The 45,170-nt window shown below is 61.0% G+C and carries 36 protein-coding genes, 2 tRNA genes and 1 pseudogene; 17 read left to right on the forward strand and 22 right to left on the reverse strand.

Annotation, left to right across the window (positions count from 1 at the left end):
• Positions 1-702 precede the first annotated feature (702 nt).
• The 8 genes from rplI to HMPREF3172_RS05830 all read right to left on the reverse strand — a co-directional run bounded on the left by rplI (position 703) and on the right by HMPREF3172_RS05830 (position 9,671).
• Complete coding sequence (rplI, locus tag HMPREF3172_RS05795; RefSeq protein WP_070516165.1) at positions 703-1,161, reverse strand: 50S ribosomal protein L9; 459 nt, start codon at positions 1,159-1,161, stop codon at positions 703-705.
• 16 nt (positions 1,162-1,177) lie between these two features.
• Positions 1,178-1,417 (reverse strand): 30S ribosomal protein S18, encoded by a 240-nt coding sequence (rpsR, locus tag HMPREF3172_RS05800; RefSeq protein WP_019174237.1) that lies wholly within the window; start codon positions 1,415-1,417, stop codon positions 1,178-1,180.
• Positions 1,418-1,535: 118 nt separating this feature from the next.
• Entirely contained in the window at positions 1,536-2,135 is a 600-nt protein-coding gene (locus HMPREF3172_RS05805) for a single-stranded DNA-binding protein (RefSeq protein ID WP_061944524.1), read from the reverse strand.
• Between the two features lie 40 nt (positions 2,136-2,175).
• Complete coding sequence (gene rpsF / locus HMPREF3172_RS05810; RefSeq protein WP_019174235.1) at positions 2,176-2,466, reverse strand: 30S ribosomal protein S6; 291 nt, start codon at positions 2,464-2,466, stop codon at positions 2,176-2,178.
• Between the two features lie 126 nt (positions 2,467-2,592).
• Complete coding sequence (locus HMPREF3172_RS05815; protein WP_070516167.1) at positions 2,593-3,900, reverse strand: hypothetical protein; 1,308 nt, start codon at positions 3,898-3,900, stop codon at positions 2,593-2,595.
• Positions 3,901-3,915: 15 nt separating this feature from the next.
• Complete coding sequence (locus HMPREF3172_RS05820; protein WP_070516169.1) at positions 3,916-6,174, reverse strand: transglycosylase domain-containing protein; 2,259 nt, start codon at positions 6,172-6,174, stop codon at positions 3,916-3,918.
• 220 nt (positions 6,175-6,394) lie between these two features.
• Complete coding sequence (locus HMPREF3172_RS05825; protein WP_070516171.1) at positions 6,395-8,107, reverse strand: AMP-binding protein; 1,713 nt, start codon at positions 8,105-8,107, stop codon at positions 6,395-6,397.
• A 46-nt stretch (positions 8,108-8,153) separates the two neighbouring features.
• Positions 8,154-9,671, reverse strand: a complete 1,518-nt coding sequence (locus tag HMPREF3172_RS05830) for a CCA tRNA nucleotidyltransferase (RefSeq protein ID WP_070516172.1) — start codon at positions 9,669-9,671, stop codon at positions 8,154-8,156.
• Between the two features lie 81 nt (positions 9,672-9,752).
• On the opposite strand from HMPREF3172_RS05830, the gene HMPREF3172_RS05835 reads away from it, so the two are divergent.
• The 7 genes from HMPREF3172_RS05835 to HMPREF3172_RS05865 all read left to right on the forward strand — a co-directional run bounded on the left by HMPREF3172_RS05835 (position 9,753) and on the right by HMPREF3172_RS05865 (position 19,009).
• Complete coding sequence (locus tag HMPREF3172_RS05835; RefSeq protein WP_019174230.1) at positions 9,753-10,238, forward strand: NUDIX hydrolase; 486 nt, start codon at positions 9,753-9,755, stop codon at positions 10,236-10,238.
• Entirely contained in the window at positions 10,235-12,502 is a 2,268-nt protein-coding gene (locus tag HMPREF3172_RS05840; RefSeq protein ID WP_070516174.1) for a DUF6049 family protein, read from the forward strand. The genes HMPREF3172_RS05835 and HMPREF3172_RS05840 overlap by 4 nt, the downstream gene beginning before the upstream one ends.
• A gap of 17 nt (positions 12,503-12,519) precedes the next feature.
• A complete protein-coding gene (gene murJ, locus HMPREF3172_RS05845; RefSeq protein WP_083281441.1) occupies positions 12,520-14,148 on the forward strand; it encodes a murein biosynthesis integral membrane protein MurJ in 1,629 nt (542 codons plus the stop codon).
• Positions 14,149-14,201: 53 nt separating this feature from the next.
• Complete coding sequence (locus HMPREF3172_RS05850; RefSeq protein WP_070516176.1) at positions 14,202-16,433, forward strand: hypothetical protein; 2,232 nt, start codon at positions 14,202-14,204, stop codon at positions 16,431-16,433.
• Between the two features lie 119 nt (positions 16,434-16,552).
• Positions 16,553-17,491: a thioredoxin-disulfide reductase gene (gene trxB / locus HMPREF3172_RS05855; protein ID WP_061944507.1), complete on the forward strand. Its 939-nt coding sequence runs from the start codon at positions 16,553-16,555 to the stop codon at positions 17,489-17,491.
• Positions 17,492-17,493: 2 nt separating this feature from the next.
• Positions 17,494-17,814 (forward strand): thioredoxin, encoded by a 321-nt coding sequence (trxA, locus tag HMPREF3172_RS05860; protein ID WP_019174225.1) that lies wholly within the window; start codon positions 17,494-17,496, stop codon positions 17,812-17,814.
• A gap of 70 nt (positions 17,815-17,884) precedes the next feature.
• Positions 17,885-19,009: an N-acetylmuramoyl-L-alanine amidase gene (locus HMPREF3172_RS05865; protein WP_070516177.1), complete on the forward strand. Its 1,125-nt coding sequence runs from the start codon at positions 17,885-17,887 to the stop codon at positions 19,007-19,009.
• Between the two features lie 101 nt (positions 19,010-19,110).
• On the opposite strand, the gene HMPREF3172_RS05870 is transcribed toward HMPREF3172_RS05865, so the two are convergent.
• The 8 genes from HMPREF3172_RS05870 to rpmH form a co-directional block, all read right to left on the reverse strand.
• Positions 19,111-20,259: a ParB/RepB/Spo0J family partition protein gene (locus HMPREF3172_RS05870; RefSeq protein WP_070516179.1), complete on the reverse strand. Its 1,149-nt coding sequence runs from the start codon at positions 20,257-20,259 to the stop codon at positions 19,111-19,113.
• Complete coding sequence (locus HMPREF3172_RS05875; RefSeq protein WP_070424861.1) at positions 20,252-21,151, reverse strand: ParA family protein; 900 nt, start codon at positions 21,149-21,151, stop codon at positions 20,252-20,254. Before HMPREF3172_RS05875 ends, HMPREF3172_RS05870 begins: the two co-directional genes overlap by 8 nt.
• 95 nt (positions 21,152-21,246) lie before the next feature.
• Positions 21,247-21,870: a 16S rRNA (guanine(527)-N(7))-methyltransferase RsmG gene (rsmG, locus tag HMPREF3172_RS05880; protein WP_070516181.1), complete on the reverse strand. Its 624-nt coding sequence runs from the start codon at positions 21,868-21,870 to the stop codon at positions 21,247-21,249.
• Positions 21,867-22,370, reverse strand: coding sequence for a Jag family protein (locus tag HMPREF3172_RS10405; protein WP_070516183.1), 504 nt, complete (start codon positions 22,368-22,370; stop codon positions 21,867-21,869). The genes rsmG and HMPREF3172_RS10405 overlap by 4 nt, the downstream gene beginning before the upstream one ends.
• Positions 22,371-22,376: 6 nt before the next feature.
• A complete protein-coding gene (gene yidC / locus HMPREF3172_RS05890) occupies positions 22,377-23,324 on the reverse strand; it encodes a membrane protein insertase YidC (protein WP_070516185.1) in 948 nt (315 codons plus the stop codon).
• A 23-nt stretch (positions 23,325-23,347) separates the two neighbouring features.
• Positions 23,348-23,722, reverse strand: a complete 375-nt coding sequence (gene yidD / locus HMPREF3172_RS05895; protein ID WP_070516187.1) for a membrane protein insertion efficiency factor YidD — start codon at positions 23,720-23,722, stop codon at positions 23,348-23,350.
• Positions 23,703-24,041, reverse strand: coding sequence for a ribonuclease P protein component (gene rnpA / locus HMPREF3172_RS05900; RefSeq protein WP_070516201.1), 339 nt, complete (start codon positions 24,039-24,041; stop codon positions 23,703-23,705). Before rnpA ends, yidD begins: the two co-directional genes overlap by 20 nt.
• A 1-nt stretch (position 24,042) precedes the next feature.
• A complete protein-coding gene (gene rpmH, locus HMPREF3172_RS10285; protein ID WP_081499682.1) occupies positions 24,043-24,180 on the reverse strand; it encodes a 50S ribosomal protein L34 in 138 nt (45 codons plus the stop codon).
• Positions 24,181-24,652: 472 nt separating this feature from the next.
• On the opposite strand from rpmH, the gene dnaA reads away from it, so the two are divergent.
• The 9 genes from dnaA to HMPREF3172_RS05945 all read left to right on the forward strand — a co-directional run bounded on the left by dnaA (position 24,653) and on the right by HMPREF3172_RS05945 (position 36,046).
• Positions 24,653-26,191, forward strand: coding sequence for a chromosomal replication initiator protein DnaA (gene dnaA, locus HMPREF3172_RS05905; RefSeq protein WP_062022830.1), 1,539 nt, complete (start codon positions 24,653-24,655; stop codon positions 26,189-26,191).
• A gap of 507 nt (positions 26,192-26,698) precedes the next feature.
• Entirely contained in the window at positions 26,699-27,844 is a 1,146-nt protein-coding gene (gene dnaN, locus HMPREF3172_RS05910) for a DNA polymerase III subunit beta (protein WP_176746134.1), read from the forward strand.
• A gap of 10 nt (positions 27,845-27,854) precedes the next feature.
• Positions 27,855-29,063: a DNA replication/repair protein RecF gene (gene recF / locus HMPREF3172_RS05915; protein WP_070516189.1), complete on the forward strand. Its 1,209-nt coding sequence runs from the start codon at positions 27,855-27,857 to the stop codon at positions 29,061-29,063.
• Complete coding sequence (locus HMPREF3172_RS05920; RefSeq protein ID WP_019174213.1) at positions 29,063-29,569, forward strand: DciA family protein; 507 nt, start codon at positions 29,063-29,065, stop codon at positions 29,567-29,569. Before recF ends, HMPREF3172_RS05920 begins: the two co-directional genes overlap by 1 nt.
• A gap of 245 nt (positions 29,570-29,814) precedes the next feature.
• On the forward strand, positions 29,815-31,812 hold the full coding sequence (gyrB, locus tag HMPREF3172_RS05925; RefSeq protein WP_070516191.1) for a DNA topoisomerase (ATP-hydrolyzing) subunit B: 1,998 nt from the start codon (positions 29,815-29,817) through the stop codon (positions 31,810-31,812).
• Positions 31,813-31,984: 172 nt separating this feature from the next.
• Positions 31,985-34,555: a DNA gyrase subunit A gene (gene gyrA / locus HMPREF3172_RS05930; RefSeq protein WP_141741593.1), complete on the forward strand. Its 2,571-nt coding sequence runs from the start codon at positions 31,985-31,987 to the stop codon at positions 34,553-34,555.
• The gene (locus HMPREF3172_RS05935; RefSeq protein ID WP_070516194.1) at positions 34,552-35,595 is read left to right on the forward strand and encodes a DUF3566 domain-containing protein; all 1,044 of its coding nucleotides are present in this window, start codon (positions 34,552-34,554) and stop codon (positions 35,593-35,595) included. Before gyrA ends, HMPREF3172_RS05935 begins: the two co-directional genes overlap by 4 nt.
• A gap of 143 nt (positions 35,596-35,738) precedes the next feature.
• Positions 35,739-35,812 (forward strand) — tRNA-Ile (locus HMPREF3172_RS05940).
• A 161-nt stretch (positions 35,813-35,973) separates the two neighbouring features.
• Positions 35,974-36,046, forward strand: a tRNA-Ala gene (locus HMPREF3172_RS05945).
• Positions 36,047-36,692: 646 nt separating this feature from the next.
• Here the strand turns inward: HMPREF3172_RS05945 and HMPREF3172_RS05950 are convergent.
• From HMPREF3172_RS05950 to nrdI, 4 genes are all read right to left on the reverse strand, one after another.
• Positions 36,693-37,913, reverse strand: coding sequence for an ATP-binding protein (locus HMPREF3172_RS05950; RefSeq protein ID WP_061941839.1), 1,221 nt, complete (start codon positions 37,911-37,913; stop codon positions 36,693-36,695).
• A gap of 215 nt (positions 37,914-38,128) precedes the next feature.
• Positions 38,129-39,157, reverse strand: a complete 1,029-nt coding sequence (nrdF, locus tag HMPREF3172_RS05955) for a class 1b ribonucleoside-diphosphate reductase subunit beta (protein WP_082784698.1) — start codon at positions 39,155-39,157, stop codon at positions 38,129-38,131.
• Positions 39,158-39,262: 105 nt separating this feature from the next.
• Positions 39,263-41,437: a class 1b ribonucleoside-diphosphate reductase subunit alpha gene (gene nrdE / locus HMPREF3172_RS05960; RefSeq protein WP_070516196.1), complete on the reverse strand. Its 2,175-nt coding sequence runs from the start codon at positions 41,435-41,437 to the stop codon at positions 39,263-39,265.
• Positions 41,434-41,943 carry a class Ib ribonucleoside-diphosphate reductase assembly flavoprotein NrdI gene (gene nrdI, locus HMPREF3172_RS05965; RefSeq protein WP_016664109.1) on the reverse strand — a complete coding sequence of 170 codons (510 nt, stop codon included), beginning with the start codon at positions 41,941-41,943 and terminating at the stop codon, positions 41,434-41,436. Before nrdI ends, nrdE begins: the two co-directional genes overlap by 4 nt.
• Before the next feature lie 251 nt (positions 41,944-42,194).
• Between nrdI and HMPREF3172_RS05970 the strand changes: the two genes are divergently transcribed.
• Positions 42,195-44,060 (forward strand): phosphoenolpyruvate carboxykinase (GTP), encoded by a 1,866-nt coding sequence (locus tag HMPREF3172_RS05970; RefSeq protein ID WP_083281442.1) that lies wholly within the window; start codon positions 42,195-42,197, stop codon positions 44,058-44,060.
• A 112-nt stretch (positions 44,061-44,172) separates the two neighbouring features.
• On the opposite strand, the gene HMPREF3172_RS05975 is transcribed toward HMPREF3172_RS05970, so the two are convergent.
• Positions 44,173-44,745 (reverse strand): NADPH-dependent FMN reductase, encoded by a 573-nt coding sequence (locus HMPREF3172_RS05975; RefSeq protein ID WP_019174205.1) that lies wholly within the window; start codon positions 44,743-44,745, stop codon positions 44,173-44,175.
• A 239-nt stretch (positions 44,746-44,984) separates the two neighbouring features.
• Positions 44,985-45,170, reverse strand: a pseudogene (locus HMPREF3172_RS10565) (hypothetical protein); the annotation flags it as partial.

A 45,170-nucleotide genomic window follows, 5' to 3' on the forward strand; every position in this document is an offset into this window, starting at 1 on the left:
GGCCGACAGTCAAGGCGTGAAGGTAGTGGCCGCGGCCCTTCTGGCGCCCAAACTCACGCGGTAATGCAAACTCACGCGCTAAAGCACCGCAATAACGCGCAAAACTGCAATAAACCGCAAATCCAAGCTGCGACGGTGCCCGACTGGTAGGCGTATCGCCGACAGTGCAGACGTGAAGGTAGTGGCCGCGGCCCCTCCGGACACCCAAACTCACGCAGTGGCGGGCTGTGCTGGGGTGGCCGCGGCCCTTCTGGCGCCCAGACTCACGCGGTAATGCAAACTCACGCGCTAATGCAGCGCTTTAACGCGTAAATCTGCATTAAACCGCAAATCCAGGCTGCGACGGTGCCCGACTGGTAGGCGTATGGCCGACGATGCACGCGGGAAGATGATGGCCGCGGCCCCTCCAGACGCCCAAACTCACGCGGTAATGCAAAGTCACGCGCTAATGCAGCGCTTTAACGCGCAAATCTGCAATACACCGCAAATCCAGCCCAGCAGCGCCACCCCAACCAGCCGGGCGCACCCACGCAACGCAAATCCAGCCAACCAACACCACCCAGCGCCCCAACCTGCCCACGCAACGCAGAAGCCGGGACCAACACCCAACGGTGTCAATCCCGGCTTGTGCTTTAAGCCAGCGGGCTAGGGCAAGCCGTTAAGGCCAAACGCCTCAGGCCCACAGGCCAAAAAACCTGAAAATCAGGCCTTGCCGATCACGTCGAACTTGGCGTTCGCGGTGATTTCGTCGTGCACGCGGACGGTCGCGGTGTAGGAACCGGCCTCCTTGATGTGCTTCGGAAGGGCGATCTGGCGGCGGTCGAATTCGTGACCGACGGCTTCCTTCAGTGCGTCAGCGACAGCGGTGGTCGTGACAGCACCGAACAGACGGCCGCCCTTGCCGGCCTTCATTTCGATGCGAGCGGTGGTCGCTTCAAGCTTTTCCTTGAGACCGATTGCCTCTTCGCGGTCAGCGATCTGACGAGCCTGACGTGCCTTGCGCAGAGCTTCAACCTGCTTTTCAGCACCTGCGGTCCACAGCTGAGCCCAGCCGCGGGGCAGCAGAAGGTTGCGAGCGTAGCCAGCGCGAACGGTGACAACGTCACCAGCGGCGCCGAGGCGGTCAACTTCCTGATTCAGGATGAGTTTGATGTTTGCCATTTCAGTACCCCTCCGATCAGCGAGCTGAGCTCGTGTAGGGCAGCAGCGCCATTTCGCGGGCGTTCTTAACAGCCTTGGCGATCTTGCGCTGTTCCTGCACAGTCACACCCGTCACGCGGCGAGCACGGATCTTGCCGCGGTCAGAGATGAACTTACGCAGAGTTGCAGTGTCTTTGTAGTCGATGTAGGAGGTTTCACCCGCACCGAGCGGGTTAGCCTTCTTCTTCACCGGCTTCCGGATTTCCGGCTTTGCCATTTTTACTCCTGTTGAAAATAAGCGTCGAAACAGTCGGCGCAAAAGCGTGAACAGCTAAGCGTTGACGGCCTTCACCCGAATCCTCACTCGCGGGTCAGGTGAGTCCGTGCTCAGCGGATCAGAACGGGGGTTCGCTTTCAGTGGGGCTTCCCCAGCCGCCACCGCCCTGATTCTGGTTGGGGTCCGATGCAGCCCACGGGTCGTTCTGCTGGCCGCCGAAGCCGCCCTGACCACCCTGGTTGCCGCCGGGCTGTCCGCCCTGCTGGCCCCAACCGCCGCCGGTCTGCTGGCCGCCGTAGCCGCCCTGCTGACCGCCGCCGTAACCCTGACCGCCGCCCTGGAATCCACCAGAGCGTTCGACCTTCGAAACCTGTGCTTTTGCAAAGCGCAGGCTGGGGCCGATTTCGTCAACGTCGAGTTCCATGACGGTGCGACGTTCGCCTTCCTTCGTGTCGAAGGAACGCGACTTCAGGCGCCCCTGCACGATGACGCGGGTGCCGCGGCTGAGTGATTCAGCCACGTTTTCAGCGGCATCGCGCCACAGGGAGCAGCGCATGAAGAGGGTTTCGCCGTCGCGGAATTCGCCCGACTTGCGATCGAACATGCGGGGAGTCGAAGCGACCGTGAAGTTGGCAACCGCAGCACCGTTGGGCGTGAACCGAAGTTCAGGGTCCGAGGTGAGGTTGCCGACGAGTGTGATTACTGGATCTCCGGCCATTCTGACTCCTTAGCTGAGCGCTGACTGTTTTCGAAAGTGATTACTGAGCTTCGGGACGAAGGATCTTGGTGCGCAGAACAGCCTCGTTGAGGCCGAGCTGGCGGTCGAGTTCGTGTGAAGTTTCCGGCTTCGCGGTGAAGTCGACGACTACGTAGTAGCCTTCGGTCTTCTTGTTGATTTCGTAGGCGAAGCGACGGCGGCCCCACACGTCCACGTTGTCGACCGTTCCGCCGTCAGCGGCAACGACCTTGAGCAGGTTTTCAACAGTGGAGTCCACGGAACGCTCTTCGAGTTCCGGTTCCAGAATGAGCATGAGCTCGTACTTACGCACGTGTAACCCACCTCCTTTGGTCTGAAGCGGCCATGGTCTTTCCATGGCAGGAGGGTATGTGCAGTGCTTCCGTCATAGCTCAGTTCTACACCGAGGCCATGACACAAGCCATCCCATCTTAGTCGTTCAGTGCGCTTTGGCGCCACTCGGCGTGGTGCCGGCAGGCTCGCCATCGGCGTTTTTCAGGGCTCCGGCGGCAAACACCCACACCAGCAGGCCGGCAAGAGCCATCCAACGCAGAGTCGTGAACACGAAAAGCCATCCGGGCGCGAGCCCCTTGCCGGGGTCAAACGCATCGGCGTCTGCCAGGTTGACCGCGATGAACAGCGTGGCCTCGGACAGCATCCAGAGGAAGTGCAGCACGAGGCTGTGCACGGCTGCCGCCGCGAACGGCACCAACCACAGGGCTTCACCAACACCCGCCCGAGGTGCCGTCAACAACGCGGCCACCAACAGCACCGCTGTTATCGGCAGGGGGCTGGCGGCTGCGCCAGCACGCAGGTAAAGCAGAACCGCGACAGCTGCGATGGCCGCAAAGAACACAATGAGTGCCGCCACGTTGAGCCCCGAACCTTCAGTCCGGTAGGCGGCAAGAGAGAACAGCGAGCCGCGATCAATGCCGTCGGTCAGCCACATGTGGACTCGTCCGGCAATCCTGCCGTCGACTACAACAAGCGCGCCCAGGATCACCATGAATAGGCCCACCACTGTCAGAACTGACTGCGTGGATCCGCGCCGCACCGCAGCAATGCCCCACCCAAGCAGAACAACAACAGCCAGCGGGCTGATAAGCGCGGCCACCGCAAACATGACCGCAACCAGCACCAGCGCCGACAGGGGCCTGCCTGCAGACCCGCCCGGCGCCTCGGCAGACGGCACCTCGGCAGCCGGCACCTCGGCAGCCGGGCCCTCCCCGGCCAGCACCAACGCCCACAGGGCCAGTGCAAGACCCACCGGATCGAGCGACTGCCCGATCGAGAAGAACACCACCGGCGACAGCGCGAACACCGCAAACCACGAACGGTCCCCCAGCAGCCGCAACAGGGCCATGCCCGCCAGCAGGAACGCGGCGAAGTTCAGCACCAGCAGAATCGCCATGCATTCACCCGGCGAAAGAACAGCGCCAGCACCGGCAGCAAACCAATCGGCGGCGGGGCTGATCAGTGCAGAGCCCGTACGGCCGGGCGCTTCCGGCCAGCCGGCACCCAGCAGTCCATTGGCAATGGGCGAAGCGCACATTCGGTACGACGCGTGCGGCATTTCCCAGCCTGCCGCAATGCACGGCACCTGCCGCAGAATGCCCGCAAGCCCCACACATCCCAGCAGAACAAGCGATGCCATCGCCTGAAAACGCAGGTAACCCCTGCCGGGTGCACCGAGGAACCTTCCTCGACCGCCCAGCAGGGGTGCTGCGATATCAGCCGGTGACCGCATGAATCAGTTGCCGCCCTATGAATCCGAATCAAGCTTCTTCGGCTTGTCCGGCTTCGGTTCCTTAGGCTTTTCAGGCTTCGGCTTTTCCGGTTCCTTAGGCTTTTCGGGCTTCGGCTTTTCCGGTTCCTTAGGCTTGTCGTTTTCCTTCGGCGGCTCCTTCTTGTCGCCCTCGTCCGGCTTGGAGTCTTCGTTCGAATCCTCGACTTCCGGAGCCTTCGTTTCCTTCGGCTTTTCTTCCTTCTTCTGTTCCTTCTTCTTGGTGCTCGGACGGTCGTAGTTGCGCTGCACCGGTGCGTTGCGCGAACCGCCGGACTTGTTCTTCGGCTTTTCAACGTCCGGGAGCTTGCCGCGCTCAGGGAACTTCTCGACGTCCATGCCCTTCATGGCACCCTGCATGTAACTCGTCCACGCGATCGTGGGGTACGAACCACCCGTGATGGATCCACGGCCGCCGTAGGCGCCGATCTCGATGGGTTTGCCCTGGTCGTCGTAGCGGAAGATCGACACCGCTGTTGCCAGCTGCGGGGTGTAGCCGACGAACCACGCCGACTTCGACTCGTCCGACGTACCGGTCTTACCGGCAACCGGACGGCCGAGGTTCGACGCGTAGCTGCCCGAACCGCCCTGCACCACGCGGCTGAGCGCGTAGGTGGTTTCGGCCATGACGTTCTTGTCGAACTTCCTTTCGCCCTTCGTGTCGGGCTTGTACAGCGATTCGCCATCGGGGTTAACCACTTCGACAACAAAGTGCGGTGTGCGCTGAACACCCTCGGCGGCGAAGGTCGCAAACGCCCCTGCCATCTGCAGGGTGGTGGGGCTTGCCGTGCCGAGCACGTTCGAGGCGTTGGAGTCCAGACCCTGCGTGTTCTCCGGCAGGCCGGCACGCACTGCGACGTCCTTTGTCTTGTCAGGGCCCACATCGATGTTGAGCTGCGCGTAGGCGGTGTTAACCGAACTCTGGGTTGCCTTCAGCAGCGTGACCTGGCCGTAGCTGGCACCGCCGTAGTTTTTCGGCGTCCACGTGCCGCCGCCTGGCAGCTGGAACGTCTGCGCCGAACCGGTGAACGAGTCGCTCAGCGTAAAGCCGTTTTCCAGACCGGCCACCAGGGTGAACGGCTTGAAGGTCGAACCTGCCTGTGCGGTGTCCTGCGTGGATGCGTTGTGCATCCGCTTGAAGTAGTCCTTACCGCCGTAGATCGCGCGGACTTCGCCGGTCTTGGGGTCAACCGAGGACAGTCCGACGTGCATACCGGCTTTGAGTTCCGGCAGGTTTTCCACGGACTTGACCGCGGACTTCATCATCTTCTTGTCGATGCCGGTCTCAATCTTCAGGCCGCCGCGGTCAATCTGTTCGTCGGTCAGCCCACCGGCGGTCTTCAGTTCATGGCGCACGGCGTCCATGAGGTAGCCGGTCTGGCCCTTGCGTTCGTTGTCAGACTTGGGCTTTTGGAATTCGGGGAGTTCGACCTTGTCGGCTTGTTCCTGCGTCAGGTAGCCCAGGTCGACCATGTTGTCGATGACGTAGTCGAAGCGCTCCTGCAGGCGCGAAGGGTCTTCGGCCGGGTCTTGTGCGCCCGGCGTCTGAATCATCGCTGCGAATGCTGCGGCTTCTTCGACCGTGAGGTCTTTAGCGTCCTTGTGGAAGTAGGACTGTGATGCCACCTGCACGCCGTAGCTGCGACGGCCCAGGTAGATGGTGTTGAGGTAGTTCGCCATGATCTGGTCCTTGGACAGTTCCTGGTCCAGTTTGATGGCGATGAACATCTCCTTGACTTTGCGCTGCAGGGAGAATTCGTTCGTCAGGTAGTAGTTCTTGACGTACTGCTGGGTGATGGTGGAACCACCGCCGGCGTAGTCGTTCGTGATGATGCCGACTGCCGCGCGGAAGATGCCCTTGATCGAAATACCGCGGTTTTCGTAGAAGGTTTTGTCTTCTGCGGCCTGTGCGGCGTATGCCATGTTCGGCGAGATCTCTTCGGGCTTGAGGATCTCACGGTTTTGGTCTTTGAAAGTGCCGATAACGTCTTTGCCGCCCTTGTAGTAGACGTGGGAAGTCTGGCCGGCGGCTTCGGCGTTGGGTTCGGGGATGGGTGTGAGGGCGTAGCCGATGGTGAACCCGGCAATTGCCAGCAGGAACGCACCGAGCAGGCCGAAGCCCCACAGGCGAGCAGACGGCAGCCAACGCGTCCAGCCCTTCTTGTTTTTTCTCGGATAGTTGAGGAAGCGGCTGGCACTGGAACTCTTTGCCGCTGCCTTTCGCTTAGCAGTGGACACAGTTTTCCCCCAATACGAACAGACAGATCATTTCAGTCAACCACAGTTGACTGGGAGTAGTCCTACAAATGTGCCGAATTTCATTCGGCCTGTTTGATTCCTGTGACGCATCTCAATCACGAGGCGCCGCCCACCTTCCCGCTGCCCTCCCCCAGCTGCCGCTGGGCTGGGTACGGCGAAGGGCCGGTGCTCGGTGCACCGGCCCTTCGCTTAAGCCCAGTCAGCCCTTGAGTCCGGGGAAGTCGGTGTCTGCCCATTCCTGGGCGGTGACGGTGGCTTCGCCGAATTCGGGGTGGAGTTCGAGTTCGCGGGTGCGCAGCTCCACTCGGCGGATCTTGCCGGAGATGGTCTTGGGCAGTTCCGTGAATTCGATGCGGCGGATGCGCTTGTACGGTGCGAGCGTTTCGCGGCAGAACTTCAGAATCGACTCTGCCGTGGCCGCGGTGGGCTCCCAGCCCGGCGCCAGAACGACGTACGCCTTGGGCACTGCCAGGCGGACGGGGTCCGGGGACGGGACGACGGCGGCTTCGGCGACCGCTTCGTGTTCGATGAGTGCGGATTCGAGTTCGAACGGCGAGAGCCGGTAGTCGCTTGCCTTGAAGACGTCGTCGGCGCGGCCGACGAACGTGATGTAGCCGTTTTCGTCTTTCGCTGCGACGTCGCCGGTGTGGAAGACACCGTCGTAGAAGGCTTCGGCGGTTTTGACTTCATCCCCCCAGTAGCCCTGCGTGATGCCGACCGGGCGCGGGTCGAGGATTGCGCAGACTTCGCCTTCATCGCCGAGTTCACCGGTGGCGGGGTCGCGCAGCACGATGTCGTAGCCGGGAAGCGGGCGGCCCATGGAGCCAGGAACCATTTCCTGGCCGGGCGAATTGCCCACCATGAGCGTGGTTTCGGTCTGGCCGAAGCCGTCGCGGATGTCGGTGCCCCATTCGGCGCGCACGCGCGAAATGACTTCCGGGTTGAGCGGTTCGCCGGCGGACATGGTCTTCTGCGGCGGGGTGGGCAGCAGGCCGAGGTCGGCGTGGATGAGCATGCGCCACACGGTCGGCGGAGCGCAGAAGCTGGTCACACCCACCCGTTCCATGGTCTTCATGAGCGCCGCCGCGTCGAAGCGAGCGTAGTTGTAGATGAAGATGCAGGATTCTGCGATCAGCGGGGTGAACAGGTTCGACCACGCGTGCTTAGCCCAGCCGGGGGACGAAATGTTGAGGTGGATGTCACCGGGCTCCATGCCGATCCAGTACATGGTCGACAGGTGTCCCACGGGGTAGGACGTGTGGGTGTGGGCGACCATCTTCGCCTTCGACGTGGTGCCCGAGGTGAAGTACAGCAGCAGGAGGTCGTCGGCTTTTGTCACGCCGTCTGCTTGGAAGTCTTCCGAGGCGCCGGCTGAGTCTGTGTAGGCGAGGTCCTGTTCGCGCTGGGGTTCACCGCCGACGACGATCCGCTTGAGGTCGACTGAAACATCGTCGAACTTCGATGCCGAGGGTGCTTCGACGACGACGTACTGTGCTTTGCCGCGATCGGCGCGGTCCTGCAGGTCGATGGGGCCCAGCTGGACGGTGGTGGGCATCAGCACAGCACCGAGTTTGATGCCGGCGAGCATGGTTTCCCACAGTTCAACCTGGTTGTTGAGCATGACCATCACGTGGTCGCCGCGCTGAACACCGGCTTCGCGGAGGAAGTTGGCCACCTGGTTGGAGCGGCGGCGCAGAGTGTCATAGGAGTAGATGTTCTCCTGACCGTCTTCTTCGACGATCCACAGTGCCGGGTTGTCGTTGCCTTCGGCTACCTGATCGAACCAGTCCAGTGCGAAGTTGAACTCTTCAAAGCGCGGCCAGGTGAATTCACGGCGTGCTGCTTCGAGGTCGGTCCGGTACCGCAGAAGCGTGTCGCGGGCTTCGCGGAAGGTGGTGGTGACATCGCTCATGTGCGATTCTCCTTCTGTGATCTGGGCCTCTTTGCCAGATCTAAGACTAGCCCGCCTCGGGTTGTTCTGCCCACCAGGTCAGCAGAGCGGCCTTGGCCGTTTCGAAATCAGACGGCCCGTTCTCCATCCGCAGCTCCAGCATGTGCTTGTATGCCCGGCCCACAACCGGCCCGGGTGTGATGCCGAGGATCTCCATGATCTGCTGTCCGTCGAGGTCAGGCCTGATGGCGTCGAGCTTTTCCTGCTTCTGCAGGTTCTCGATGCGCCGCTCGAGGTCGTCATAGGCCCGCGCCAGACGGTCTGCCTTGCGTTTGTTGCGGGTGGTGACATCACTGCGGGTCAAGATGTGCAGGCGGGTCAGCTGATCGCCGGCATCCGTGACGTAGCGGCGCACAGCCGAATCGGTCCAACCGGCATCGCCGTATCCGTAGAAGCGCAGGTGCAGCTCCACCAGGCGAGCCACCCGCTTGGTCGTGGCGTTGTCGAAGGCGAGCGCACGCATCCGCCTGCGTACGAGCTTCGCGCCGACAACATCGTGGTGGTAGAAGGTGACCGCACCGTTGGGTTCAAAGCGGCGGGTGTCGGGCTTGCCGATGTCGTGCATGAGCGCGGCAAAGCGGACCGTGAAGTCAGGCACTGAGATTCGCAGCTGCGAATCGGCCGGCAGCGGTTCATCGGCATCGTTGTCTTCTGCTGCCGCGGCATCCGCTTCGGCCTGCTTGCGGGCGTAGCGCTCTTCAAGTTCAACGGCCTGGCGCAGCACCGTCAGCGAATGCCAGTAGACGTCCTTGTGGCGGCCGTGTTCGTCCTTTTCTTCCCGCAGGCGTGCAACCTCGGGCAGGAAGACATCCGCGAGACCGGTTACCACCAGCAGGTCGACGCCCTTCCACGGTGCTTTTCCGCAGATGAGTTTGACCAGTTCGTCCTTAATCCGTTCAGCCGACACGATGTCCATCCGGCCGGCCATGTCGGTCATGGCCTCGCGGACGTCATCGGCGACCTCGAAGTCCAGCTGGGATGTGAAGCGGGCGGCCCGCATCATGCGCAGCGGGTCATCGCTGAAGGAGTCCTCCGCTTTGCCGGGTGTGCTAATCCGGCCGGCTGTGAGATCTTCCAGACCGCCGAACGGGTCAACGAAGACTCGGCCGGGCAGGCGCACCGCCATCGCGCCGATCGTGAAATCACGGCGCACAAGATCGTCATCGAGATTGTCGCCGAAGGCCACAACGGGTTTGCGGGACTCAGAGTCATAGCTTTCAGCCCGATACGTGGTGATCTCAATCTGGAAGCCCTTCTTGACCATCCCGATGGTCCCGAACTTCTTGCCGATATCCCACCACGTGTCCGCCCAGTCGCGGATCAGCCGCACAATGTCATCCGGCCTGGCGTCCGTTGTGAAGTCGAGGTCCGGCATGTCCCGGCCCAGCAGAGCATCGCGCACAGAGCCGCCCACCAAAGCCAGTTCAAAACCGGCATCGGCAAAGGTCCGGCCCAGAGGACCGAGCACATCGTCCAGTTTCTCGAGTGCCTCGCTCAGTCGAATGTGCGCTGTCGCTGCGTCCACGCAGACCTCCTTTTTTGTCCCGTACAAGGGTACCCGCGCGCTCACAGAAGCCGCGGAGGCCCGAACGGTAGGGTAGATCCCATGATTCGACCGCTTCCCAAACCGGGCCCCTTCCCGGTTCGCTCGCAGGCTGTGGAGGAAACCTCCGCCGGCGGGCTCGTGGTCGATTTTTCCTCCCCCGGCCGCGAAGTCGCGGTCATCGCCCGCATCAACCGCGCCGGCAGACTCGAATGGTGTCTGCCGAAGGGCCACCTGGAAGCAGGCGAAACACCCGCCCAGGCCGCCCGCCGCGAAGTCGCAGAAGAAACCGGCATAGAAGGCAAAGTCATCGCGCCCTTAGGCAGCGTCGACTACTGGTTCTCCGCAGCCGGGTTCCGCATCCACAAGGTCGTCCATCACTTCCTGCTGCGCGCAGTAGGCGGGGAACTGACCGTCGAAAACGACCCCGATCACGAGGCGGTGGCAGCCGAGTGGGTCCCCTACGCTGATCTTGGCGAACGACTGTCATTCGCCAACGAACGCCGCATCGCGCTCGCCGCCAGCCGACTCCTGCGATACCCGTCATGAAGATCATCCGCCCGATCGCCGCAGCAGCTGCCGCGGCACTGACAGTCCTGCTGGGAACCACTCCCCTGCCCACCCCAGCGCACGCCCAGCCGGCACAGGAGCAGAGCTCCGCCTCGGCAGAAGAAAAAGACAGCGCCCCCGCCCAGAAGCCCGGTGTCGAGATCACCTCGATCACCCCGTGGCTGGATGACAAGGGCACCCTGTCCATCAGCGGGAACGTGCGCAGCGGTGATGCGGAACTGAAGAAGCCCACGCTGCAGGTGGGTATGTCCACCCAGATTCTCAACTCCACCGACTCCATCAACGCGTGGGCAGACAAAGCCAATCCCCACAGGACGCTGACGACAATCGCCCCGGGCTTCAAACCAGAAGACGGCGATGACGCCATCACAGCAGCCCCCCTGCCGGGGACCATCAAAGCCAACAGCACGGCCCGCTTCAGCGTGACCATTCCCGCCGCAAAGCTGGGCCTGTCAGCCAAAAAGCCGCTGTCCACATGGGGTGCGCGCGGCATCCGCGTTGCCGTCACAACAGAAGCCGGGCCCTTCGGGGAACCGACAACGGCCTACACGACGTGGTACCCCAACCCGAAAATCGACCACACCAAGCTCGGGGTGATCATCCCCGCGACCATCACCCGGTTCGGCCTCGACGGAAAGTACGTCCCCCAAGACCTCGAAAAAGCCGCCGCGGGCGGAGAACTCCGCGACCTTTTGGAAGCGATGAAAAAAGCCCCGGATGCCGCGATCGCCCTCGATCCGCGCCTGGTGGTCAGCATCAGCAGCACCCTCGAAACCCAACAGGCCCCAGAAGAAACAGAAGCGCCCGAATCAGATGGAGAGAGCGAGTCGAAACCGGGCAGCTACAAAGAACTCGAAGCGTTTTGGGACGAATTCCGGGAAGAACTCACCAAACACGACATCATCCCGCTGCCCTACGCTGACGCCGACCTGCGCAGCATCCGCGCCGTGGGCGAAGACAAGCTGGCCGAAACGGCACAAGCTGCCTCTCGCCAGATCACAGAAGCGGTTCCCGAACTTGAAGGCAACGGCAGAATTCTGCGCTACTCCTGGCCGGCAGCGGCAGGAGCCGACAGCAAACACCTCGACACCTTCCACTCGACCGGGCACGACGCCCTGTTGCTGAGCGAAGACCAGCTGCCAGCAGAAACTTCGTACACATCGAACGCCCGGGCCCGCATCACCGCTGACGATGTCGGATCCAACATCCCGGTGCTCGTCACCAACCGCGACCTCAACGAAGCCCTCGGCATCACCCAGGCAACGCGGACAGGCGACGACACACCCGGCGAAGCTGACGGCGCCGACGGTCCTGAAGCTCAGCCCAGCGAGCGCCCCCACTCCCCCAGAACAGCCGAAGACATCAGCCGCACCATCGCACTGACCGCAGCCATCACCTCGGAACGGCCCTTCGACCAGCGCTCCATCCTCATGAGCCTGCCCCGCCACACAGCAGAAGCAGACTGGGCAGACCTGGCAGCCATGCCGGAAGACCTCCCGTGGCTTGACCCCATCAGCCTGCCGCAGCTGGAGAAAAGCGAAGAATCCGACCGCGGAGCATTCGTCACCGCGCAGAAGACAACCCTGCCGGCCCCCACGCTGGCGCCCCTGCCCGGCCTGTACACAGACATCGGCGTCTTCGATTCGCTTTTCGCCAACCCCACAGAAGCCCGCACCGCCGATTCGCGCATGCTCCTGACCTGCGCATCCGTCGGCTGGCAGAATCAACCCGCAGATCTTGACGAATGCGTCGAAAGCGCTACCAAAGCTGCCGAAGGCTTCGGCGGGCGAATCGGCATCGAGCAGGGTTCAACCGTCCTGCTGGTCACCGGGGAATCGACCACAATCCCGATCACGGTGCACAACAATTCGACGCGCGAAGCCGAACTCTCCGTCAACCTGCGCCCCCAAACAGCACAGCTGCAGGCCGAAACCTCACCCACCCAGACCATCGGCCCGGGCGAACACGCCCGCTTCACCGTCCCCGTCAAAGGCATCGCCAACGCCGACGTGCCCGGCCGCATCAACCTCATCGCAGCTGACGGCACCACAATCCCCACCGACGAAGAAATGCTCGTGCGCGTCCGCGCTGACTGGGAGAACATCGGCACCGCCATCGTCGGCACCGGACTGGCCATCGTGTTCGTCGTCGGCCTGTACTTCTCCGTCCGCCGCGGCCGACCCAAGATCCCCCAAAGCCAACTCGAAGCGGCCATGGCGCGCGCAGAAAGCCAAAACGACTAGTCCCCCTGAGGAGTTTTGTGAGCACATCAAAAGCAGCATCATTCGCCAAATCCTCAGCGATCATGGGAGCCGGCACGCTCGTCTCCCGCATCCTGGGGCTGGCCAAGACCATGCTGCTGACCGTGGCCATCGGCGTCACAATCGGCGGTGCCGCCGACGCCTTCGACGTTGCCAACAAAATTCCCAACAACCTCTACATGCTGCTGGCCGGCGGAGTGCTCAACGCCGTCCTCGTCCCGCAGATCGTCCGCGCGGCAGAACAGCCCGACGGCGGCAAGGACTACACCGACAGGCTGCTGACCCTGTCGATCCTGCTGCTGGGCGGACTCACCATCATCGCCACCGCGGCCGCCCCGGTGCTCATCTGGCTGTACTCGTCATCCACGTGGTCGGCAGAACAGACCTCACTGGCCGTCGCCTTCGCCTTCTGGTGCCTGCCTCAGCTGTTCTTCTACGGCCTGTACACAATGCTCGGCCAAGTGCTCAACGCCAATTCGTCCTTCGGGCCCTACATGTGGGCGCCGGTTCTGAACAACGTTGTGGCCATCGCCGGACTGATCGTGTTCATTTGGATGTTCGGCCCCGGCTCCGAAGGCCAACACCCCGTGGGCGATTGGACCGGGCCCATGATCGTCGTACTCGCCGGATCCGCAACACTCGGCGTGGTCTCCCAGGCCCTCGTTCTGATCTGGCCGCTGAAACGCATGGGCTTCCGCTACACACCCCGCTTCAATTTCCGAGGCGTCGGGCTCGGCACAGCCGCGCGTGTTGCCGGCTGGACCTTCGGTGCGCTGGTCGTGGGCCAGCTGGGCTTCCTCGTGATTTCCCGCGCGGCTGCGCTGGGCACATCCCAAGGCGGCGAAGTCAGCGCCTCAAACGCCGCATACACAATCTCCTACCTGATCTTCATGCTGCCGCACTCACTCGTCGCGGTATCACTCGCAACGGCACTCTTCACACCGCTGTCAAAATACGCCGCAGCCGACGACACCGCCGCCGTGAAAGACAGCTTCCGCACCGGGGTGAACCTCGTCGGCCTGGTCAACATGTTCTTCACCGCAGCCTTCATCGCACTGGCCGGGCCTGCCGCCATGGTCGTCGGCGGGGCGGGCTTCGAACAGGCCCGAGCGCTCAGCCTGGTCATCATCGCCATGATCATCGGACTGGTCCCCTTCAGCGCCAACTACCTGCTGCAGCGGGTGTTCTACGCCTACGAAGACGCCAAAACCCCGTTCTGGATCAACCTGCCCCAAGTGGTGCTGACCTCCATCGGCGTGATCCTTTCCGCCCTCTTCCTGCCACGCCACCTGATCGTTGCCGGCATCGGCCTGTCAATGAGCACCGGCTACACCATCGCAATGCTGCTGTCGTTCATCCTGCTGCACAGGAAGATCGGCAACCTCGGCGGCAAGCGGATCGTGTTCGCTCACCTCAAATTCACCGTGGCAGCTGCCCTATCCGGTGTCATCGGCGCATTCCTGCTGAGCCGACTGGGCGACTTCTGGGCAACCCGGGCAACCGCGTTCATCACCGCGGCCGGCATCGGCATGATCATGCTGATCATCTACTTCGGCATCTGCTGGGCCCTGCGCGTTCCGGAACTCCGCTCACTCATCACCACGGTCCGGGCCAAACTCGGCCGCTGATCTTCTTTTCAGACAATGGCGGTTAGAATCAAAAGCCACAGAACACACGGGAGGTGGGACAGCTGACAAGCGCAGACCGCGGCACAGTCATCGCCGACCGCTACGTCATATCGGAAGTGCTCCGACCCTGGCTTCCCGACCACCCGGAAGCAGGCCAGGTCAACCTCGGCCTCGACGCTGTCCTCGACACCCCCGTCATCGTCTACACCGCCCATGAAGACACCGCGGCCGGCCTCTTCAGCACCGCCAACCGCGCCGCCCTGCTGGCTGATCCGCGCATCCCCGCCATCACAGATGTCGGCATGCAGGACGACCTCGTGTACATCGTGTGCGAACGCACCGGCGGCACCCCTCTGTCGAAAATGCTCGCGGGCGGACCCCTCACGGTCGACCAGGCAACAGCCGTCGTCGGCGAAGTCGCCACAGCACTCACCCACGCCGACAAACGCGGCCTGCACCACCTGATGCTCGGCCCCGAATCCGTTGCGGTCACCCCCGAAGGCGAAGTCATCATCCGCGGAGTCGGCATCGATGCCGCAGTCGCCGACGCCGTCGAAGACCTCGAACTCGACATGCTCACGTCCAGCCGCGCTGCCCGCCGCGACGCCCTGGACATCATCAACATCTTCTACGCCGCAATCACCGGCCACTGGCCCGACGACCACGGCCGGGCCGGCCTTCCCGCAGCCGGACGCAAAAACCGCCGCATCACACCCGTCGGCGCTTTCACGAACGACCTTTCCGACGACCTCGAAGTATTCCTCTCCGGGGTTGTCGGCGGCACCGACCCCGGCCCCCGCTCCCCCAGCGAAATCGTTCGCTACCTGGGCGAATGGGACACAGGCCTTCTGACCGAACTGCCGCAGCTGTCCCGCACAGAAAGCGAACTGTTCGCCGAAAGCGCCGGCCCCACACACCCAGAACCCGACGAAGTTGCACCGGAAGCCAGCGCATCCGACGCCCAGATGGCCAACGCCTGGGCCCGCATCGGGCTTGTGCGCCCCGGAGTTTCCGGCGCCGCCGCCGGCGTCAGCGGAAGCGGCGTCACCCCCTATGACGACCGCATGAAAATGGCGAAAGCCACCCGCTTCCCGCTGTCGCCTGACCAGCTGAGCGGCAAACCCGAATGGACCGCCGAAGACTCGACGCCAAGCACCGTCAGCGCGCACGATCCCAACCTCACCGCGCCCATCATGCGCCGTGACGAATCAGACCCCACCACGCAGGCCATGCCCATCGTCCACGAACCCGAAGAACCCGCCGCGGACGACGGCGACGGTTCATGGTTCCTGGGTGGAATGTTCCAAACCCGCGAACAGGAATACGCGCGTCAGCGCGCCGAATACGATCACGAACGCCGCCTGCGCGAACACGCCCGCCAGCGCGCCGAACAAGCACAGGCAGCAGAACGCGCCCAGGCGACAGACAACCAGCCGGCCCAGCAGCCGGCTGAAGCGCGACCGCAGGCACCCATCGTCAAAAGCGCCCCAGCGGCCACACCGGCACCCAACCAAACCAAACGCACAGCGGCAGGAACCGGCGCCGCGGCAGCCGGCGGCACCTCGGCGGCAGCTGGTGCTGCGGCCAGCAGTGCCGCAGTCCGCAGCACTGCCAGCGGTTCCGCAGCCGGCACCTCGGCAGCTGAGAAAGCCCAGAACAGCCAAACCAAGCGTTCAAAGAAGGGGCGCGGACCCGTCTACACGGCACTCGCGCTCATCACCGCCGGCATCATCGTGCTGGTGATCGCAATCATCTGGATGTATCAGGCCGGCGGCGGCGACACCGACACTGCGACCCCACAGCCGGCACCCGAAACCAGCACACCGGCACCCGCCGAAACGCAGGAAGCAGCTGAACCGGTCAAGGTGAAGATCACCAAGGCCAAACCACTCGACCCGCAAGGCGATGGAACGGAAAACAACGCGGCAGCCAAGAACGTCCTCAAAAAGAAGGGCGAATGGACCTCCGACCGCTACAACACGCCCGAATTCGGGGGACTCAAAGACGGCCTCGGCCTCGAACTGACTCTGGAAGGCGAACAGAAGCTCACCAAAGTCGTACTCGACTCCAAAGCCAAGGGCGGTTCCTACGAAATCCGGGTGGGCGACGACCCCGAAGACGCCAAAACCATCGGCACCGGCGAGTTCGGCAAGAAGACCGAAGTCGAATTCGACAAACCCGTCGAAGCCGACAGCTTCTACGTGTGGATCACCGAACTGCCCACCTACGAAGGCAATTCCAGGGCGGCCTTCAGCCGCATCACCGCCTACGCAGAAGAAAACTGAGACCGGCCTCGCAGGCGGCACTCAACAGCACAGGAATAACACCCCAAACACCATCGTTGACCCAAAAGAAGATAACCGCCGGCAGCTAAGCCGGAGCAGCGCTTCCAAGGAGAACACCCGTGACCAATAAGAAGCTCATCATCGTGGGCTCCGGACCAGCCGGATACACCGCCGGCGTCTATGCCGCCCGCGCCGGATTCGAACCGCTCATCATCGCCGGCTCAGTCACCGCCGGCGGTGAACTGATGAACACCACTGACGTCGAGAACTTCCCCGGTTTCCCCGAAGGCATCCTCGGCCCAGACCTCATGGAGAACATGCGTCAGCAGGCTGAGCGCTTTGGAGCGGAAGTCATGTACGACGATGTCAAGACCATCGACTTCTCCCCCGGCGCACACCGCCTGACCACCGAAATGGGCGAAGAGTTCACAGCTGAGGCCGTCATCCTCGCGACTGGTTCGGCTTACCGCGAACTGGGCCTGGCCAACGAAAAGGCACTCACCGGCAAGGGCGTCAGCTGGTGTGCAACCTGCGATGGCTTCTTCTTCAAGGACCAGCACATCGCGGTGGTTGGCGGTGGCGATTCCGCAATGGAAGAAGCCACCTTCCTGTCGCGCTTCGCTTCGAAGGTCACCCTCATCCACCGCCGTCAGGGCTTCAGCGCATCACACGCAATGGTCAAACGGGCCGAAAGCGACCCCAAGATCGAATTCCTGCTCGACGCCGAAGTCTCCGCAGTGCACGGCGACGACAAGCTCACCGGAGTCACCGTGCGCAGCACCGCCAACGGTTCAGAGTCCGAACTCGACATCACCGGCCTGTTCATCGCAATCGGCTCCGACCCCCGCACAAGCCTGTTCAAGGATCAGCTCGACCTGCACGACAACGGCTACATCAAGGTCGACGGACGGTCGTCGCGCACCAGCATCGAAGGTGTCTTCGCTGCCGGCGACGTCGTAGACTCGGTGTACCGTCAGGCCGTCACAGCAGCCGGATCTGGCTGTGCGGCAGCCCTCGACGCTGAAAAGTATCTGGCCGACCGCGCCGATAAGGAGTAATCATGTCTCAAGAAGTCACCGACGCCGATTTCGAGGCGGAAGTCCTCAAACACGACAAGCCCGTCCTCGTCGACTTCTGGGCCCCGTGGTGCGGCCCCTGCCGTCAGGTTGGCCCGATTGTCGACCAGATCGGCGAAGAGAACGCCGACAAACTCAAGGTCGTCAAACTCAACACGGACGACAACATGAAGACCGCCGCCGAGTACGGCATCACCGGCATTCCCGCCATGTATGTCTTCAAGGACGGCAAAGTCGTCAAGGAGATCGTCGGCGCCCGGCCTAAGCCGGCGCTTGAAGAAGAGCTCGCCGAATTCATCGGCTGATCTTCACAGATCACTGTTCAGGCGCCCAATGTAAACTCATTGGGCGCCTTGCACGTTATCGGAAGAGTTTATGGACACCTTTTTTTCGCACGGGAACAGCGATCCCATCATCGCGGTGACCAAAGGCCACCTGAGCCGTTTGGGCTACAAGGTGGGTGATGCAGACGACCCCGTATTCGATTATGTGTTCGAATCGGGCCTGCGTCAGTTCCAGCAGGATCGCGGAATCGTTGTCGACGGAGTGCTGGGAAAGGAGTCTCTTGACGAAATCGAGTTGGCTCGCTTCCGCCTGGGCGACCGCATTCTGAAATATGATCCCAGCCGCCCGCAGGTAGGTGATGACGTTGCTGACCTGCAGAAACGTCTTGCAAACCTCGGTCTGCTCACCGCGCGGATCAACTTTCGGTTCGAAGAAGCTACGGATTCCGCCGTGCGCAGTGCCCAGCGGCAACTGGGCCTGAACCCCGACGGCGTCGTCGGACCGAAGACCATCAAGGCTCTCAACGACGTTCACCGAGACCACGCAGTCGGCAACCTTTTCAATCTGACCGAGCGCGCACGGGTGAAGTCCCTCGGCCCGTCTCTGGCTGGTCAGGTCATTGTTCTGGAATCAGCTGCGTCATACCGCCACTTCCCCACTCAGGAATTCACCCCCGAACAGGCTGAGTTCGAGCGTCGCATCAGCGACGACATTGCCCGTCGCGTTGACGGTCGACTCACTGCCATGGGTGCCGCCGTCGTGCACGCAGCGGATGACAACCCGCGGATTGCAGACGATCTTCGGGCATCAGCGCTGATTTCCATTGCACAGGACAACAGCCCCTCTCCCCTGCCCAACGGCGTTGCCACCTACTACTTCGGATCTACCAAGACACCGTCGATTTTCTCCCCTGTTGGCAGGGAACTGGCAAACCTTGTCTCACGTGAAATTGCATCGCGCACTCCCCTGCTGGACTGCCGATCGCACGCGAAGTCATGGGAATCTCTGCGCGTTTTGAACACACCGAAGATCTACGTGCTGGCCGGCTACGCCAGCAACGAGCACGATCATGCTCTTCTCGAGGACGCGGACGTCCGGGCAGACCTTGCCGAAGCTATTGTCGCTGCAGTACAGCGGCTTTTCCTCACAGAACAGAACGACTACGACACGGGAACACTCGATTTGAGCAACGTCCCGTGGGCGTCGCGCTCCTAAGGCCCCGCAAAAGCGCTAAGGCTCCGCAAAAGCGCTTACAGGCAATAGAAAAGGCCGGCACCGTGTGGTGTCGGCCTTTTCTTTTGCCTTGTTCTAGGGAATTACATTCCAAGTGCGTCGATAATACGCTTCAAGTCCTTTTCATCGGCGAATTCAACGCTGATGCGGCCCTTGCGCTTCCCCATCGAAATCTTGACTCGCGTGTCCAATTTGTCGCCAATCGTGCGAGCAATCGATTCGAGTTCAGGGTTCGGCGTCGATGTTTCACGTGAAACGGGCTTGTCGTCTCCCCTGTTCATGAGGACTACGGCTTCTTCCGTTGCACGAACAGATAGTCCTTCGGCCACGATGCGCTGTGCCAGAACTTCCATATGCGCGGCATCGTTCAGCCCCAAGAGAGCACGGGCGTGCCCTTGCGACAGAACACCAGCAGCAACACGGCGCTGCACCAAGCCGGGAAGCTTCAGGAGGCGCAGGGTGTTGGAGATCTGCGGGCGCGAACGTCCAATGCGCTCCGACAGTTCGTCCTGCGTGCACTTGAAGTCTTCAAGAAGCTGCTGATAAGCAGCGGCTTCTTCAAGCGGGTTGAGATCAACTCGGTGAAGGTTCTCAAGAAGTGCATCGCGAAGCAGATCATCGTCGCGAACATCGCGGATGATTGCCGGAATCTCCTTGAGACCAGCTTCCTGCGATGCGCGGAACCGGCGTTCACCCATGATCAACTGGTACGACGGTTTATTCGCATCCACCACCCGCACAACTACGGGCTGAAGAACGCCTACTTCTTTAATGGAAGTAACCAGTTCTGCCAGGGCGTCTTCATCAAAGACATCGCGAGGCTGACGGGGGTTCGGCGCGATCTGTTCGACTGGAATCAGGCCAAATGCTGCACCGGGAACGTTCTGCAGATCCGTTTCACGTGAAACATCCTGCTGTGTTTCACGTGAAACATTCTTCTTTGCAGCCGCCGTGCTCTTCTTTGTGCCTGTAGACGGGGACTTCGTGACACGTGTTGCAGACTTTGCCCCAGTCTTTGATCGGGGAGTGGTCTTCGCAGTCTTCGCCTTAGTACGCGACTGCCTCATTCCTACAGCCGGATCGACCTTTGTTTCACGTGAAACATTCTCTTTCTTTTCGCCTTCACCGGTGAAGAAGACGTCAATTGGTCGTTCGTCGCTGACGACATCCGGGATGAGCGCGCCGATTCCGCGCCCCAGGCCACGACGACGCGACTTCGGTGCTTCACTCATTGTGCTCTACTCCTCGGTTTGCAATTTCTTCGGCGGCTTCACGGTACGACAGCGCTCCAGAAGAATTCGGATCATAGGTGATGACTGTCTGTCCATAACTCGGCGCTTCGGATACGCGCACAGAGCGGGGGATAGGGGTATTAAGGACCTGCTTGGGGAAGTGGTTGCGCACGTCTTCAGCTACTTGAGCGCTGAGGTTCGTGCGGCCGTCGAACATGGTCAGCAGGATTGTTGTCAGTTCCAGTGAGGGGTTGAGGTGCTTCTGAATCAGCCGAATGTTGTTCAGCAGCTGGCTCAGTCCTTCAAGCGCGTAGTACTCACACTGGATGGGAATGATGACTTCGTTGGCAGCAACGAAAGCGTTGACAGTCAAGAGTCCCAGGCTGGGCGGGCAGTCAATGAACACGTAGTCAACGCGAGAACCTTCATCCTCACGCTTCTTGAGATACTCCTGCAGGGCACCTGACAGTCGCTGTTCGCGGGCGACCTTTGACACCAATTCGATTTCAGCACCCGCAAGGTCGATGGTTGCAGGAACTACGGCAAGTGTTTCGAAATCGGGACAGTAGGCGACGGTGTCCGCCATATCCATGTCATCGATGATGACGTCGTAGATACTCGGGACATCGGTCGAGTGCTCAATGTTGAGAGCGGTACTTGCATTGCCCTGAGGGTCCGAATCGATGACAAGCACCTGCAGCCCCTGCTTGGCAAGGGCTGCTGCGAGGTTGACCGCTGTCGTCGTCTTTCCCACGCCGCCTTTTTGATTGGCGACGGTGAAGATTCTTGTTGAGTCCGGTTTGGGGAAGGTCGTTTCTGAGAGACGGGCTGCACGGCGGTTATCGCGTGCAATTGCCGCACCCAGGGGAGTCGACTCATCCAAGATAGGCATTCGCCCTCCATTCGCGCGGTGGGTTTTGATTACTGCCTATTCTACGCGTTTCACGTGAAACATCACGGCGCAAGAATAGAACAGTAATCGAACACTCAGCGGCGAATGACTTCGACTACACGGGTGGGCTGTTCTAGGATTCCTTCGCCCACGTGCTTGATGACGGGGGACTGGCAACGGTGAGCTTTCACTGCCTTCTTGGACTTGTAGATCTCTTCCTGCGCGCGGTCGCCCTTGATGGCAAGAAGACGTCCTTCAGGACTCAGCAGGGGAGCGCACCACTCAATGAGCTGAGGGAGTGCCTTCACTGCACGGGCGGTGACGGCAGTGAACATTTCGATGTCCACGAGTTCTTCGGCCCGGGCACGAACAATGCGCACGTTGTCGATGCCCAGGTCATCCACGACCATCGTGAGCCAATCAACCCGACGTTCCATTGCCTCAATGAGAGTGAACGAAACATCGGGGCACGCAATGGCCAGGACAAGTCCGGGAAGCCCCGCACCGGAGCCTACGTCGCCGACTGTGTCACCGGGCTCAAGCAGCTCTTTCACAACCGCACAGTTGAGGATGTGCCGAGTCCACAGCCGATCGAGTTCTCGCGGGCCGATGAGGCCCCATTCAACGCCCGTTGTGGCCAGGTGCTGAGCGTAGGCCTCGGCCAGCGGCAGACGGTCGCCGAAGACCTCTGCCGCGGCCTGGGGGAGTGGTTCGATCATGACAGGCTGATGACCACGTGGCGCTTGGGTCCTTCGTCTTCGGATTCCGAAACCAGTCCGGCGCGTGCAACCTGGTCGTGAATGACCTTGCGTTCAAAGGAGTTCATGGGCTTCAGGGCCACGGATTCGCCGGTTTCCTTGACCTGGTCGATCTTCTTGTTGGCCAGTTCCTTCAGCTGGTCGCGGCGGCGGTTGCGGAACCCATTGATGTCGAGCATGAGCCACGAGCGCTGCCCGGTGGCCGTCTGCACGGCAAGGCGGGTGAGTTCCTGCAGCGAGTTGAGAACGTCGCCGTCACGGCCCACGAGGATGTCGACCTCGGAGTCGTCTTCCGGTGGGACAATGGCAACCTGTGCGCGGCCTTCAACGACGTCGATGTCGATGTCACCGTCGAGGTCGACAATGTCGAGGAGCTCTTCGAGGTAGTCCGCGGCGATGTCGCCTTCTTCTTCGAGAAGTTCGGCGCGGGTGGGCTTCTTGTCTTCTGTGGAGTCAGTCATCGTCGCTCACTTCTTCTTTTTCTTCTTCTTCTGACGATTCTTGCTGATGGGCTGTTGGCGCTGGCCGCCCTTCTTGACCGGTGCTTCGTCTTCGACCTTGGGCTGCATGTGCTTCGGCAGTGCGCGGCCCTTCTTGGCATAGCGGGCCTGCATTTCCTTTTCAGCCTTGGAACCGGGTGCAGGCATGTTGCGAATGACGATGAACTGCTGAACCATCGTCCACGTGTTGGTGGCCAGCCAGTAGATGAGCACACCAAGCGGGAAGTAGATGCCGCCGACGGCGAAGATGATGGGGAACAGGTACAGAAGCATCTTCTGCTGCTGCATGAACGGGTTATCCATGGCCTGCGCAGACATGTTCTTGGACATCATCTGCTTCTGCGTAATGAACTGCGTGGCAGCCATGATGATGATCATGACGGCGGTGAGGACCTTGACACCGAGGCCGTCGCTCATGAAGGTGTCGCGCAGGTAGATGCCGAAGATGGTGGCATTGTCCATCTGCTGCGCGAGCTGCTGCGTCATGCCGCCGATGGCGCCCATCTTTCCGGCAGCGATGTCCGGGACGTTGTGGATGACGCGGAACAGCGAGAAGAAAACTGGAATCTGAACCAGCATCGGCAGGCAGGAGGCCAGCGGGTTGGTGCCGTGCTTCTTGAACAGGGCCTGCTGTTCTTCGGCCATCTGCTGGCGGGAGTACTGGTCGCGCTTGCCCTTGTACTTTTCACGCAGCCGCTGCATGTCCGGCTGGAGCAGCTGCATTTTGCGCTGCGCCTTGATCTGGTAGACGAACAGCGGAATGAGGATCGCGCGAATGAGCATTGTCATTGCGATGATCGCAACTGCCCACGTCCACCCGTTTTCAGCGGGCATGCCGATGGCAGTGAAGATCTCGTGGAACAGACGGAGGATCCACGCGATAACCCACTGAATGGGCTTCAGGATTGTGTCCATGAAGTTTTCGTTCTCCTTGGCGGTCAGTCGGCCGTGTCTATTGTGCCACCCTTCGCGGATCGGGCCTTCATAGTGCGAGATTGCTTCTCCATGAAGGACCCGGGCACATAGTCGAGGCCGCCGGGTGAAAAGGGGTTGCATCGCAGCAGGCGCCACGTGGTTGCGATGGCGCCGCGGACTGCACCCTGGACTTCAAAGGCGTCGAGCGCGTATTTCGAACACGACGGGTAGTACTTGCACCTGTCGCCGTAGAGCGGTGAGATGAGTTTTCTGTACAGCCTCATGAGCCATACGAATGGCATACGAGGTGCCAGCCGGATTCCGTGCAGGGTTCGGCTGCCGTCGTGTGGCACCGGGGGCAGGGACGACGGGGTGTGCTCAGAGTCTTTGGTCAGCATGGATGCGCTGCAGTGCCGTCTGGACGCTGTCTTTGAGCTCTGCGTAGTCGGAGTGCGCTGCCTTGGGGTGGGCGCGTATGACGTAGTCGCCGGTCAGCTGGTCGATGAGTTCGGCGCTGATGGCGCGCAGTCGCCTTTTGACGAGGTTGCGGGTGACGGCGTTGCCTACGGCTTTGGAGACGATAAAGCCCACGCGCGGGGCGTGGGCAGTATCGAGGTCGGCATGGACGACCAGCGTCTGGCTGCCCGCTTTTCTTCCTGAGCGGAAGATCCGCTTGAAGTCTTCGGGGCGCCGGATGCGGTTCCGTGCCGGAAGCACGTCAGGCTGAAAGGTTTGCGCGGCCCTTGCGGCGACGAGCGGCGAGGACAGAACGGCCTGCACGCGTGCGCATACGGGCGCGGAAGCCGTGGGTCTTGGCGCGCTTGCGGTTGTTGGGCTGGAAAGTACGCTTGCTCACTTGTTTCTCCGTCTAGGTCAGTCTGTGCCCGAAGATCAGGCGTTTGGCGCAGATCTTCCTGTGAAAGCTTCAGGGGCTGTCTTGCTTCCTGCGCCTTCAGGCCAAGGGGAAGTTCACACAACTCAAACGGGCCCACAAACACAGGACGCTCAAGCTTAGCCCCTTCTGCCCGCCTTGGTCAAAACGAGTTGGCACCGGTGTAGGGCTCACGATCCGCGCGTTGTCGCGGATCATAGGGAATGTGCACAGCCGTCCGTGGAGAACTTTGAACTTACATTTATGTGGTTCACGGAGTCGTTCACACGATGTTCACGGACGGATCCACAAATAACATCCGTGTAGTTATCCACAAAGTTGTCCACGATTGTGCATATCTTGGACCCTGGCATCGATTTGCTCCACATTCTGTGGAAAACTATGGGGACTGATTCGGAGTTCATTTCACATGTGTGGATAAACCTTGGGAAGGTCGATGAGCGACAAGACACGACTGCAGGAGATCTGGCAAGCGGTTCTCAATGCCCTTATGGCCGATCCCGCAATTCAGGCCCGTCACAAGGGCTTCCTTGCACTCGCGGTTCCCACCGCGCTTGTCGGTGACGAACTGATCGTCCTGTCGGTGCGCAATGACCTGACGCGCAAAACCCTCGAAGTCGACCTTCGGGACCGCCTGCAAGAGGAATTCTCCCGGGCGCTGGGCAAGTCCGTAACCTTTGCGATTGCTCTTGATGAGAACCTCGAACTGCCCGGTGACAACGAACCTGTCGAAGACGACAGCACAGATTCCGCAGCACCGGCAGCACCCCCGGCACCGGCACCTCGGGCGCCGATCGGCTCCCAGCCCCCGGCAGCCGCCCCGATCCCTTCCGTTCCGCACCATGCGGCACCGGCAGAACCGGCACCCGCCGTGAGTTCCGCCTCGGAAGAAGAGGACAGCGGCTTCACCGCGGCGGCCAGCGGAGCCGCGGATCTCAACCCGAAGTACACGTTCGACTCGTTCGTCATCGGGGCATCGAACCGGTTCGCCCACGCGGCAGCGCTGGCCGTGGCGGAAGCACCGGCGAAGGCGTACAACCCGCTGTTCATCTACGGCGAATCCGGACTGGGCAAAACCCACCTGCTGCACGCCATCGGCCACTACTCCATGCAGCTGTTCCCCAACCTGCGGGTGCGATACGTCAGCTCGGAGGAGTTCGTCAACGACTTCATCAACACGGTCGGTTCGTCGACCACGTCTAATTCGCTGCGACCGGCTTTCCAGAAGCGCTACCGCGAAGTCGACATCCTCATGATTGACGACATCCAGTTCCTGCAGGGCAAAGACGCGACCGTCGAAGAGTTCTTCCACACGTTCAACGCCCTGCACAACGAACAGAAGCAGGTCATCATCACCTCGGACCAGCCGCCGAAGCTGCTCAGCGGCTTCGAGGAGAGGCTGCGGTCGCGCTTCGAGTGGGGTCTGCTGACGGATGTGCAGCCGCCGGACCTCGAAACTCGCTTTGCGATTCTGCGCAATAAGGCAACGGGGGAGAACCTCGATGTTCCGGATGACGTTCTGGAGTACATTGCCTCTCGCGTGTCGTCGAATATTCGCGAACTGGAAGGCGCGCTGATTCGCGTGACCGCGTTTTCGAACCTCAACGATCAGGTCATCGACGTCGATCTTGCCGAAACTGTGCTCAAGGATTTCATCACGCAGGATGACACTCCGGAGATCACGGCACTCGACATCATGGGCCAGACCGCCCAGTACTTCAGCCTGACCCTGGAAGATCTCAAGGGCACCAGCCGTTCGCGCACACTGTCGACTGCCCGGCAGATCGCCATGTACCTGTGCCGTGAGCTCACAGATCTGTCGCTGCCGAAGATCGGCCAGGCCTTCGGCGGCCGCGACCACACGACGGTCATGCACGCGGTGAAGAAGATCAAAACGCAGATGGCCGAGCGCAGGGCCCTGTATACGCAGGTCACAGAGCTGACAAACCGCATCAAACAGCAGCACCGGCTGTAGGAAAGCGTGATTCCACACTTGTGGAAAAGTCGGTGGATAACAGGATTTTTCTGTTATCGAACCTCTGGAGGGATGACAGATCGTCCGTGGATGACTGTGTAATCACATCGATGTAAGCAACAGGCGTCCACGGAAGACCACCGATTCATGAACAGAGTTGTCAACGGGGTCTGTGTGGCGCTTGGCCGCATAGACTTTCGATGACATCGATGTAATTCCACAGGTTCCACAGGGCCTAATACTGCTTCTGTACTTACTCAAAGACTCAAGAGGGAACCCGCCGATTGCTTTGACGGGCTCCGAATGACATTTCTGTCGACAGGGTTCTCGACTGCTGCGAGGCGAAGTTCTGCGATAACGCCGCTGACATGTGGTCACAGTTCCTGGCCGCCGTTGTTCCCAGCCCGCTCGGCGTGTAATGTTGCTTTCTGCTTATGCTGCGACTAGTGCGCAGGCGATGAAGGCTGGAATCCTCGGGTTTGCCGGGAAGAACCGACCAGGAGAGATGTGAACGCTGAAGCTGCTCAGTCCGTGAAGTTCAAAGTGGACCGCGATGTCCTGGCCGACGCCGTAACGTGGACGACCAAGTCGATTCCGCAGCGCCCCGCTGTCCCGGTTCTCACCGGTCTTCTCATCACTGCTAATGCCGATGGCTCGGTTGATCTGGCTGTTTTTGACTACGAGGTTTCGGCTCGCGCTCGCATTGCCGCCGATGTCGAGGTGGAGGGCACCATCCTGGTGTCCGGTCGCCTTCTTGCTGACATTGCTCGCGCTCTTCCGCCGCAGCCTGTTGTGTTCGAACTCGATGGAACCAAGGTCAGCGTGACGTGCGGATCTTCGCGCTTTGCTCTGATGACCATGCCGGTCGAGGAATACCCCGCACTTCCAGAGGTTCCCGAAACCACGGGTGTCATTTCGGCTTCGGATTTCCAGTCCGCTGTCGGTCAGGTCAACATCGCCACGTCGAAGGACGAAACCCTGCCGATCCTCACCGCTATGCGGGTTGAGATCGAAGGCGACCGCGTCACCCTCCTGGCCACTGACCGTTACCGCCTGGCGGTTCGCGAATTCACCTGGAACCCGCGCAACCCGCAGGTCGAAGCGGTTGCCCTGGTCCGAGGCAAGACGATGGCCGAAGCCGCTAAGGCTATGAGCGGCGACATCGAGATCGCCCTTGCCGAATCCGGCGGCAAGGAAATGCTGGCGTTTTCATCTGAAGGCCGCGTCACCACGTCTCTGCTGGTGGAAGGCGACTACCCGAAGGTCCGTTCGCTGTTCCCCAAGGACGTTGCGATCACCGCCGTCCTGGAGACGAGCGCTCTTCGCGAAGCCGTGCGCCGTGTATCGCTCGTGGCCGAACGCAACAGCCCCATCAAGTTTGAGTTCGCCGACGGTTCGCTGGTGCTGCGCGCCGGGGCCGGTGATGACGCCCAGGCGACCGAAGCTCTGCCGGCGACCATTGAGGGCGAAGACATCACGACCGGCTTCAACCCCGGCTACATTGCCGAGGGTCTCGCACAGATCGACACTCCCTTTGTGCGGTTCTCGCTGACCGAACCGAAGAAACCGGTTGTCATCTCGGGCATGACCGAGGCTGACGGCGAAGAAGACACGTCGTACCGCTACCTCCTCATGCCGATTCTGCGATTCTGACGGCGGGCCCATGTGGGTCAGTCGGCTGATTCTGGACCAGTTCCGCTCCTATTCGCGGCTTGATCTTGAACTTGCCCCCGGGGTGACGGTTTTCCTTGCCCCCAACGGCTGGGGCAAGACGAACCTGGTTGAGGCTCTCGGCTACGTTTCGACTCTGCGCAGCCACCGTGTGACAAACGACTTCCCCCTTGTGCACACCGGTAGCGAGCGGGCCGTTGTGTCTGCCCTGGCCCACCGGGGCAAGCGGCAGGTGCGGGTTGAAGTCACGATCAAGGCCAAGGGTGCGAACACCGCGCGGATCAACAAGCAGGCCGTGCGGGTGCGGGAACTCTTAGGTCTGCTGCCGGCGGTCGTGTTCGCCCCGGAGGACCTCGGTTTGGTCAAGGGCGAACCCGCTGAGCGCCGCGCCTATCTCGATGAGCTGCTGGTAGCGCTCACTCCCCGCTATTCCGCTGTCATCGCTGACTTCGATCGTGCTCTGAAACAGCGCAACGCGCTGCTGAAATCTCTGCGCAAAGCCCGGTACGAGGAGCGTTCGGGCGCTGCAGATGACCCATTGCGGGCCAGCTTGGGCCTCGAAGCGACCCTCGAGATCTGGGATCACGCTTTTGCCCGAGCCGCAGCAGCCCTGGTGACGGGTCGGCTCGATCTTCTGGACCGGCTGGCTGAACCGCTGGCCGATGATTTCGCCAGACTCGCTGAAGACGCCCGCCTCGAAAGGCGCACGGCGGCAGCGACCTACGCATCGCGCGTTGACTATTCGGTGATTGATCGTTCCCTGCCAGGTGCCCAGCAGGCGATGGAAGACCTCATCCTCGATGAACTGGCCAAGCGTCGCAGGGTTGAAATTGAGCGGGGAGTGACCCTCGTCGGTCCGCAGCGTGATGACCTCGATCTGCACATCGGCGGCACTCCGGCTAAGGGCTATGCCAGCCACGGCGAAAGCTGGTCGCTCGCACTCGCTTTGCGTCTGGCCAGCTGGAGGGTGCTGCAGGCCAATCCGGATGAACCCGATGATTCACCCGTGCTGGTGTTGGACGATGTCTTCTCAGAACTCGATGAGGGTCGCACCCGCAGACTTGCCGACATTATTCAGGAAGCTCAGCAGGTCCTCATAACAACAGCTGTCGCCGCCCACATCCCTAAGAACCTGACAGGTGAGATCATCGATCTGACAGCAGGCACCTCGGAAGGGGATCAGGCGGGAGGACAGGGCTGATGAACCAGAAGATGCCGGTCTCGAACGCTGCTCTCGAGGCACTCGATCGGGTCAGGCGCATGGGTTCAGTGCAGGCGCGCTACAGCGGTTCGCTGCGTCGGGTGCCGCAGGGGATTCGCGAACCCCAGTATTCGGGGGCGGGTGAAGATCCGCGCGATCCCAAGAAGCTGTCGGCTGACCTGTCGGCTCTGACGAAGGCGCGCGGGTGGACCACGTCCATGGATGTGGGGTCGCTGCTGGGCAGATGGCCCGAGCTTGTTGGTGAGAACGTTGCTCAGCACTGTGTTCCGGAACTGTGCGAACCGCCGAAGCTCACGGTGCGTGCGTCATCGACAACGTGGGCAACTCAGCTGCGGCTTATGCGCGACATGCTGCTGGATCGGCTGGAGCGTGAACTGGGCCGGCGGGTCATCGACGACATCGAGATCATCGGCCCCAAGCAGAAGTCCTGGAAGAAGGGCCGCCGGTCCGTGCCGGGCCGCGGTCCGCGCGATACCTACGGGTGATTTTCTGCCCCGTGCCCAAGCACGAGGTGCCGCCTCGGTGCGGTCGTGACTGTTTCTGCCCGGTTTTCGGCAGGTTCTCGAACCTGTGCCGGCCCGTACAGGCGGCTGTGGGGTCTGTGGACGGCCCGCCCCTCATCGGCAGATCTGAAAATGCGCAGAAACGGCCGTTATGTGCCTATCAGGCGGTGTTTCCAATCGAGACGCTGTAGACTTGGACGGTAATCTGCACTGATCCGAGGAGTTTCATGGCCGACGACCACAAACCGCATTATGATGCCGGTGATATCACCGTTCTCGAAGGGCTCGAAGCGGTACGCAAGCGGCCCGGCATGTACATCGGATCAACATCCGAACGCGGTCTTCATCACTTGGTCTATGAAATCGTCGACAACTCGGTTGACGAAGCCCTGGCCGGCTACAACGACAGCATTGAAGTGACCATCCTCGCTGACGGCGGCGTGCGCGTGGTCGACCACGGGCGAGGAATCCCCGTGGCTATGCACCCCTCAGAAGGCCGACCGACTCTGGAAGTAGTGCTTACGGTTCTGCACGCCGGCGGTAAGTTCGGTGGCGGCGGATACGCGGTCTCCGGTGGTCTGCACGGAGTCGGTTCGTCCGTCGTCAACGCTCTTTCGCTGCGCATGGACGCGGTTGTCCGCCGTGACGGCAAGGTGTGGCGACAGTCCTACGAACGCGGTGTCCCCACCTCGGACGTGGTGGAAGGCGAAGACACCGATATCACCGGCACCGACATCACGTTCTGGCCAGACCCGGATATCTTCGACACCGTCGAATTCAGCTTTGAGACCCTGCGGGCGCGCTTCCAGCAGATGGCGTTCCTCAACAAGGGCCTCAAGATCACGCTGACTGATGAACGTCAGCAGGAAATCGATGATGACGACGTCCAGCTGGAAGACGAAGAAACAGAAGAATTCAAGCCTCGCGAAGTCGTCTTCAAATACGACAACGGCCTGCTTGACTACGTGGCCTATCTCAATTCGGCCAAGAAGAGCGAAACCGTCCACGACGACGTCATCGCCTTTGAACACGAAGACAAAGAACAGGCAATCGCCCTGGAAGTGGCCATGCAGTGGACCACCGGCTTCCAGGAGGGCGTGCACACCTACGCCAACACCATCAACACGCACGAAGGCGGTACCCACGAAGAGGGCTTCCGCACAGCGCTGACCTCGGTGCTCAACTCCTATGCGCGCGAACAGAAGCTGCTGCGCGAAAAGGACGCCAACCTCACCGGTGAGGATATCCGCGAAGGCCTCACCGCGGTCGTGTCGATCAAACTGGGCGAACCCCAGTTCGAGGGTCAGACCAAGACCAAGCTGGGCAATTCCGAGGCCCGCAACTTCGTCAGCCGCGTTGTGCGCGACGAACTGACTCACTGGCTGGAGTCCAACCCCGCGAACGCCCGTGAGGTTGTGCGCAAGGCCGTGCAGGCTTCGCAGGCTCGCCTGGCTGCGCGTAAGGCACGTGAGGCCACGCGGCGGAAGGGTCTGTTGGAAACCTCCGGCATGCCCGGCAAGCTGCGTGACAACCAGTCGAAGGACCCCACGATCTCGGAAGTGTTCATCGTCGAGGGTGACTCGGCAGGCGGTTCGGCCGTGCAGGGCCGCAACCCGCTGACTCAGGCGATCCTCCCGCTGCGAGGCAAGATCCTCAATGTGGAGAAGGCCCGCCTGGACCGCGCGCTGGGCAACAACGAAGTCCAGTCGATGATCACGGCGTTCGGCACCGGAATCGGCGACGAATTCGACATCGAAAAGCTGCGCTACCACAAGATCATCCTCATGGCGGACGCCGATGTTGACGGTCAGCACATCACCACGCTGCTGCTGACTCTCATCTTCCGGTACATGAAGCCGCTCATTGAGAACGGCTACGTCTACCTGGCAACCCCGCCGCTGTACCGCATCAAGTGGTCGAACGCGGACGACGACTTCGCCTATTCGGACGCTGAACGCGACAAGCTGCTCACCGAGGGCCGCGCCGCGGGCAAGCGCCTGCCGAAGGATCTTGCGATCCAGCGCTACAAGGGTCTGGGCGAAATGAACTACCAGGAACTGTGGGAAACCACGATGAACCCCGAAAACCGCCTGCTCAAGCAGGTTGAACTCGAAGACGCGCTCGTGGCTGACGAAATCTTCACCATCCTCATGGGTGACGATGTCGAATCGCGCAAGCGCTTTATCCAGGAAAACGCCAAGGACGTCCGCTTCTTGGACATCTGATGCCGGGATGCGCTGCCGGGCACGACGGCTTAAGGCAGCGCAGTTCCGACACAGATCCGCTTAGGTTTCTATCAACGGAGGATCCGGTCAGGTGGCCGAAGAAGACAACAACAACGTAAACCCTGAAGAACAGCCCCCGGTTGACGGCGCTGGCACCCAGGTTGCCGCTCGCATCGACCAGGTCAACCTCAATGCCGAAATGCAGCGGTCCTACCTGGACTACGCGATGTCGGTCATTGTCGGCCGTGCTCTGCCGGATGTTCGCGATGGCCTCAAGCCGGTTCACCGGCGTGTGCTGTACGCCATGTACGACGGCGGATACCGTCCCGATCGCAGCTTCTCGAAGTGCTCGCGCGTGGTCGGCGACGTCATGGGCCACTTCCACCCGCACGGTGACTCGGCCATCTATGACGCGCTCGTGCGTCTGGTTCAGCCGTGGAACATGCGCTACCCGCTCATTTCGGGTCAGGGCAACTTCGGTTCGGCCGGTGATGACGGTGCGGCTGCTCCGCGTTACACGGAGTGCAAGATGGCGCCTCTGTCCCTGGAAATGGTCCGGGACATCGAAGAGGAGACCGTCGACTTCCAGGACAACTACGACGGCCGCAACCAGGAACCCGTCTACCTGCCGTCGCGCTTCCCGAACCTGCTGGTCAACGGTTCGGCCGGCATTGCCGTCGGTATGGCCACCAACATTCCGCCGCACAACCTGCGCGAAGTCGCAGCTGGTGCGCAGTGGCTGCTGAGCCACCCGGATGCTTCCAACGAGGAGGCTCTCGAGGCGCTGCTGGGCATCATCAAGGGTCCCGACTTCCCGGGTGGGGCCACGATTCTGGGCCGCCAGGGCATTGAAGACGCCTACCGCACCGGCCGCGGCTCGATTACACAGCGCGCGGTTGTCGAAGTCGAGGAAATCCAGGGTCGCACCTGCCTTGTCGTCACCGAACTGCCCTACCAGGTCAACCCGGACTCGCTGGCCGCGAAGATCGCCAGCTACGTCAAGGACGGCAAGGTTGCCGGCATTGCGGATATGCGCGACGAATCGTCGGGCCGCACCGGTCAGCGTCTGGTGATTGTGCTCAAGCGCGACGCCGTGGCGAAGGTTGTTCTGAACAACCTGTACAAGCACACGCAGCTGCAGGAGAACTTCTCGGCGAACATGCTGGCGCTTGTCGACAATGTGCCGCGCACCCTGTCGATCGATGCTTTCCTCCGCCTGTGGGTCAAGCACCAGATCGATGTGATTGTCCGCCGCACCCGCTTCCGTCTGCGCAAGGCCGAGGAGCGCGCCCACATTCTGCGCGGTTACCTCAAGGCGCTGTCAGCTCTGGACGAAGTGATTGCACTTATCCGCCGTTCGCCGTCGTCTGACGAAGCACGCACCGGCCTGATGGAGCTGCTCGACGTCGATGAAGTCCAGGCGAACGCCATTCTTGACCTGCAGCTTCGCCGTCTTGCAGCGCTTGAGCGCCTCAAGATCGAAGAAGAAGCACAGAAGATCGAAGAGCTGATCAAGGAATACAACCACATCCTTGAAACCCCGGCTCGGCAGCGCGAAATCGTGTCGGAAGAACTCGATGCGATCGTCGAACGCTACGGCGATGACCGTCGCACCCAGATTCTGGCTGGCTTCGACGGCGACATGTCGATGGAAGACCTCATCCCCGAAGAGCAGGTGGTCGTCACGATCACCCGCGGCGGCTACGCCAAGCGCACCCAGACGAACCTGTACCGCGCACAGCGCCGCGGTGGCAAGGGTGTTGCCGGCGCTCGCCTCCGCGGTGAGGACGTGGTTGAGCACTTCTTCGTCACCTCGACCCACAACTGGCTGCTGTTCTTCACGAACAAGGGTCGGGTCTACCGTGCGAAGGCCTACGAACTTCCCGAAGCACACCGGGATGCGCGCGGCCAGCACGTGGCAAACCTCCTGGCTCTGCAGCCGGACGAAGAGATCGCTCAGGTCCTCTCCATTGCCGACTACGATGCGGCTGACTACCTGGTGCTCGCCACCAAGTCCGGTCTGGTGAAGAAGACTTGTCTGGGCGAATACGATTCGAACCGCACCGGCGGTGTCATTGCCATCAACCTGCGCGAAACCCCGGATGGGGGAGTGGACGAACTCGTTTCGGCTCGCCTGGTCAACGGCGAAGACCACCTGCTGCTCATTTCGAAGAACGGCATGTCGATCAGGTTCCCCGCGGACGACGAAACGATCCGCCCCACGGGGCGCGCCACCTCGGGTGTTACCGGTATGAAGTTCCGGGACGACGATGCTCTGCTCGCCATGGATGTTGTCACTCCGGGCACCGATGTGTTCGTTGTGACCGAGGGCGGTTTCGCCAAGCGCACCCCGGTCGAGGAGTACCGAGTCCAGGGACGAGGCGGAATCGGCATCCGCGCGATCCGCTTCTCTGATCAGCGGGGAGTGCTGGTCGGCGGTCTGATCGTGGACGAAGATGACGAGGTGTTCGTCATCATGGAGCGCGGCAAGATTGTGCGTTCCTCCGTTGCCGAGGTTTCGCAGACCGGACGCAATACAATGGGCGTTGTTTTCGCCAAGCCCGGCAAGCGCGACCGTATTATTGCAGTGACCCGCGGTTCTGGCCACGAAGACGAGGAACTGGACGACAACGCAGACGAAATCGCAGTCGACGAAGCAGCAGAGGGCGCCTCGGAAGGGGAAGCCCCCGCAGTGGAAGGCGACGTGCAGGACTCCGCCGCCAACGGGAGTGATGAGCAGTGAGCAATAGCAAAAAGCCAGGCAGGATCATTCGGACGTCGTCCGGGTCCACACGCCTGACGGCATCGAGCGATGCCGACAAGCCCAAGCCGGCAGAAGCTGAGCAGAACAAGCTCGCGGCCAATACCCCGGAAGCTGGTTCGCAGTCCAACGGTGACTCAGGTTCCGCACCGACCGGTTCGGCCGGTGATGCTGAACGCGCAGCTGACAAGCCGAAGGCAGGCTCGCAGCAGGCTGCGTCTGCGCCCGCTGGTGTGACCGCCTCTGGTCCCGTGCACTCGACATCAAAGGGTGTGCGGATTGGCGGCAAGAAGGACAGCAGCGACTCCGGTGCTGCCAGTGGAAGTGCGCCTGCCGCAGCAAGTGGAGCAGGAAGCGCAAGTGGGGCAGGCGCCTCGGCGGCTTCGGCACCCGCTGGCACCGGTACTGGCAAGCCTCAGCAGGACGGCGCAAAGAAGGACGATTCCGAAACCACGGTCATGCAGACCAGCGGCACCCGGACCACAGCGCAGGGTTCGCAGAATGCGGCCCAGACTGAGTCTGTGAGCCCGTCCGGTGGGGAAGCCGCAGCGTCGGCGGCCTCTGGCCCGGCTTCGGGTGCGGGTGCAGCCTCTGGTCCATCGGCTGTGACCGCGTCGTCCTCACAGGGTCTGCGGATGTCCGGTTCCGCGCAGCGGAAGGGTCCGCGCACCGTCAAGCTGGCGGTATCGAAGGTCGACCCGTGGTCGGTCATGAAGATGACCTTCATGCTGTCATTGGCATTGGGCATTGCCACGATCGTCGTGATGTTTGTTCTGTGGCTGGTGCTCGAGGTGACGGGTACGTTCGGAAGCCTGCAGGCTGCACTCGCCGAATTCGCCGGCGAAGAAGGTGCTGACCAACTGCTGCAGGTGTTCGGCCTGGGCAGGATCCTCAGCTTCGCCGTCATCATCGCGGTGGTCAATGTGATTCTCATGACCGCGCTGTCGACTCTGACGTCGATCATCTACAACATCGGTTCGAGCCTGGTGGGCGGCTTCCACCTGACGCTTACCGACGACTGATCTTCGAAGCAGTTTTCGCAGAAGAAACGCAGGCCCCGGGTTCGCTCGGGGCCTGCGTTTTTCGTGTGATTGGGGGATGGTTGAGGTCGATTTTGCATTGTGTGGGACGTGGGGCTATAGTAGTTTTTCGGTTCACCCCGAAGGGGCCTATAGCTCAGGCGGTTAGAGCGCTTCGCTGATAACGAAGAGGTCCGTGGTTCAAGTCCACGTAGGCCCACGAACCAACTCAGATCGGAGGTATTCGTGAAGAGATGGTTTGGTGCCGCGGCAACGACCGCGGCAGGACTGCTGACAGTCTTGGTTCTTCGCAAGAAGAGGCAGGAAGGTCACAGCACTTGGTCTCAGTACACCGACAGGGTAGAATGAGACTCACCTCTTGGGGGTATGGCGCAATTGGTAGCGCATCTGCTTTGCAAGCAGAGGGTTAGGGGTTCGAGTCCCCTTACCTCCACAAGAGAAAGGCCCCTCACCAGGGAAAACGTCCGGTGAGGGGCCTTCGTCATTCCGTTAGCGGGTCCAGTACCCACGTTTACCCTTCCCTTTCGCCGCTGTAGGTCCTGCATCCCCACACCCGTTAGCCGGGAAACACCCGTTAGCCACGAATCCTCGCTTTAGCGGCACGGAGACTCCCTTTAGCAACCGAAACTCCCTTTAGCAGTTGCTCCTAAGGCGCAGAATCCGGCTAAAGGGTGTCGAGCCGTCTGAATATGGGTGGGAACTATGTCGTGGGACATCCGCAGGCCGATTCTCAGGTGCAGGGGTGAACGATGTCCTGAAACCAGACAGCAGTGAGGAACGTTCATTCAGCCAGACTGGCAAAAATGAAACCTTAAACACGGGTAATGCGCGTAAACACGGGCAACGAACGCTATTTATGCCACACATTTTGTCCAGGTAACAAGTTTTGTGGGTAAAAGATGAAACCCGATTCTGCCGCGTAAACACAGGGGAAAACCGGGATTTTTGCCACACATTCTGACCTATAACCCCAACAGGAGCATGACGGCTAGATCGAGAAAAACAAAGACCGGCCCTGGGCTCCCACCAAAATGGGTAGCGGTACCGGTCATGTTGGTATTCAGGCTAGGCGATGACACCTAGCTGTGCAACGGTGAGGGCTCGACAAGCCACTCGATAATGTTTTTGTGTTGGATCCCGTCGCGGCTCATGTCGAACTGGTCCATGCTCAGCACGGTTTTCGGGAAGTTGTCGGTAACCCCGCGAAGGGCACCGAACTCGCGGTCGACGGTGTTTTGGCTGCCGAGCAGGTAACTCACCTGGAAGTACTCGGTGTCGGAACCTTTGCGGGCGATGAAGTCAATCTCGCGCGCGCCGGCTCTTCCGACACTTACCTCGTACCCGCGCGCAAGCAGCTCCACGCACACGATGTTTTCGAGGGTCAGCTCAATGTCGGCCTGGTTCGAAAGGCCGAGCGTTTCACGAAAACCGTGATCCACCGCATAGTACTTCTCAGTTGCCCGAAGCCTCGCCTTCCCCGCAATGTCAAAGCGCGGAACCCGATAAATCAAGAAAGCGTTCACGCAAAACTCAAGGTAGTTCAATACGGTATCAACCGAAACGGTGCGCCCCTCGCTTTTGAAAAAACGCACCAGTGACTGCGCCGAGAAGGTTTTTCCAATATTTGCGAAGCAGTAACCGACGATGCGGTGAAAAATGTCGACGTCGCGGATCTGGTGATACTCAATCACGTCTTTGAGCACAACCGAGTTGTACACCGAGTCAAGGTAGTCGAGCGAGGGTTCCCGGTCGAGGTTGAAGTATTTCAACGCCGGGAAACCGCCGAACTGCACAAAGTGCTGGAAGTGTTCGCTCAGTGTGCGGTCGCTTTGGCGGTGCAGCTCGACAAATTCCGCAAACGAAAACGGTTGGATCAAGAACTCAACGTAGCGACCGGCAAGATGTGTGGCGAGATCACCGGAAAGCATGCGCGAATTCGACCCGGTGACATAGATATCTGCGTCATAGTCGACGCGGATCGCGTTGATGGCTTTCTCCCAGTCGGCGACCTGCTGAATTTCGTCAAAGAAGAAATACGCGCGGGTGTTTTTGTTGAGGTTTTCGGCTTCGATGCGCCGTAGCAGCGCCGCTGCGTCTGTGATGTGAAGCCCGTCAGCGGACTCAAAATTCATCGCAAACACTTGTGGATCAGCGCTGCCCGCGCGAATCACTTCTTGCAGCTGCTGCAGAATCGTAGATTTGCCGGAGCGACGCACACCGGTGAGCACCTTCACGAGGGGTTTGTCGATAAAGGGCTGGATCCGCGAAAAGTATCTCGGGCGTTCAATGATTCTGTCCACCACAAACCTCCCTGTTTTGTCGAGTATAGTCGACAAGCTGCTACTTTGCGGAGGTTTTGTCGATCATAGTCGACAAGAATCGCGCTGGCTCGGGCACAAAACAGCGCACCGCGGGAAGGTTGCCGGCGTGTGCCAGCGTCCAACCCGCGGTGCGCTATTCGGACGGTGCGGCCCGAATCGAGCCGCTGAGCCCTCGAGTCGTTAAGCCCTTGAGCCTAGAAGTCCCAGTCGTCGTCGGTGGTGTCTTCGCCCTTACCGATGATGTAGCTCGATCCTGATCCACTGAAGAAGTCGTGGTTTTCGTTGCTGCCAGGTGACAGCGCCGCGAGAATCTCAGGGTTCACTTCGGTCTCTTCAGCGGTAAACCGCGACGGGTAACCGAGGTTCATCAGCGCCTTGTTCGCGTTGTAACGCACGAACACGGCAACGTCGTCCATCAGGCCGAGCGGCTCGTACAGCTCACCCGAGTACTGCAGCTCAAGCTCGTAGAGCTCTTCCAGCAGGTCGAAGGTGAACTTGCGCATCTCTTCCTGACGCTCTTTGCTCTGCGTCTCGAGTCCGCGCTGGTACTTGTAACCCGAGTAGTAACCATGCACTGCCTTGTCACGCAGAATCAGGCGGATCATGTCTGCGGTGTTCGTCAGCGTCGCGTGCACCGAGAAGTGCAGCGGCAGGTAGAACCCTGCGTACAGCAGCAGCGACGACAGCAGCGTCGAAGACACTTTACGCTTGAGCGGATCATCGCCGTAGTAGTGGTGCAGCACCTTCTTGCAGCGTTCCTGCAGCAGATCGTTGGCAACTGCCCAGCGGTAGGCGTCGTCGATTTCCGGGGTGCTCGTCAGCGTTGAGAACACCGAGGAGTACGAGCGGGCGTGCACCGACTGCATGAACGCAATGTTGGTGTAGACGGCCTCTTCGTGTTCGGTGCGGGAGTCTTGGATCTGCACGATCTCACCGACAGTTGCCTGCACGGTGTCGAGCATGGTCAGACCGGTGAAGACGCGCATCGTGAGGGTGCGCTCTTCCTGGGTCATTTTCTGCCACGCGGGGATGTCGTTTGACAGCGGCACCTTCTCTGGCAGCCAGAAGTTCGCGGTCAGACGGTTCCACACCTCGAGGTCTTTGTCGTCGGTGACGCGGTTCCAGTTAATGGGGCGCAGCCGGGCTGTCGGGTCGTGGCGGTACGACGGCGGGGTGACCGAGATCTCTTGCAGCGGGCGGTCGGTGTTCAACGGATCAGTCATAGTTCAATAAAGCTCTTTCACTAGTGGTGTCTGGTGGTCAGTGCGCGGACGGCGCGCGGTGCGCCCGCGCGCGCAGCACGGGCGCACACGCGGGCGCGAACGCGACTACAGCGCGCAGGAAACGCAGCCTTCGATCTCGGTTCCCTCGAGCGCGGGCTGGCGCAGGCGGATGTAGTACAGCGTCTTGATGCCCTTGCGCCACGCGTAGATCTGCGCGCGGTTGATGTCGCGAGTGGTCGCCTCGTCTTTAAAGAACAGCGTGAGCGACAGACCCTGATCCACGTGCTTGGTCGCAGCAGCGTAGGTGTCGATGATCTTCTCGGCGCCGATTTCGTAGGCGTCTTCGAAGAACTCGAGGTTGTCGTTTGTCATGTGCGGAGCCGGGTAGTACACGCGGCCGAGCTTGCCCTCTTTACGAATCTCAATCTTCGAGGCGATCGGGTGGATCGAAGCCGTCGAGTTGTTCACGTAGCTAATCGACCCGGTCGGTGGCACCGCCTGCAGGTACGCGTTGTAGATACCGTGTTCGCGGATCGACTCGCGCAGCTGTTCCCAGTCCGCAACCGTCGGCAGCGCAACTCCAGCCTCGGCGAAGAGCTCACGCACCCGCGCGGTTTCTGGCACCCACTCCTCGGCCGTGTAACGGTCGAAGTAGCTGCCGTCAGCGTAGTCGCTCTTCTCGAAGCCCGCGAAGGTCGCACCGCGGTCAATCGCCAGCTGGTTCGAAGCGCGCAGCGCGTGGTAGGTCACCGTGCGGAAGTACGCGTCGGTGAAGTCAATTCCCTCTTCGCTGCCGTAGTGGATGCGCTGCGAAGCGAGGTAGCCATGCAGGTTCATCTGCCCGAGGCCGATGGCGTGTGACGCACGGTTACCCTCGGCAATTGACGGCACCGCCTGAATGTCGGTCTGATCCGACACACTCGTCAGCGCCCGCACCGCAATCTCAACGGTTGCGCCGAAGTCCGGGCTGGCCATTGCCTGCGCAATGTTCAGCGAGCCGAGGTTGCACGAAATGTCGTGACCGATCGTCTCGTACCCGATTGCGGCGTCGTACTCAGAGGCGGTGTTCACCTGCAGAATCTCCGAGCACAGGTTCGACATGTTGATGTGCCCCTCGAGCGGGTTCGCACGGTTCACAGTGTCTTCGAACAGCACGTACGGGTAGCCCGACTCGAACTGCAGCTCAGCGAGGGTCTTGAAGAACTCGCGCGCGCTGATCGTGGTCTTGCGGATCCGCGGGTTCGCGACGAACTCGTCGTAGCGCTCGGTGATTGACTGATCCGAAAGCGGAATACCGGTTTCGCGAAGCACATCGTAGGGGCTAAACAGGTGCATATCTTTGTTCTGCTTAGCCAGTTCGAAGGTCACATCCGGAATCACAACCCCAACCGACAGGGTCTTAATGCGGATCTTCTCGTCAGCGTTTTCACGCTTCGTGTCGAGGAACCGCATAATGTCGGGGTGGTGCGCGTGCAGGTACGCAGCGCCTGCGCCCTGGCGAGCGCCGAGCTGGTTCGCGTAGCTGAAGCTGTCTTCGAGGATCTTCATCACGGGAACAACACCGGAAGCCTGGTTCTCGACCTGCTTAATCGGGGAACCCGCCTCGCGGAGGTTTGACAGCAGCAGCGCCACACCGCCGCCGCGCTTGGACAGCTGCAGCGCAGAGTTAACGCTGCGGCCAATCGATTCGAGATTGTCTTCAACGCGCAGCAGGAAGCACGACACGAGCTCGCCGCGCTGTTTCTTACCCGCGTTCAAGAACGTCGGAGTTGCCGGCTGGAAACGGCCCGAGAGGATCTCGGTGACCGTCTTCGAAGCCAGTTCCTCGTCACCCTGACCGAGGAACAGCGCCGTGGCAACAACTCGCTGCTCGAAGTTTTCGAGGAAGAGGCTGCCGTCGAAGGTTTTCAGCGCGTAGGAGGTGAAGAACTTAAACGCACCGAGGAAGGTCTGGAACTTGTGCCCGAAAGCGTCGGCCTGTTCGTGGAGGCGCTCGACGAAGTCCTTGTCGTAGGCGCGCAGGTATTCGGCTTCGTAGTACTCGTTTTCGATCAGCCACTCCAGGCGTTCCCACACCGAAGCGAACTGCTTCGTGTTCGGGATGACCTGCTGGTTCAGGTAGGCCTCCGCCGCTTCGTGATCCTTGTCAAACTGGATCGACCCGTCCGCCGCAAACAGGTTCAGCTGGGCGTTGAGCGCGTGGTAGTCCTTCCGCTCGCCGACCCTGCCAACCCGTGCAGTGTTGGGGGTGGTTGTTTCTGATGGTGTGGCGATCGTCATGCGACGTCCTCCTCATTTGCTTCTGCTTCTAATGTGTTCTGTCGTGCCCAAAATTCGTCTAAACCAGCCTTGACTCGAGCAACGTCGCGGTTGGTGCCAAGAAGTTCAAAGCGGTACAGCTCAGGAACTTTGCACTTGGCTGAGATGATCGGTCCTGCGATGCAGTAGTGCTCACCGAAGTTGGTGTTCCCCGCGGTAATCACGCCGCGGATCAGCGCGCGGTTTGCAGGATCGTTCAGGAACGTAATCACCTGCCGCGGCACCGCCCCGGCCTGCGCTCCGCCGCCGTAGGTCGGAACCACGAGCACGTAGGGCCTGGTCACTCGGATCATTCCCTCTGTGCGCGGTCGGAGTGGGATCCGCACCGCCGGGCGCTCGAGCTTCTCGACGAAGCGGAGGGTGTTCTCCGAAACGCTCGAGAAAAACACCAGGTCAGGTGAATCTTGCCCCTCGAGCACTCGCACCTCCGCGACGCTTCGTGTTCGGCCTTCCCTGCGTTCACTCATCAGCATGTTCTCCTCTCAGCATTTGCGCCTCAGCAATCCCACCCCTACATCTAGTCCTGACCCACATTGCGGGGCACTACATATAGTGTTTAGCACGAATAATCTCACAAAACTACGACACGCCGAAGTACAGACGACGTCATACCGAACCCAAGACTCAAAGGGGATACTTATGGTGCTGTCAGACTCGACGTACTACGGTAAAGAGCACAAGTGAGACCCGGAAACTAAAGAATGAATGAGGGCGCCTGGTGACCGCATCAAAGCAATTTCAAGTTCCTCCAGAGATTCACGTGGAAAGCGTTCGCGCTTTTGTGAGCGAGTGGGCAGAGATCACCAATCCTGAAAAGATCGAGCTCGTCTCAGCAGCGGATGACGCCAGGCTGCTCGAAGAGGCCATCGCCGCCGGCGAAATGCTCCGCGCAGGCAAAGGTCGCTACTACTCACGGTCACACCCGAAAGACACCGCCCGCACCGAAGAGCGCACCTTTGTCGCCACGGCTGACGAGGCGGATCGCGGGCGCTACAACAACTGGCGCCACTCAAGCGAGGTCAAACCGCTGCTGACGAGCCGCATGCGCGGCGCTTCGGCGGGTAAAACCATGTACGTGGTGCCGTACCTGATGGCCCCTCCCGGCACCCCGCTTGCGAACTTCGCGCTCGGAGTTGAGCTCACCGACGACCGCAACGTGGTGCTGCAGATGATCCGCATGGCCCGCGTCGGAATTGAGCACTTCGACGGTGTCAGCGACCAGGACTTCTTCGTGCGCGGTGTGCACGTCACCGGTGACCTGACCGCGCTGCAGCAGGGCACCGACGCCGACGAGCGGATGTTTGTGACCGTCGCAGACGAGCGCACCATTTTGCACTTCGGCTCCGCGTACGGCGGCAACGCGCTGCTTGGTAAAATCGCCCACGGTCTGCGCCAGGCGTCCTACGACGGTTACGCCTCAGGGAAGTTCCTCGCGGAGCAGTTCCTGCTGCTTGGGATCCACGACCGTGAAACCGGCGTCACCACGCACGTGTGCGGCGGCTTCCCGAGCGCGTCAGGGAAAACCAACCTCGCGATGACGCTGCCGCCAAACGGACTCGGCGACCGCTACCGCGTTGATTTTTACGGCGACGACATCGCCTGGATGTGGGTTGACGACGAAGGGAAACTCCGTGCCATCAACCCCGAAAACGGTGCCTTCGGTGTCGCAAAAGACACCAACGAGGGTTCCAACCCCACCGCGATGGCGGCAATCGCTGAGGGATCGGGCACGATCTTCACCAACACCGCCTACAACGAAGTCACCGGCGAGGTGTGGTGGGAGGGTCTCACCCCCGAACCCCCGGCCGACCCGGCAGGGTGGCTCGACTGGACCGGCGCGAAAATCACCGACCGCACCGCCGAGCAGCAAAACGAACCGTGGGCGCACCCGAACAGCCGCTTCACTATTCCGCTGGAGCGCATCCCGAACCTCGCCGAAGACGTCTCCAAACCCGAGGGCGTGGTCGTTGACGCGATTATCTTCGGTGGCCGCACCCGCGATCGTGAACCGCTGATCCGCGCAATCGACAACCTTGTTGATGGCGTCTACGACGGGCTGACACTCGGCGCCGAGGCGACTTTCGCAGCGGACGGGCTTGACGGGCAGCTGCGTTACGACCCGATGTCGATGCGTCCGTTCTTCTCGTACTCCGAGGGTCGCTACGCCGAACACTGGCTTAAAGTGCTCGGGCAGCTGAAAGAGATGCCGATGTTTGCCCACGTCAACTGGTTCCAGCGCGAACCCGAAACCGGTCGTTACCTGTGGCCGGGCTTCCGCGAGAACCTGCGCGCGCTGAACTGGCTCACACAGTACCGCGACGGCAAAGTCAAGGGACGCAAAACCCCGATCGGCGTGCTCCCGCTTGTTGAAGAGCTCGACTTTACCGGTCTCGAAATCGACGCGGCGGATCTCGACAAACTGCAGCGGGTTGACGTTGAACGCTGGCTGCAGGAAACCGATCACCGCGCTGAGCACCTGCGCGAGCTGCCCGATATGCCGCGCGAAATCTGGGACGCACACGAGGCGCTTGTCGAGGCGTTGCGGGCCGAGGCGGCAACTGACGCAGGGGGCGCAGACAGCTAGCGCCTGCGCCACCGCGCGGCCGCGGCGACACAAAACTGCCACACAACAAACGAGGGGGAAACCGAAACGTGTTCGGTTTCCCCCTCGCCTTTGGGTTACGCGCCCGCGAAAACTAATCGCGGCTGGTTTTTTCGATCAGCTCAGCGAAGCGGTCAATGTATTTCTGCAGGAACTCAACGGTTGACTCGCGGGTGATCTTATCCCCGTCACCGAAAAGCTCAGGCGACTGCGACAGGAACACCTCGGGCTGGCCAAGCGTTGGCATGTCGAAGTAGGAAAGCGCAAGGCGCAGGTTCTTCTGCGACGAGTACCCGCCCATGCGTCCAACAGAGTGGCTCACAATTCCCGCCGGGAGTCCCTTCCACGCAACGTCGGCGTTGGGTTTCGACCCAATATCCACCGCGTTTTTCAGGCACGCCGGGATGGTGCGGTTGTTCTCCGGGGTCACAAACAGCACCCCGTCAGAGGCCTTAATCGTCTCGCGGAACTCCGTGTACTCCGCCGGCACCGGCTTGTCGGTGACCTCTGGGTCGTCGTAGTCGAAATCGTACAGCGGCAGGTCGCGGATCTCCACGATCTTCGCCTCGTACCCCTCAGGGAACATCGGAATCAGGTTGTGCGCAATCTTACGGGCAAAGGAGCCACGACGCAGGCTCCCAACAATCACACTCACGCGCTTCGTCATACGTTTCACTCTCTTTTCTCTATTTCAACTGTGGATCATGCACCGCGATCCGCGCCCTCATACGCCACAGACTCGCGCGGCGCGAGCTGCCGGTCGCTGCCCCAAGCCGAGCAGAACCGGCACTCGCTCACGAGGTCAAACCTATGTTAACAATTCCGCCATTGCGAACCTCATGAGTAACCGAAGCTCCGAGTGGGGTTACCCGCAAATCGTGGACACGTAGTGGAGCTACCTAGTGGTTAGGCAGCTATTTCTTTTCTACTAGTGATTAGACCAATTTGGTTCTCAAAGTCGACGGGGCTGACCATACCGAGTGCGGAATGTCGGCGTCGACGGATGTAGACGACTTCAATCCAGTAGGCAACGGCCTTGCGTGCAGCATCACGGGTCGGGTCAAGTCCTTTTGTGTGGTGTATGAAATCGTT

Source organism: Brevibacterium sp. HMSC08F02 (assembly GCF_001807555.1).
GTDB classification, from domain to species: domain Bacteria; phylum Actinomycetota; class Actinomycetes; order Actinomycetales; family Brevibacteriaceae; genus Brevibacterium; species Brevibacterium ravenspurgense.

What these genes read in the sequence shown, in the direction of transcription:
- yidD (WP_070516187.1), bottom strand. Translation starts at nt 23,722, where the DNA reads ATGCTGACCAAAGACTCTGAGCACACCCCGTCGTCCCTGCCCCCGGTG.
- HMPREF3172_RS05840 (WP_070516174.1), top strand. Translation starts at nt 10,235, where the DNA reads ATGAAGATCATCCGCCCGATCGCCGCAGCAGCTGCCGCGGCACTGACA.
- HMPREF3172_RS05875 (WP_070424861.1), bottom strand. Translation starts at nt 21,151, where the DNA reads ATGCCTATCTTGGATGAGTCGACTCCCCTGGGTGCGGCAATTGCACGC.
- nrdF (WP_082784698.1), bottom strand. Translation starts at nt 39,157, where the DNA reads ATGACTGATCCGTTGAACACCGACCGCCCGCTGCAAGAGATCTCGGTC.
- recF (WP_070516189.1), top strand. Translation starts at nt 27,855, where the DNA reads ATGTGGGTCAGTCGGCTGATTCTGGACCAGTTCCGCTCCTATTCGCGG.
- HMPREF3172_RS05865 (WP_070516177.1), top strand. Translation starts at nt 17,885, where the DNA reads ATGGACACCTTTTTTTCGCACGGGAACAGCGATCCCATCATCGCGGTG.
- yidC (WP_070516185.1), bottom strand. Translation starts at nt 23,324, where the DNA reads ATGGACACAATCCTGAAGCCCATTCAGTGGGTTATCGCGTGGATCCTC.
- rpsR (WP_019174237.1), bottom strand. Translation starts at nt 1,417, where the DNA reads ATGGCAAAGCCGGAAATCCGGAAGCCGGTGAAGAAGAAGGCTAACCCG.
- rsmG (WP_070516181.1), bottom strand. Translation starts at nt 21,870, where the DNA reads ATGATCGAACCACTCCCCCAGGCCGCGGCAGAGGTCTTCGGCGACCGT.
- gyrB (WP_070516191.1), top strand. Translation starts at nt 29,815, where the DNA reads ATGGCCGACGACCACAAACCGCATTATGATGCCGGTGATATCACCGTT.
- HMPREF3172_RS05835 (WP_019174230.1), top strand. Translation starts at nt 9,753, where the DNA reads ATGATTCGACCGCTTCCCAAACCGGGCCCCTTCCCGGTTCGCTCGCAG.
- nrdE (WP_070516196.1), bottom strand. Translation starts at nt 41,437, where the DNA reads ATGACGATCGCCACACCATCAGAAACAACCACCCCCAACACTGCACGG.
- nrdI (WP_016664109.1), bottom strand. Translation starts at nt 41,943, where the DNA reads ATGAGTGAACGCAGGGAAGGCCGAACACGAAGCGTCGCGGAGGTGCGA.
- HMPREF3172_RS05805 (WP_061944524.1), bottom strand. Translation starts at nt 2,135, where the DNA reads ATGGCCGGAGATCCAGTAATCACACTCGTCGGCAACCTCACCTCGGAC.
- HMPREF3172_RS05815 (WP_070516167.1), bottom strand. Translation starts at nt 3,900, where the DNA reads ATGCGGTCACCGGCTGATATCGCAGCACCCCTGCTGGGCGGTCGAGGA.
- rplI (WP_070516165.1), bottom strand. Translation starts at nt 1,161, where the DNA reads ATGGCAAACATCAAACTCATCCTGAATCAGGAAGTTGACCGCCTCGGC.
- HMPREF3172_RS05825 (WP_070516171.1), bottom strand. Translation starts at nt 8,107, where the DNA reads ATGAGCGATGTCACCACCACCTTCCGCGAAGCCCGCGACACGCTTCTG.
- HMPREF3172_RS05975 (WP_019174205.1), bottom strand. Translation starts at nt 44,745, where the DNA reads ATGACGAAGCGCGTGAGTGTGATTGTTGGGAGCCTGCGTCGTGGCTCC.
- dnaA (WP_062022830.1), top strand. Translation starts at nt 24,653, where the DNA reads ATGAGCGACAAGACACGACTGCAGGAGATCTGGCAAGCGGTTCTCAAT.
- HMPREF3172_RS05920 (WP_019174213.1), top strand. Translation starts at nt 29,063, where the DNA reads ATGAACCAGAAGATGCCGGTCTCGAACGCTGCTCTCGAGGCACTCGAT.
- trxA (WP_019174225.1), top strand. Translation starts at nt 17,494, where the DNA reads ATGTCTCAAGAAGTCACCGACGCCGATTTCGAGGCGGAAGTCCTCAAA.
- HMPREF3172_RS05870 (WP_070516179.1), bottom strand. Translation starts at nt 20,259, where the DNA reads ATGAGTGAAGCACCGAAGTCGCGTCGTCGTGGCCTGGGGCGCGGAATC.
- HMPREF3172_RS10405 (WP_070516183.1), bottom strand. Translation starts at nt 22,370, where the DNA reads ATGACTGACTCCACAGAAGACAAGAAGCCCACCCGCGCCGAACTTCTC.